49 protein-coding genes, 2 tRNA genes and 3 pseudogenes (1 of these 54 running past the window's edge) are annotated in these 57,671 nt (G+C 47.7%); 45 read left to right on the top strand and 9 right to left on the bottom strand.

Features of this window, described 5'->3' with window-relative positions:
- The 7 genes and pseudogenes from secA to DXA93_RS15575 form a co-directional block, all read left to right on the top strand.
- A pseudogene (gene secA / locus DXA93_RS18990) lies at positions 1 to 1,790 on the top strand (preprotein translocase subunit SecA); it begins 779 nt to the left of the window's first position.
- A gap of 141 nt (positions 1,791 to 1,931) precedes the next feature.
- Positions 1,932 to 3,039 (top strand): peptide chain release factor 2 gene (gene prfB, locus DXA93_RS15600; protein ID WP_117509617.1). Its coding sequence is split into 2 segments (ribosomal slippage): positions 1,932 to 1,982 and positions 1,984 to 3,039, totalling 1,107 coding nucleotides; the frame shifts between segments, so codons are not numbered across the junction.
- Between the two features lie 111 nt (positions 3,040 to 3,150).
- Complete coding sequence (locus DXA93_RS15595) at positions 3,151 to 4,404, top strand: SPFH domain-containing protein (protein ID WP_117813031.1); 1,254 nt, start codon at positions 3,151 to 3,153, stop codon at positions 4,402 to 4,404.
- A gap of 56 nt (positions 4,405 to 4,460) precedes the next feature.
- Positions 4,461 to 5,570, top strand: coding sequence for a TFIIB-type zinc ribbon-containing protein (locus DXA93_RS15590; protein ID WP_118700577.1), 1,110 nt, complete (start codon positions 4,461 to 4,463; stop codon positions 5,568 to 5,570).
- Complete coding sequence (locus tag DXA93_RS15585; protein WP_118700576.1) at positions 5,567 to 6,412, top strand: TPM domain-containing protein; 846 nt, start codon at positions 5,567 to 5,569, stop codon at positions 6,410 to 6,412. Before DXA93_RS15590 ends, DXA93_RS15585 begins: the two co-directional genes overlap by 4 nt.
- Before the next feature lie 106 nt (positions 6,413 to 6,518).
- Entirely contained in the window at positions 6,519 to 6,965 is a 447-nt protein-coding gene (locus DXA93_RS15580) for an ACT domain-containing protein (RefSeq protein WP_022461318.1), read from the top strand.
- 30 nt (positions 6,966 to 6,995) lie between these two features.
- On the top strand, positions 6,996 to 8,213 hold the full coding sequence (locus DXA93_RS15575; protein ID WP_117509598.1) for a homoserine dehydrogenase: 1,218 nt from the start codon (positions 6,996 to 6,998) through the stop codon (positions 8,211 to 8,213).
- Between the two features lie 85 nt (positions 8,214 to 8,298).
- Here DXA93_RS15575 and DXA93_RS15570 read toward each other — a convergent pair whose 3' ends face one another.
- Positions 8,299 to 9,117, bottom strand: a complete 819-nt coding sequence (locus DXA93_RS15570) for a DUF975 family protein (protein ID WP_055265104.1) — start codon at positions 9,115 to 9,117, stop codon at positions 8,299 to 8,301.
- 19 nt (positions 9,118 to 9,136) lie between these two features.
- Positions 9,137 to 9,616: a hypothetical protein gene (locus DXA93_RS15565; protein WP_055218430.1), complete on the bottom strand. Its 480-nt coding sequence runs from the start codon at positions 9,614 to 9,616 to the stop codon at positions 9,137 to 9,139.
- Between the two features lie 209 nt (positions 9,617 to 9,825).
- Here DXA93_RS15565 and DXA93_RS15560 point away from each other — a divergent pair, with 209 nt between their 5' ends.
- The 5 genes from DXA93_RS15560 (at position 9,826) to DXA93_RS20260 (ending at position 14,847) form a co-directional block, all read left to right on the top strand.
- A complete protein-coding gene (locus DXA93_RS15560; RefSeq protein ID WP_119208718.1) occupies positions 9,826 to 11,970 on the top strand; it encodes a Tex family protein in 2,145 nt (714 codons plus the stop codon).
- Positions 11,971 to 12,036: 66 nt separating this feature from the next.
- A complete protein-coding gene (locus DXA93_RS15555; protein ID WP_022461313.1) occupies positions 12,037 to 12,801 on the top strand; it encodes a YlmH family RNA-binding protein in 765 nt (254 codons plus the stop codon).
- Between the two features lie 163 nt (positions 12,802 to 12,964).
- On the top strand, positions 12,965 to 14,050 hold the full coding sequence (gene trpS, locus DXA93_RS15550; RefSeq protein ID WP_022461312.1) for a tryptophan--tRNA ligase: 1,086 nt from the start codon (positions 12,965 to 12,967) through the stop codon (positions 14,048 to 14,050).
- Positions 14,051 to 14,152: 102 nt separating this feature from the next.
- Complete coding sequence (locus DXA93_RS20265) at positions 14,153 to 14,560, top strand: anaerobic ribonucleoside-triphosphate reductase activating protein (protein WP_330427404.1); 408 nt, start codon at positions 14,153 to 14,155, stop codon at positions 14,558 to 14,560.
- Complete coding sequence (locus tag DXA93_RS20260; RefSeq protein ID WP_330427403.1) at positions 14,557 to 14,847, top strand: hypothetical protein; 291 nt, start codon at positions 14,557 to 14,559, stop codon at positions 14,845 to 14,847. Before DXA93_RS20265 ends, DXA93_RS20260 begins: the two co-directional genes overlap by 4 nt.
- 8 nt (positions 14,848 to 14,855) lie before the next feature.
- On the opposite strand, the gene DXA93_RS15540 is transcribed toward DXA93_RS20260, so the two are convergent.
- On the bottom strand, positions 14,856 to 16,094 hold the full coding sequence (locus DXA93_RS15540; protein ID WP_147399559.1) for a DUF6128 domain-containing protein: 1,239 nt from the start codon (positions 16,092 to 16,094) through the stop codon (positions 14,856 to 14,858).
- Positions 16,095 to 16,144: 50 nt separating this feature from the next.
- On the opposite strand from DXA93_RS15540, the gene tadA reads away from it, so the two are divergent.
- From tadA to DXA93_RS15480, 12 genes are all read left to right on the top strand, one after another.
- Positions 16,145 to 16,693, top strand: coding sequence for a tRNA adenosine(34) deaminase TadA (gene tadA, locus DXA93_RS15535; RefSeq protein ID WP_117509593.1), 549 nt, complete (start codon positions 16,145 to 16,147; stop codon positions 16,691 to 16,693).
- A gap of 179 nt (positions 16,694 to 16,872) precedes the next feature.
- Positions 16,873 to 16,958 (top strand) — tRNA-Ser (locus DXA93_RS15530).
- Between the two features lie 172 nt (positions 16,959 to 17,130).
- Positions 17,131 to 18,564, top strand: a complete 1,434-nt coding sequence (locus tag DXA93_RS15525) for an RsmF rRNA methyltransferase first C-terminal domain-containing protein (protein ID WP_119208714.1) — start codon at positions 17,131 to 17,133, stop codon at positions 18,562 to 18,564.
- A gap of 190 nt (positions 18,565 to 18,754) precedes the next feature.
- Positions 18,755 to 20,050, top strand: coding sequence for a PcsB-like coiled-coil domain-containing protein (locus tag DXA93_RS15520; protein ID WP_119208712.1), 1,296 nt, complete (start codon positions 18,755 to 18,757; stop codon positions 20,048 to 20,050).
- Between the two features lie 236 nt (positions 20,051 to 20,286).
- A tRNA-Pro gene (locus DXA93_RS15515) sits at positions 20,287 to 20,360 on the top strand.
- Between the two features lie 99 nt (positions 20,361 to 20,459).
- Entirely contained in the window at positions 20,460 to 21,245 is a 786-nt protein-coding gene (locus tag DXA93_RS15510; protein ID WP_242857168.1) for a Cof-type HAD-IIB family hydrolase, read from the top strand.
- A gap of 509 nt (positions 21,246 to 21,754) precedes the next feature.
- Complete coding sequence (locus DXA93_RS15505) at positions 21,755 to 24,961, top strand: response regulator (RefSeq protein WP_119208710.1); 3,207 nt, start codon at positions 21,755 to 21,757, stop codon at positions 24,959 to 24,961.
- A 58-nt stretch (positions 24,962 to 25,019) separates the two neighbouring features.
- Positions 25,020 to 26,864, top strand: a complete 1,845-nt coding sequence (locus tag DXA93_RS15500; protein WP_119208708.1) for an ABC transporter substrate-binding protein — start codon at positions 25,020 to 25,022, stop codon at positions 26,862 to 26,864.
- A gap of 146 nt (positions 26,865 to 27,010) precedes the next feature.
- On the top strand, positions 27,011 to 29,152 hold the full coding sequence (locus tag DXA93_RS15495) for an ATP-binding protein (protein WP_118741816.1): 2,142 nt from the start codon (positions 27,011 to 27,013) through the stop codon (positions 29,150 to 29,152).
- Between the two features lie 173 nt (positions 29,153 to 29,325).
- Entirely contained in the window at positions 29,326 to 29,790 is a 465-nt protein-coding gene (locus DXA93_RS15490; RefSeq protein WP_022463031.1) for a MarR family winged helix-turn-helix transcriptional regulator, read from the top strand.
- The gene (locus DXA93_RS15485; protein ID WP_119208707.1) at positions 29,774 to 31,123 is read left to right on the top strand and encodes an MATE family efflux transporter; all 1,350 of its coding nucleotides are present in this window, start codon (positions 29,774 to 29,776) and stop codon (positions 31,121 to 31,123) included. The genes DXA93_RS15490 and DXA93_RS15485 overlap by 17 nt, the downstream gene beginning before the upstream one ends.
- Positions 31,124 to 31,286: 163 nt before the next feature.
- Positions 31,287 to 31,724 (top strand): MarR family winged helix-turn-helix transcriptional regulator, encoded by a 438-nt coding sequence (locus DXA93_RS15480; RefSeq protein ID WP_022463033.1) that lies wholly within the window; start codon positions 31,287 to 31,289, stop codon positions 31,722 to 31,724.
- A gap of 90 nt (positions 31,725 to 31,814) precedes the next feature.
- Here the strand turns inward: DXA93_RS15480 and DXA93_RS15475 are convergent, their stop codons facing one another.
- Together DXA93_RS15475 and DXA93_RS15470 are read right to left on the bottom strand one after the other, a co-directional pair.
- Positions 31,815 to 32,456 carry an endonuclease III domain-containing protein gene (locus tag DXA93_RS15475; RefSeq protein WP_117509586.1) on the bottom strand — a complete coding sequence of 214 codons (642 nt, stop codon included), beginning with the start codon at positions 32,454 to 32,456 and terminating at the stop codon, positions 31,815 to 31,817.
- A 45-nt stretch (positions 32,457 to 32,501) separates the two neighbouring features.
- Positions 32,502 to 33,377, bottom strand: a complete 876-nt coding sequence (locus DXA93_RS15470; protein ID WP_022463035.1) for an AraC family transcriptional regulator — start codon at positions 33,375 to 33,377, stop codon at positions 32,502 to 32,504.
- Positions 33,378 to 33,544: 167 nt separating this feature from the next.
- Here DXA93_RS15470 and DXA93_RS15465 point away from each other — a divergent pair, with 167 nt between their 5' ends.
- The 3 genes from DXA93_RS15465 to DXA93_RS15455 all read left to right on the top strand — a co-directional run bounded on the left by DXA93_RS15465 (position 33,545) and on the right by DXA93_RS15455 (position 39,206).
- On the top strand, positions 33,545 to 34,495 hold the full coding sequence (locus DXA93_RS15465; RefSeq protein ID WP_055218511.1) for a phospho-N-acetylmuramoyl-pentapeptide-transferase: 951 nt from the start codon (positions 33,545 to 33,547) through the stop codon (positions 34,493 to 34,495).
- Between the two features lie 276 nt (positions 34,496 to 34,771).
- The gene (gene yicI / locus DXA93_RS15460; protein ID WP_119208705.1) at positions 34,772 to 37,090 is read left to right on the top strand and encodes an alpha-xylosidase; all 2,319 of its coding nucleotides are present in this window, start codon (positions 34,772 to 34,774) and stop codon (positions 37,088 to 37,090) included.
- A gap of 88 nt (positions 37,091 to 37,178) precedes the next feature.
- Positions 37,179 to 39,206, top strand: coding sequence for a glycoside hydrolase family 31 protein (locus tag DXA93_RS15455; RefSeq protein WP_119208703.1), 2,028 nt, complete (start codon positions 37,179 to 37,181; stop codon positions 39,204 to 39,206).
- A gap of 84 nt (positions 39,207 to 39,290) precedes the next feature.
- Here DXA93_RS15455 and DXA93_RS15450 read toward each other — a convergent pair whose 3' ends face one another.
- Both DXA93_RS15450 and DXA93_RS15445 read right to left on the bottom strand, forming a co-directional pair.
- Positions 39,291 to 40,112, bottom strand: coding sequence for a hypothetical protein (locus DXA93_RS15450; RefSeq protein WP_119208701.1), 822 nt, complete (start codon positions 40,110 to 40,112; stop codon positions 39,291 to 39,293).
- On the bottom strand, positions 40,093 to 40,728 hold the full coding sequence (locus tag DXA93_RS15445) for a helix-turn-helix domain-containing protein (RefSeq protein ID WP_119208699.1): 636 nt from the start codon (positions 40,726 to 40,728) through the stop codon (positions 40,093 to 40,095). Before DXA93_RS15445 ends, DXA93_RS15450 begins: the two co-directional genes overlap by 20 nt.
- Positions 40,729 to 40,877: 149 nt before the next feature.
- Between DXA93_RS15445 and DXA93_RS15440 the strand changes: the two genes are divergently transcribed.
- Entirely contained in the window at positions 40,878 to 41,153 is a 276-nt protein-coding gene (locus tag DXA93_RS15440) for a hypothetical protein (protein WP_055265064.1), read from the top strand.
- Here DXA93_RS15440 and DXA93_RS15435 read toward each other — a convergent pair.
- Both DXA93_RS15435 and DXA93_RS15430 read right to left on the bottom strand, forming a co-directional pair.
- A complete protein-coding gene (locus tag DXA93_RS15435; RefSeq protein WP_117804669.1) occupies positions 41,139 to 41,339 on the bottom strand; it encodes a Uma2 family endonuclease in 201 nt (66 codons plus the stop codon). The genes DXA93_RS15440 and DXA93_RS15435 overlap by 15 nt on opposite strands.
- A 38-nt stretch (positions 41,340 to 41,377) precedes the next feature.
- Positions 41,378 to 41,620, bottom strand: a complete 243-nt coding sequence (locus tag DXA93_RS15430; RefSeq protein WP_055265060.1) for a hypothetical protein — start codon at positions 41,618 to 41,620, stop codon at positions 41,378 to 41,380.
- Between the two features lie 136 nt (positions 41,621 to 41,756).
- Between DXA93_RS15430 and DXA93_RS15425 the strand changes: the two genes are divergently transcribed.
- The 17 genes and pseudogenes from DXA93_RS15425 to DXA93_RS15345 all read left to right on the top strand — a co-directional run bounded on the left by DXA93_RS15425 (position 41,757) and on the right by DXA93_RS15345 (position 57,628).
- On the top strand, positions 41,757 to 42,239 hold the full coding sequence (locus DXA93_RS15425; RefSeq protein ID WP_416388114.1) for a glycoside hydrolase family 3 N-terminal domain-containing protein: 483 nt from the start codon (positions 41,757 to 41,759) through the stop codon (positions 42,237 to 42,239).
- A gap of 206 nt (positions 42,240 to 42,445) precedes the next feature.
- The gene (locus DXA93_RS15420; protein ID WP_022461716.1) at positions 42,446 to 42,709 is read left to right on the top strand and encodes an IreB family regulatory phosphoprotein; all 264 of its coding nucleotides are present in this window, start codon (positions 42,446 to 42,448) and stop codon (positions 42,707 to 42,709) included.
- A gap of 11 nt (positions 42,710 to 42,720) precedes the next feature.
- Entirely contained in the window at positions 42,721 to 43,164 is a 444-nt protein-coding gene (gene ruvX / locus DXA93_RS15415; RefSeq protein ID WP_119208697.1) for a Holliday junction resolvase RuvX, read from the top strand.
- A gap of 15 nt (positions 43,165 to 43,179) precedes the next feature.
- Entirely contained in the window at positions 43,180 to 43,440 is a 261-nt protein-coding gene (locus tag DXA93_RS15410) for a DUF1292 domain-containing protein (protein WP_055265056.1), read from the top strand.
- Between the two features lie 178 nt (positions 43,441 to 43,618).
- Positions 43,619 to 45,281, top strand: a pseudogene (locus DXA93_RS20740) (ribonuclease J).
- Positions 45,227 to 45,622, top strand: coding sequence for a YlbF family regulator (locus DXA93_RS15400; protein WP_119208695.1), 396 nt, complete (start codon positions 45,227 to 45,229; stop codon positions 45,620 to 45,622). The pseudogene DXA93_RS20740 and the gene DXA93_RS15400 overlap by 55 nt, the downstream one beginning before the upstream one ends.
- Positions 45,623 to 45,648: 26 nt before the next feature.
- Positions 45,649 to 46,062: a solute-binding protein gene (locus tag DXA93_RS15395; RefSeq protein WP_119208693.1), complete on the top strand. Its 414-nt coding sequence runs from the start codon at positions 45,649 to 45,651 to the stop codon at positions 46,060 to 46,062.
- Between the two features lie 30 nt (positions 46,063 to 46,092).
- Complete coding sequence (locus DXA93_RS15390; RefSeq protein ID WP_119208691.1) at positions 46,093 to 46,758, top strand: O-methyltransferase; 666 nt, start codon at positions 46,093 to 46,095, stop codon at positions 46,756 to 46,758.
- A pseudogene (locus DXA93_RS15385) lies at positions 46,755 to 47,983 on the top strand (peptidase U32 family protein). Before DXA93_RS15390 ends, DXA93_RS15385 begins: the two are co-directional and overlap by 4 nt.
- A gap of 1,066 nt (positions 47,984 to 49,049) precedes the next feature.
- Positions 49,050 to 50,297 (top strand): nucleotide sugar dehydrogenase, encoded by a 1,248-nt coding sequence (locus DXA93_RS15380; protein WP_119208689.1) that lies wholly within the window; start codon positions 49,050 to 49,052, stop codon positions 50,295 to 50,297.
- A gap of 22 nt (positions 50,298 to 50,319) precedes the next feature.
- Complete coding sequence (locus DXA93_RS15375; RefSeq protein WP_119208687.1) at positions 50,320 to 51,993, top strand: phospho-sugar mutase; 1,674 nt, start codon at positions 50,320 to 50,322, stop codon at positions 51,991 to 51,993.
- Between the two features lie 19 nt (positions 51,994 to 52,012).
- Positions 52,013 to 53,323, top strand: a complete 1,311-nt coding sequence (locus DXA93_RS15370; protein WP_119208685.1) for a sugar phosphate nucleotidyltransferase — start codon at positions 52,013 to 52,015, stop codon at positions 53,321 to 53,323.
- A 21-nt stretch (positions 53,324 to 53,344) separates the two neighbouring features.
- Positions 53,345 to 54,310 (top strand): type I phosphomannose isomerase catalytic subunit, encoded by a 966-nt coding sequence (locus DXA93_RS15365; RefSeq protein WP_119208683.1) that lies wholly within the window; start codon positions 53,345 to 53,347, stop codon positions 54,308 to 54,310.
- 24 nt (positions 54,311 to 54,334) lie between these two features.
- Positions 54,335 to 55,084 (top strand): WecB/TagA/CpsF family glycosyltransferase, encoded by a 750-nt coding sequence (locus DXA93_RS15360; RefSeq protein ID WP_119208681.1) that lies wholly within the window; start codon positions 54,335 to 54,337, stop codon positions 55,082 to 55,084.
- The gene (locus DXA93_RS15355; protein WP_119208679.1) at positions 55,085 to 55,957 is read left to right on the top strand and encodes a glycosyltransferase; all 873 of its coding nucleotides are present in this window, start codon (positions 55,085 to 55,087) and stop codon (positions 55,955 to 55,957) included.
- A 233-nt stretch (positions 55,958 to 56,190) separates the two neighbouring features.
- Positions 56,191 to 57,315, top strand: coding sequence for a glycosyltransferase family 4 protein (locus tag DXA93_RS15350; protein ID WP_119208677.1), 1,125 nt, complete (start codon positions 56,191 to 56,193; stop codon positions 57,313 to 57,315).
- Positions 57,316 to 57,340: 25 nt separating this feature from the next.
- Entirely contained in the window at positions 57,341 to 57,628 is a 288-nt protein-coding gene (locus DXA93_RS15345; RefSeq protein ID WP_119208675.1) for a hypothetical protein, read from the top strand.
- Positions 57,629 to 57,671: the final 43 nt, after the last annotated feature.

The raw sequence follows: 57,671 nt of genomic DNA, 5'->3' as shown, positions 1-57,671 counted from the left end.
GCGAGGAGATCGAGGAGACCGGAGACTTCATCGTCAACGAGAAGGACAAATTCGTTACCCTGACCGATGACGGTGTGAAGAAAGTCGAGAACTTCTTCCATATCGAGAACCTCTCCGACCCGGAAAACCTGGAAATCCAGCACAACGTCATCCTGGCACTGCGTGCCAATTATCTGATGCACCGCGACAAGGATTACGTAGTCAAAGACGACGAGGTTCTGATCGTCGATGAGTTCACCGGCCGTATCATGCCGGGCCGCCGTTATTCCGATGGTCTGCATCAGGCAATCGAGGCAAAAGAGCACGTAAAAGTAAGAAGAGAGAGCAAGACTCTGGCAACCATCACGTTCCAGAACTTCTTTAACAAATACGAGAAAAAAGCCGGCATGACCGGTACTGCTCTCACCGAGGAGCAGGAGTTCCGTGACATCTACGGCATGGACGTTATCGAGATCCCGACCAACCGCCCGGTCATCCGTGTGGATATGGACGATGCCGTATACATGACGAAAAAAGAGAAATTCCACGCAGTCGTAGAGGAAGTCAAAGAGGCACATGCCGTGAACCAGCCGGTTCTGGTTGGTACCATCACCATCGAGACTTCCGAGCTGATCAGCAAAATGCTGCGCCGCGAGGGAATTCCGCATCAGGTCTTAAATGCGAAGTTCCATGAGCTCGAGGCAGAAATCGTAGCGCATGCCGGTGAGGCAGGAGCCGTTACCATCGCGACCAACATGGCCGGCCGTGGTACCGATATTAAGCTGGATGATGTGGCAAAAGCTGCCGGCGGCTTAAAGATCATCGGCACCGAGCGTCATGAGTCCCGCCGTATCGACAATCAGCTCCGCGGTCGTTCCGGCCGTCAGGGAGACCCGGGTGAGTCCCGTTTTTACATTTCCCTGGAAGACGATTTGATGAGACTCTTCGGTTCCGAAAAACTGATGGGCATTTTCAAATCCCTCGGCGTACCGGAAAATGAGCAGATCGAGCACAAGATGCTTTCTTCCGCCATCGAAAAAGCGCAGAAGAAGATCGAGGGCAACAACTACGGAATCCGTAAAAACCTGCTCGACTATGACCAGGTCAACAACGAGCAGCGTGAGATCATCTACAAAGAGAGACGCCGCGTTCTGGACGGCGAGAGCATGAGAGACACCATCTTCAAGATGATTGCCGATACCATCGACAATACTGTGGATCTCTGCATCGGCGAGAACACCGAGCAGTCCGAGTGGGATCTGACCGAGTTAAATGAGATGCTGCTCTCCATCATGCCGGTGAAGGCAGTGACAAAAGAGCGCGTAGAGAAGATTTCCAAAAACGAGCTGAAACAGCAGTTAAAAGAGGAAGCTGTTAAACTCTACGAGGAGAAAGAAGCAGAATTCCCGGAGGAGGAGCAGATTCGTGAGCTTGAGCGTGTCGTTCTTCTGAAGGTTATCGACCAGAAGTGGATGGATCATATCGATGATATGGATCAGCTCCGCGAGGGTATCGGCCTGCAGGCATACGGCCAGAGAGACCCGAAGGTTGAGTACAAGATGGCAGCTTACGACATGTTTAACGAAATGCTCGAGTCCATCCAGCAGGATACCGTCCGTCTCCTGTTCCATGTACGTGTTGAGCAGAAAGTAGAACGTGAGCAGGTAGCCAAAGTGACCGGAACCAACAAAGACGAGTCCGGCCCGAGAAAACCGGTACAGCGCGCAGAGCGTAAGATCTATCCAAACGATCCATGCCCGTGCGGAAGCGGCAAGAAGTATAAACAGTGCTGCGGAAGAAAACCGGTTTGATAAAAGCAGAACAGCAGTGAGACGGATGAGCACGATCCGTTTGACAAAGCACGCAGCTTCCCTACCAGAAGCTGCGTGTCATACAAAATATAAAACAGAAAGCAGGTGAAGCTTGTGGTAGTTGAATTAGACCAGTTCAAAATGGAACTTGGCACATACGATAAACCATTAGTGGAAGTGAGGGATTCACTTTGACCTCGCTAACAAAGAGCAGAGGATCGAAGAATTAGAGCGTAAAATGGAGGAACCCAATTTCTGGGACAACCCCGAAGAAGCGCAGGAGCAGATGAAACAGCTGAGCAGCATGAAAGAGGACAGAGATACGTATCAGAAACTGGTATCCGCCAAAGAAGATATGGAAACTCTGATCGAGATGGGACAGGAGGAGGATGACGATTCCGTTGTTCCGGAAATCGCGGAAATGATGGAAGAGTTCAAGGCATCCTTCGATGCCATCCGCATCAAAACCCTGCTGTCCGGCGAATTTGACAAGGACAATGCGATCATCAAACTGAACGCAGGTGCAGGCGGAACCGAGGCGTGCGACTGGTGCGGCATGCTGTACCGTATGTACACCAGATGGGCAGAACGCAAAGGCTTTACGATCGAGGAACTCGACTTTCTGGACGGTGATGAGGCCGGTGTGAAGTCCGTGACATTCCAGGTCAACGGCGAAAACGCTTACGGTTATCTGAAATCCGAAAAAGGCGTTCACCGTCTCGTCCGTATTTCTCCGTTCAACGCGGCAGGAAAACGCCAGACATCGTTCGTATCGTGCGATGTTATGCCGGATATCGACAAAGAGATCGATGTTGAGGTTCGTGATGAGGATATTCGTATCGATACGTACCGTTCCAGCGGTGCCGGCGGACAGCACATCAACAAGACGTCATCGGCGATCCGAATCACGCATATGCCGACCGGCATCGTGGTTACGTGCCAGAATGAGCGTTCCCAGTTCCAGAACAAGGACAAGGCAATGCAGATGCTGAAAGCAAAATTGTATATGCTGAAACTCCAGGAGCAGGCAGATAAGCTGAGCGACATCCGCGGCGAAGTAACCGAGATCGGCTGGGGCAACCAGATCCGTTCTTACGTTATGCAGCCATACACCATGGTCAAAGACCACCGTACCAACGCAGAGACCGGAAACGTCGATGCAGTCATGGACGGCGGAATTGATCTGTTTATCAACGCATATCTGAAGTGGATTGCCCTCGGAACCGGAGCGAAAGAGGAAGAAGCATAATTCGGCTGTGGGCAGAGCACAGTGACAAGTAAAATAAGGAGCATTTTCACCAACAGAGGACGGAAATGCTCCTTTCTGTTTTGAAGCCAAAGGCAAACAGGAGGTAAAAGTATGGGTATTATCAGAGCAGCAGTCAATGCAGTACACGGCAGTTTCGCCGATCAGTGGCTGGAGACCGTGGAACCGTATGAGATGGGGGAACATACGGTATTTACAGAGGGAATTCTGGTAAGAAAAGGCCAGAATAAAAAGGGAAGCCAGACGATTTCAAACGGTTCTGTGATCCATGTCTATGACAATCAGTTTATGATGCTGGTGGACGGCGGAAAGATCATTGATTACACCGCAGAGCCGGGCTACTTTACCGTAGACCAGTCATCGTCTCCGTCGATGTTCAGCGGATCGCTTGACGCAGCCGTAAAAGATACGTTTGAGCGCCTGAAATTCGGCGGCCAGACCCCGCATGAGCAGAGAGTTTTCTATATTAATCTGCAGGAAATCAAGGGAATCAAATTCGGAACGAGAAATCCGGTCAACTATTTCGACCAGTTCTACAATGCCGAGCTGTTCCTTCGGGCACACGGTTCCTATTCCATCCGCATCGTCGATCCGCTCCGCTTCTACGCAGAGGCTGTGCCGAGAAACGCATCCCGCGTAGAGATCGAGGATATCAACGAGCAGTATATGAACGAATTTTTAGAGGGCCTGCAGTCCTCGATCAATCAGATGGCAGCCGACGGCATCCGCATTTCGTTCGCAGCATCCAAGAGCGCCGAGCTGTCCCGCTACATGGCAGATGCGATGGATGAGAGCTGGCGGGCAATGCGCGGCATGGAGATCCAGTCCGTGGCAATCGCAAGCCTTTCCTACGATGAAGCTTCCCAGAAACTGATCCAGATGCGCAACGAAGGTGCGATGATGTCTGATCCATCAATCCGTGAGGGCTATGTACAGGGAGCGATGGCACGCAGTATGGAGAAAGCAGCAGCCAACCCAAACGGAGCCATGAACGGCTTTATGGGTGTTCAGATGGGCATGAATGCCTTCGGTTCCTCGTTTGCATCGGCGTCCGCTTCGAATCAGCAGCAGATGCAGCAGCAGGCGGCAGCCAAGGCACAGCAGGAAGCTGCAAAAGGCGTATGGAAATGCTCCTGCGGAACGGAGAATACCGGCAATTTCTGCTCAAACTGCGGCAGCGCAAAGCCGATGGTGTGGATCTGCGGCAAGTGTGGAACCGAGAACAGCGGTAAATTCTGCTCGAACTGCGGCAGCCCGAAACCGGAAGCGGCAGGAAAATGGGTCTGCGCATGCGGAACGGAGAATACCGGCAAGTTCTGCTCGAACTGCGGAAAACCAAGACAGTAAAAGAAAACAGATAACCATCCAATACAACAGCGGCTCCGGGGAAGGAGGGATAGAATATGGAGGTTATTACATACAAATGCCCGAACTGCGGAGGCGATCTGACCTTCGATCCGGCAAGCGGAAAGTATAAATGCGAGTACTGCCTGTCCTCGTTTACACAGGAAGAAGCCGAAAAGGCGAACCCGAAAGCAGCGGAAGCGCTGAACGGGGAGGACGATGCTGCCGGTGCACAGGAAGCATCCGATGCACAGAAGGAAAGCAGTACGGAGGAAACAAAAGGGGAAACAGAGCAGGGCGAAGCAGTTGTCTACACCTGCCCGAACTGCGGCGCCGAGATTGTGACCGATGCGACGACGGCAGCGACATACTGTTTCTACTGCCACAATCCGGTGGTGCTTTCCGGCCGGCTTTCGGGAGAATATATGCCGGATTTTGTGCTGCCGTTCAAAATCAGCAAGGAGCAGGCAATCGAGAAATTTTTGTCATTTACCCGGAAGAAACACTTTATTCCGAAGGACTTTTTCGAAAAGAGTCAGGTACAGAAGATGACAGGTGTCTATTTCCCGTACTGGATTTACGGCGGAGACTTTGAGACGGATTACATAGCGCGCGGCCGGAAGGTGAGAGTCTGGCAGACCGGTGATGTGGAGTACACAGAGACCAGCATCTACGATGTCCGCCGGGAGGGAGAGGTCCGTGTGGACGGTCTGTCGCGTAACGCTCTGAACAAGGCAGACCGCGATCTGATCGAATGCGTACAGCCATACCGTCTGGAGGAGATGCAGCCGTTTTCCATGGGGTACCTTTCCGGCTTTCAGGCGGAAAAGCGTGATATCGAACAGCAGCAGATCGCACCGGAACTGAAAAAAGAACTGGAGACGATGGCACGCGGCGCCATGCGGAACGAGGCGAACGAGTATCTCTCCCTCGAGCAGGAGAAAATGAAGCTTTCTCCAAAGCGGGAGGACTGGCGTTACGTACTGTTTCCGGTCTGGACACTGACGTATCCGGGAAAAGACGGGAAGGTTTACTACTATGCGATGAACGGCCAGACCGGAACGATCAACGGCGATTTTCCCTATGAGCGGAAGAGAGCCCTTCTGACGTCGGCTGTGAGTGCTCTTCTGGTTCTGATTGTGATGCTGATAGGAGGGTATTTCGCATGAGAAGAATGAAAAAAGCAGGACAATATCTGCTCGGGATTTTTGCGGCCCTTCTGCTGTGCGGGATTTTTTCTGTGAATACCGTAAAAGCCGAATCCCAGCATATCTACGACAATGCATCGCTTCTTTCTGATGCGGAGGAGCAGGACCTCGAGAGATCCTGCGCGGAGTTCGAGAACAATACGGAAATTCATATGGTCATCCTGACCGAGCGCAGCAGCGGTTCCGAGGACTGTCAGGCGATTGCAGATGATTTTTATGACAAAAAGTATCCGAAAGAGCCAAACGGTGTCTGCTTCCTCATCGACATGGGACAGCGCCAGATCGTGATTTCGACGTCCGGTATTATGCAGTATTATATGTCGGACACGGAAATTGACGATATTCTGCAGGCGGCGCAGGGGTACGCGAAAGACGGCGACTATGCGGGAACTTTTGCAAAAATGATTACGATGACGCAGGAATGCTTCGACCGCGGCGTTTCCGATGCGGACTATCTGATTACAGAAGATGGTTCCATTATTCATTACCGTAAGATCAACAGCACGGAGGCTCTTATTGCTGTTATCGCAGCTGCTGCGACAGGAATTCTTGTTTATTTTGGAATTTGGAAAAGCTATCGACGAAAGAAAAACCGTGGTGCAAAGAGTTATGCGGATCTGAAGCGCGTGAAAATCAGAGACCGCAGGGATGCACTGATCGATCGCCATGTATCGATGCACAAAATCCAGAAGGATGATGGCAACCACGGCGGAGGCGTTTCTGGCGGCGGAGGTGGCGGTGGAAGCACCGTTCACACTTCGTCAAGCGGAAACAGCCACGGCGGCGGAAGCATTGGCTTCTGAAAAGCGATTCGAAAAAATTCCTTGCGTATTGTGTCGGAATATGGTACGATCTTTCCTGTGAAAACAAATGTATTTCCTGGAAAGAGTATAAAGGTAGAGGATTGCCATGAGAGAAGAAAAAACAAAGTACTATGTAATCAAAGAAAAAGCGGTTCCCGAGGTCCTTTTGAAGGTCATCGAGGCCAAACGGCTGATGGATATGCAGGAGCTTACCGTGCAGCAGGCAACGGAAAAAGCGGGAATCAGCAGAAGCTCTTTCTACAAATACAAAGATGATATTCTTCCTTTTCATGACAATGCAAAAGGAAAAACGATTACATTTATTCTGCAGATGGACGATGAGCCGGGACTGCTTTCCGATGTGCTGAAGATTATCGCCGAGTTTCACGGAAACATTCTGACCATTCATCAGACGATTCCGTTAAACGGCGTGGCGTCACTGACAATCAGCGTGGATATCGCGGAAGACCGGGGAGATGCCTCGGAGATGATCAATGAGATTGAGTCCAGACAGGGAGTTCATTATTTTAAAATCTTAGGACAGGAGTCCTGAAAAAGAAAAAGCAAGAGAGGGACAAAAGAGATGATTCAGATTGCAGTATTAGGATATGGCACCGTTGGTTCCGGCGTGGTAGAAGTCATCAACACGAACCATGACAGCATCAACAAGAGAGCAGAGAACGAGATTAATATCAAATACGTTCTGGATTTAAGAGATTTCCCGGGAGATCCAGTGGAAAAAGTGCTGGTACATGATTACGAAGTGATCGCAAACGATCCGGAGGTTGATATTGTTGTCGAGGTCATGGGCGGCGTTGAGCCGGCTTACACCTTCACAAAACGTGCGCTGGAGGCTGGAAAGAGCGTCTGCACATCCAACAAAGAGCTGGTGGCAAGACACGGTACCGAGCTTCTTGCAATTGCAAAAGAGCACGGCGCAAACTATCTGTTTGAGGCAAGCTGCGGCGGCGGTATCCCGATCATCCGTCCGTTAAACTCCTCCCTGACTGCAGATGAGATCGATGAAGTAACTGGTATCTTAAATGGTACCACGAACTATATCTTAAGCAAAATGGCAAGCGACGGTTCCGATTTCGCGGATGTATTAAAAGAGGCACAGCGCCTCGGCTACGCAGAGCGCAACCCGGAAGCAGATGTAGAAGGCTACGATGCGTGCCGTAAAATTGCGATTCTTTCTTCTCTTGCTTATGGAAAAGAAGTCAATTACGAAGAGGTTTACACCGAGGGAATCACAAAGATCACCGCAGAGGATATCAAATATGCGACCTCGATGGGAACCGCAATCAAACTGCTCGCAACAAGCCGCAAGGTGGGTAATCAGTATTACGCCATGGTAAGCCCGGTGATGATTGACGCGAAAAACCCGCTGTACAGCGTAAACGGTGTCTTCAACGCCATCTTCATCCACGGAAATGTACTGGGTGATGCGATGTTCTACGGAAGCGGAGCAGGAAAGCTTCCGACCGCAAGTGCCGTTGTAGCCGATGTCGTAGACTGCGCAAAGAACAAAGGCAGAAACATCATGATGAGCTGGAGCGAGGAAAAACTGGACCTGCTGCAGATCGATGATGTAAAGAGCCGCTTCTTCGTCCGCGTGTCCGGCCACGCCGCAGAGCGCCAGAGTGAGATCGAGGAGCTGTTCGGAAAAGCAGAAATCGTAGCAGTTCCAAGTCTGTCCGAGGAGTTCGCATTCATCACAGGCGAAATCACAGAGCAGGAGTACAGAGAAAAAGCAGAGAAACTCGACGGAATCCAGAGCAGAATCCGCGCGAGAATTTAAGATCTCGAAATAGACATAACTAAAAAGACGTTTCACAGCCGTAAAGCAAGGGGTGTGATCTTTTTAGTTATCTTAAAATTTATTTTTAAAGATCTGTGCCGGATCCAAAGGAATCCGTATCATATCCCACCGGTTCCGATGCCGGATACAGGACATCTTTCCGTTCCTGATAGAACGCAGCCATCGTGATCTGCATATAGGGCATTACCCACAAAAAGCCGATGGCACAGGAACAGGATGCGAGAATCTCAAGCCCTAAGAAACTTAAGAGAAGCAGAATGTAGCGGAAAAAGTTCTTCTTCATCATCGCAAAGCTCTGACGGATCGCCTGGATCGGGCCGATGCCGGGAGCGTCGTTCATCACAAAGGTGGAAAGGGAAAACGGAACCAGCACCAGCGTGGAAACGAGAGAGCCGATCAGCTTGTAAACGTAAACGTTCATCAGAGAAGAAAGCTCGGCTTCGATGGAAAGTGCTGTTCCAAGCGTCAGTTCCGCACTCGGGGAGGAAAGATACTGGAAGCCCGGAATGCTGGAAATCAGGGCGATCACGGAGCTGATGCCGTTGATGATAAGGAACATCAGCACGTACTGGTCCGGGTGGTGATAGAAAGCGTAGAGCATATCACCGACGGAAATCGGTTCCCCGCGCAGCGTCGAGAGGCAGATCTTTAAGTAGCCCGCCTGAAAGAGGCTGAGGAGCAGGGAAAACAGGAACAGCGTCAGATTCAGGAAAATGATATCGTACAGCGTTGTGCCTGAAAAAATCAGTGTCGGGATGAGGGAGCAGGAGAAGGTGAGAAACAGGTTGATCGCGGTTGCGCCCACCAGCGTGCCGCATCGGCCTGCCATGGCCTCACGGGCCTGCTTTTTCAGTTCTGAAAATTTCTGTTTTTGTCCGTTCATGAAAAATCCTTTCTGGTACCTAAATGGTATTTCCGTCGGTGGTTGTTCCGTTATCCGGTGTCATCTGGTATTCCTGCATGTACTGATTGTAATACCGCTCGAGCAGGTTGGTGCTGCCGCCGCTGACCATGTTGAAAAGCAGGAAAGAAGCATACATGCAGATACCGACAATTATGCCGATGGTACAGCCCGCCAGACCGGCTTTTGCCGTGCCGCTCATGCGTCCTGCGCCGCGGCTTAAAAGGGCGAAGATCACGCCGAGCGAGCCGAAAAACAGGGAACCCATGTTGAGCATGAACAAAAAAGAGCAGATCGCCATGACCATCGAAGCGGCCGCAAGGGCCTGCGAACCCGTCCTGCGCGGCGGCTGTACGGGAGGCTGCTGCTGGTAATGCTGATACGGTCCGGGACGCTGGCCCTCAGGCACGCCGTACGGATGGGAGGACTGATAGGAATCTCCGGACTCATTGGTGTTTGGATCGTAATTTTCTGGTGTCATAAAATGTCCTTTCTTCTGCAAAAAAGCGCGGTTTCACACGCAGTCTGTCAAAAAAGCTATAGTAAAGATTTTATCATGTAAGGTTGACAAAAACAAGACCTATTGATAAGGTAATAGAGTGGCTGTTCCGCCAAGGGTCCCGCTTTTTATGCGGGAAAAACAGAGAAGGAACAGCGTGTTTTGGAAGAGACAACAGGAGGAATTTACCTATGGATATGAATCAGGTATTGGCAGCTGAGCTGAACGTCAAACCGTGGCAGGTAGAAGCTGCAGTGAAACTGATTGACGAGGGAAACACGATCCCTTTTATTTCACGATATCGAAAAGAAGCAACAGGTTCCTTAAACGATGAGATACTGCGAAATCTGTACGATCGTCTGATGTACCTGCGCAGTTTAAATGACCGCAAGGCCGTTGTCCTTGCGAGCATCGAGGAGCAGGGCAAGCTGACCGCAGAACTGAAAAAATCCATCGAAGAGGCCGCAACTCTCGTGGTTGTAGAGGATTTATACCGCCCGTACCGCCCGAAACGCCGGACGCGTGCGACGATCGCAAAAGAAAAAGGACTGGAGCCGCTGGCAAACATCATTCTTCTGCAGATGACAAAAGAGCCGCTCGAAAAAGAGGCAGAGGCTTTTGTTTCAGAAGAAAAGGAAGTCAAAACGGTAAAAGACGCCATTGCTGGTGCCTGCGACATCATCGCCGAGAGCATTTCCGATGAGGCCGATTACCGTATGGAGATCCGCCGCAGAACCGAGGCGAAGGGCCTGATCGTCTCGACAGCAAAGGATGAGAAAGCAGAGTCCGTTTACGAGAATTACTATGAGTTTTCCGAGCCGGTATCGAAAATTGCCGGACACCGTGTGCTGGCACTGAACCGCGGTGAGAAAGAAAAATTCCTGAACGTCAAAATTGAGGCGCCGACGGAAGAAATCCTGCGTTATCTCGAGAAAAAAATCATCACCAAAGAGAATCCGCAGACAAAGCCGGTTCTGCAGGCGACCATCGAGGATGCCTACAACCGTCTGATCGCTCCGGCCATCGAGCGTGAGGTCAGAAATCAGCTCACCGAAAAGGCAGAGGATGGTGCGATCAAGGTCTTTGGAAAGAACCTTGAGCAGCTTCTGATGCAGCCGCCGATCGCAGGCCAGGTTGTCCTTGGATGGGACCCGGCGTTCCGTACGGGATGCAAGCTGGCTGTTGTCGATGCGACTGGAAAAGTGCTCGATACCACCGTGGTTTATCCGACCGCGCCGACGAACGAGAAGAAGATTGCGGCAGCGAAAGCCACTGTAAAAGATCTGATCCACAAATACGGTGTCACCCTGATTTCTGTCGGAAACGGAACTGCAAGCCGTGAGTCCGAGCAGATCATCGTCGAGATCTTAAAAGAGATTCCGGAGAAGGTTGCGTATGTGATCACAAACGAGGCAGGAGCATCCGTTTACTCTGCAAGCAAGCTGGCAACCGAGGAATTTCCGAACTTTGATGTCGGACAGCGAAGCGCCGCTTCCATCGCACGCCGCGTGCAGGATCCGCTGGCAGAGCTTGTCAAAATTGATCCGAAATCGATCGGCGTCGGCCAGTATCAGCACGATATGAACCAGAAGAAGCTCGGCGAGGCGCTCGGCGGTGTCGTTGAGGATTGCGTGAATAAAGTCGGTGTCGATCTGAATACGGCATCCGCGTCGCTGCTGGAATACATTTCCGGTGTCAGCAAGGTGATAGCAAAAAACATCGTGGCATACCGCGAGGAGAACGGCCGTTTCGAGAGCAGAAAAGAGCTCCTGAAAGTGGCAAAACTCGGACCGAAGGCGTTTGAGCAGTGCGCGGGCTTTATGCGCATCACCGGCGGCAAAAATCCGCTGGACGGCACAAGCGTTCATCCGGAGAGCTACGAGGCAGTAGAGAAGCTGTTTGCAAAGTTAAATATGAAGACAGAGCAGATCAGCGAGGGACCGACGGCGTTCTTCATCAAAGATTACAAAAAGATGGCAGAGGAGATCGGTGTCGGCGAGATTACGCTGCGCGATATCATCAAAGAGCTGCAGAAGCCTGGCCGTGACCCGCGTGACGAGATGCCGCGCCCGATCCTGCGTACCGACGTGCTCGATATGAAGGATCTGAAGGTCGGCATGATCTTAAAGGGAACCGTGCGCAACGTCATTGACTTCGGTGCATTCGTCGATATCGGCGTGCATCAGGACGGACTCGTCCACATTTCCCAGATGACGAAACGCTTCATCAAGCATCCGCTGGAGGCTGTGAGCGTCGGCGATATCGTGGAAGTGAAGGTCATCAGCCTTGATCTGGCGAAGAAGCGGATCGGGCTGTCGATGCTGCTGGATAAATAAAGTGTGATACGTGGGCTGCCCGAAAGAAAACAGGGGCAGCCCGCGGTGTATCAAAGGGGGATTACCATGAATGAGGAAGAAGTGCTGGTAGGACGGATTCAGGATCTGGCAGAGCAGTGTTATCACAGGGATGTTCCGTCACACACGGAGTTTCTGACGCTGGCGGAGCAGGATCTGTTCTACCGTACGGTAAATAAAATCCCGGGCGTGCGTTACGTGCTGTCCGGCGGATACGAGGCGGCAGAGCGGAAAGCGGCGCTGTTTCTGCCATCCTATGCAGAGGACGGTGATGCGTCGATGCTTCCGATCGCAGTCGTGCGCATCAGCCCGCTGAATGAAAAATTTGCGGATGCGCTGTCACACCGTGATTTCTTAGGATCACTGATGAATCTCGGCGTGGAGCGGTATAAGCTGGGAGACATTCTGATCGATGGAAACCAGGCGTATCTGATCTGTATGGCGGATATGGCGGACTACATCTGTGCGGAGCTGAAAAAAGTGCGCCATACGAGCGTGTACTGTGAAGTCGAGGCGGGACTGCCGGAGGAGCTGACGGAGCCGAAAACCGAGCGGAAAGAAGGCTCCGTCGCTTCCGTGCGGCTCGATGCGGTGCTGTCGCTGGCGTTCAGCAGTTCGCGGAGCAAAATGGTGCCGCTGATCGAGGGCGGCCAGGTGTTTATTAATGGAAAACTGGTGACGTCGCCGAGCGCGTCATTAAAAGAGGACGATCTCGTGACCGTGCGCCATATGGGAAAATTCCGCTATGTTGGCGTGCAGAATCAGACGAAAAAGGGAAGGCTGTACGTGGCTGTTGAACGATTTGTCTCATAATAGATATTTTGAGGAATTTTACCGGAAAAGACCATTGACAGTGTTTGTAAAAAGACGGTATTATAGAGGGTATGTAGAAGGTCCGCAGTTATGAGAATTTTCATGAAATTTTTCATACAGAAGCGGACTGCGAAGATTACGTATCAGGAAGGCAGGAAGAAAAATGGGAAAAATTATACTGACCGGTGACAGACCGACCGGCAAGCTGCATGTAGGACATTACGTTGGTTCACTGCGCCGCCGCGTGGAGCTGCAGAACTCCGGTGAATTCGATAAAATTTACATCATGATTGCAGATGCACAGGCGCTGACCGACAATGCGGACAACCCGGAGAAGGTGCGCCAGAACATTCTGGAGGTAGCACTGGATTACCTTTCCTGCGGACTTGATCCGGAAAAGAGCACCATCTTTATCCAGTCTCAGATTCCGGAACTGTGCGAGCTTTCTTTTTATTATATGAATCTCGTTACGGTTTCCAGACTGCAGAGAAACCCAACCGTAAAATCGGAGATCCAGATGAGAAACTTTGAGGCGAGCATCCCGGTTGGATTCTTCACCTACCCGATCAGCCAGGCAGCCGACATCACTGCATTCAAGGCAACGACCGTTCCGGTTGGAGAGGATCAGATGCCGATGATCGAGCAGACACAGGAGATCGTCCACAAATTCAATACGGTTTATGGCGAGGCACTTGTGCAGCCGAAGATTATGCTGCCGGAGAATGATTCCTGCAGACGTCTGCCGGGTATCGACGGAAAAGCGAAGATGAGTAAATCGCTCGGAAACTGCATTTACCTGTCCGAGGAGCCGGATGAGATCAAGAAAAAAGTCATGAGCATGTACACCGACCCGGATCACATCAAGATCACCGACCCGGGCAAGATCGAGGGAAATACCGTATTTACTTATCTCGATGCATTCTGCCAGCCGGAGCACTTCGAGCGCTATCTGCCGGATTACGCAAATCTCGACGAGCTGAAAGCACATTACCAGAGAGGCGGCCTTGGCGATGTCAAAGTGAAGAAGTTCCTGAACAATGTACTGCAGGAGACCTTAGAGCCGATCCGCAACCGCAGAAAAGAGCTGGAAAAAGACATTCCGGCGATCTATGAGATGCTGAAAAAAGGCAGCGAAGAGGCAGAAAAAGTTGCCGCTCAGACACTGGCGGATGTCAAAGCAGCCATGAAAATCAACTATTTTGATGATCTGGACCTGATCCGTTCCCAGGCAGAGCGTTACGGCAAATAATTACCAATAGAAGATAAATGGAAAAAGCGGACATTATGGTTCCGCTTTTTCTGTTGCAGGGCGGACGAAAGTTCGGAGTCCTGCGGTCAGAGAGGATAGCATATGGTCATACATGGATTTCAAAAGCTGACGCTGCTGGATTACCCGGGCAAGGTGGCGTGCACATTGTTTTCGGGCGGATGTAATTTCCGCTGCCCATTCTGCCAGAACGGAAATCTCGTGCAGCATCCCGAATGGGAGCCGGTGATTCCGGAGGAGGAGATTTTTGCAGTGCTCGAAAAGCGGTGCGGCGTGCTGGACGGCGTCTGCGTGACGGGCGGTGAGCCGACGCTGGATCCGGATCTGGAGCGGTTCGTGACGAAAATTAAGGAACTGGGATATCTTGTGAAGCTCGATACGAATGGATACCGGCCGGAGATTTTGAAAAAGCTGGTGGAAGAGAAGAAAATCGATTACGTCGCCATGGACATCAAAAACGCGCGTCCCGGTACGGCGAGACGGCGGGCGTGAAAAAGATCGATGTGATGCGGATCAATGAGTCGGTCGAGTTTTTAAAGAGCGGCGTGGTGGACTATGAGTTCCGGACAACGCTCTGCAAAGAGCTGCATGGAAGGGAAGAGATCGAAGCGATCGGAAAGTGGCTTTCCGGGGCAAAACGGTACTTCCTGCAGAATTACCGGGAATCGGATTATGTGATTGATCCGAGGTTCTCGGGGTATGCGAGGGAGCAGCTCGAGCGGTTCTGCGAGATCCTGCGCGGAAAGATTGAGACGGTGGAGATCCGCGGCGTGGATTAAAAAACGCTTTAAAGCGTGCGGTACCAGTAGCCGAAGCGGGCATCGGGCGCGAGCTCGGATGGGCGCATCGCCTGCTTAAAGTGGAAAAAGCCGAAGAGGCTTGCCATGAACTGCTCATTCGGCGTGTAGACGCCGGGGACGCCGAAATACCAGAGTTCCTGCTGGTCGCGGTTCCGGGCGAGGAGCAGATGGCGATAGGACGAGGAGCCATGGAGGACGAAGCGGTTCGCATCCACCGAAAGACCGGCGGCGCGGAGCTGTGGAAGATCGTCGAGTGATAGGCGCAGGCAGTCGGTCAGATCATCATCTGGGAACGGATGGAACTCCGGGAACTGGTCCTGAAGCTGGAGATAGAGAGCAGCCCGGGACGGCGGCACGGCTGCTGCGGCGGGAAAATCGGCGGAAGTCATATGTAGCGGCTGGGCGGTAGAATCCGGGATGGGCTGCGGCGGTTCCGGGTTGGCAGAGGGATAGCTTTCTGCGGTTTTCACAGATTCCGCGGATGCGGGATAGAGTGTGTTGGCGGATGATTGCGTGATCCTGTCTGCAGGAACGGTGTTTACCGTGTCAGTTGATGTGGATTCTGTGGAGACGGTGGATTCCGGGTTGGAATTTTGTGGATAAGGTCCGGAATTGCTGCTGAATTCTGTGGAAAGTTCATCGAACTGTGCTTTTGAAGCGTCTGATGATGGCAGGGACTGCGCAGGTACGGCGGGATCCAGAGGTTCGGGTGTTTCGGCAGTTTTCTCTTCGGTCGGTCTGGTACCATTGTCTGCGGATGTTTTGGGCTCCTGCGGGAGCGTGGGCGAGAAAAACTCCGGCTGAATCGGAAGATCGTCCCACTGGGTGGCGATGACGCCGGTCTGGCGGCAGAGCAGGATCAGACCGCCAAGCTCGTCGAGCGTGACATCCGTCTGCCCAATGGCATCGGAGTGCGTGGAGAGTTTTCCACTCGTAGAAGAGCGCCCCGCAAGGAGATTTCCGAGCGGAATGCCGTACATCCGCCCTGACCGGCGGATAAAACCGTAGACCGTGACCGAGGTCTCCGGCGGAAGAGACGGCGGTTTGATCTGGAAGTCCATGCGGCAGAAGCCGTTCTGCGACTCCACGCGGACAAAGCCGCAGCATCCGCCCTTGCGGTTGTTCGGGTATTCGTATAGATAGGCAATGAAACGCCGGTAATCAGACATAAAAACCTCCTGCATAGAAGTAAAAAGAGTAGAAAAAGATACTGCGCTACAGTTCACGATATGCTGGAAGGACAGAAAATATACGCAGAGAAGAAAGGAAGTGCACAATGGAAGAAGAAACAAAGCTGGAAACGCCGGAGGAAAAAGCGCACCGGAAAGAACGGGAACGCTTCATGCGCCAGGCGATTACGCAGGCGAAGAAAGCGGAAAAGCTGATGGAAGTTCCGATCGGCTGTGTGATTGTGTACGAGGGAAAGGTGATTGCGCGGGGCTATAACCGCAGAAATACGGATAAAAACACGCTGTCCCACGCGGAACTGAATGCGATCCGGAAAGCAAGCAAAAAGCTCGGCGACTGGCGGCTGGAGGGCTGTACGTTGTATGTCACCCTGGAACCGTGCCAGATGTGCGCCGGTGCGATCGTACAGGCGAGAGTCAGCGAAGTCGTCATCGGCAGCATGAACCCGAAGGCGGGCTGCGCGGGATCGATCTTAAATATGCTGGAAATGCACGAGTTTAACCATCAGGTGAAGGTCGAGCGCGGCGTGCTGAAAGAAGAGTGCTCGGAGATGCTGAGTGCGTTTTTCCGGAGACTGCGGGTGGTGAAAAAGAAGAAAAAAGAAGAGAGGAAGAGGGCGGAAGAAGGGAAAGAATAAAAGAAGAGGCAGCATCGGGATGGGATGCTGCCTGAGGAAGATTATTTGTTTGAGTAAGTTGCACTTTCGAATATTTCCGTAAAAAATACAATCCCCGCATTTCCAGCAGAAACCATCGAAAAAATCATTGACGAATCCCGAAAAAAGCACTATAATATATGATGTATTTGACAAAATACGGAGAAGTACCCAAGAGGCTGAAGGGTCTGGCTTCGAACACCAGTAGGTCGGAAACGGCGCAAGGGTTCAAATCCCTTCTTCTCCGCTATGCAAAAAAGAGACAGCAAAAAGATTGAAAAATCGAAAAAGCTGTCTCTTTTTCTGTGAGAAATTATGAAACAGATGCAAAACAAAAGAAACAAAGACAGAAAAAGCATCGCCAGTTCACGAAAAGGGACCGATGCACAACAAAGCAAAATAAAAAGGAGAGACAATACATGGCGCAGTTACCACAGGAATTTCTGACCCGCATGCAGGACATGCTGGGCGATGAATTTGATGCATTTTTAACTTCCTACGACGCACCCCGCACAGCCGGGTTGCGTGTGAATACAAAAAAATGCCGGACCGAAGATTTCCCGCCGCTTGTTCCGGGAACGTGGAAGAAAATTCCGTGGATTCCAAACGGCTATTTCGTGCCGGACGGCATGCGCATGGGCCAGTCTCCACTGTATGCGGCAGGCGTCTTCTATCTGCAGGAGCCAAGCGCCATGACCCCGGCGTCCCGCCTCCCGATCGAACCGGGTGAGCGTGTGCTCGATCTCTGCGCCGCACCGGGCGGCAAGGCAACCGAGCTGAATGCGCGCCTGAAAGGAACCGGCCTTCTCGTCGCCAATGACATCAGCAACGCCCGCGCCAAAGCACTGCTGCGTAATCTGGAGCTGTTCGGAAGTGAAAACGTGCTTGTCACCAATGAGACACCGGCAGGCCTTGCAGACGTCTTCCCGGGCTTCTTCGATAAAATCCTCGTGGATGCACCGTGCTCCGGCGAGGGCATGTTCCGGAAAGATGAGGCAGTCATCGGCACCTGGACCCCGGAGCGGCCGGATTTCTTTGCGGAGCTGCAGCGCGAGATCACCTCGAATGCTGTCAAAATGCTGCGTCCGGGCGGCCTCATGATGTATTCGACGTGTACCTTCGCCCCGCAGGAGGACGAGGGAACCGTTTCTTTTCTTCTGGAAAACTTCCCGGAAATGGAACTGATCGAGATGGAAGGCTACGAAGGTTTTTCAAAAGGCAATCCAGTCTGGGGAAACGGCGATCCGGAGATCGAAAAGACCGTGCGCATCTGGCCGCATAAAATGAACGGCGAGGGCCATTACCTTGCCCTGTTCCGCAAAAAAGGCGAAGCCATTCCTTATGAGGCAGAAGAAAAACCGATCGAAAAGAAAAACAAAAAACAGAAAAACCGGAAAAAAGACCGCGGAACGGAAGCACCGGGTCCGTCGAAAGCAGAAAAACAGATCCTTTCCGATTTCCTGTCCCGGATGACAGCACCGATCCCGGTGGAGGAACTGGAAGTCCGCGCCGGAAAAGTATACCATTCCCCGTCCCTGCCGGATGGCGTGCGGAATCTTCATTTCCTGCGGAACGGTCTGTATCTCGGTGAACTGAAAAAAGACCGTTTCGAGCCGTCACAGCCGTTTGCCGTGACACTCTCCGCGGACAAGTTCAAAGATTACATGAATTTAAAGGCAGATGACGAGCGTACCGAAAAATATCTCCACGGTGAGACAATTTCCGTAGAGCCGGGAGAGACCGCATCGCCGTCGGGCTGGAAGCTGGTCTGCGTCGATGGATTCGGCCTTGGATGGGGCAAACTGGTCAATGGAACCTTGAAAAATAAGTACCCTGTTGGATGGAGAAAGTAGAAAAATCATGCCAGTTTTTGCAGGAAAAACGTCGAAATATTACAAAGTTATTAACAGAAATTAAAAAAGACTTTCATTTCAGACATACTTGTGTTATAATGGCAAAGTACGGCGGGAAAAAAGGCCCATTTTCCGCAGTAACTTGGAGTGACAATCAGCAACAGAACGTAATAAGTATGAGGTGTACGACATGAAAAAAAAGAAATTATTCAGCCTGGTTTTGGCCACAGTGCTTACGGCAGCAACCGTTCTGCCATGCTATGGTGCCAGTACAAAGGAGAAAATTTCAAATGCTCAGGCAGAACAGGCTGCCGCACAGTCTCAGCTTGACAGCATACAGAGCAGGATTGACGAACTCAATTCCAAAAAGGGACAATCAGAAGAATATCTTTCCGAACTGAACCAGCAGCTGGACGATCTGCAGAACCGTCTGCAGGAGCTTCAGGATCAGTATGATGCGAAGCAGAACGAACTGGTACAGATTCAGGCAGATCTGGAAGATGCAAAAGCAAAAGAAGAAGAGCAGTACGAGGCGATGAAGCTCCGTATCCAGTATATGTATGAAAATTCTTCCGGAAACGGATACATGGCAATGCTCTTTTCTTCCAAAAGCATTTCAGAGCTGATCAGCCGGGCAGAATACATACAGAAAATTTCCGATTTCGACCGCGATCTTATGCAGGAGTATGAAGACACGGTAGACCAGGTAAAAGAAAAAGAAACACAGGTGCAGGAAGAGCAGGCAGCGATCGTAGAACTGCAGCAGCAGAGCAGCGATCAGCAGGAAGCAATCCAGGAGCTGTACGCAGCAGCTTATCAGGAACTCCGTACCTACTCCGCAGAGCTGGACGATGCAAAATCCAGCGAGAGTGCACTGGTAGATGAAATCAACAGCAAAGCAGATGCAATCAACGACCTGATCCGTCAGGCGAAAGAAGAGGAGATTGCAGCGCAGAAGAAAGCAGAAGAGGAAGCAGCCGCAGCCGCCGCCGCACAGCAGGCTGCCGCAGAAGCTGAGGCAGAGGCCGCCAGAAAACAGGCAGCCGAGGCCGCAAGAGTCGCAGCCGCAGAAGCAGCAAATGCCGCAGCGAAAGCAGATACCGATACAAGCAGCAGCTCCGGAAACAGTTCTTCGGACAGCAGCGCATCCTCCACGACAACGGGGAGTCCATCCGCGTCAGATACTTCCAGCAGCTCCTCCAGCGGAACATACCTTGGAAGATTTAAACTGACAGGCTATTGCTCCTGTTCCATCTGTACCGGACAGTGGTCCGGCGGATCCACCGCGAGCGGAACCACACCGACCGCAGGAAGAACGATCGCCATGGGCGGTGTACCATTCGGAACGAAACTGATGATCAACGGCCAGGTTTACACGGTAGAAGACCGCGGAACCGCTTACGGCCACGTAGACATCTTCTGCAGCAGCCATTCCGAGGCGCTGAGCTTCGGCGTGCAGTATGCAGATGTATATCAGCTGAGCTGAGAAACAAAGATAAGAGATATGCCGGAACAGAACTTCCGGCATATCTCTTTTTTTGACTTTCTCAGAAACTGTCATTCTAAAAGAACACCAAAAAGGCCGCAAACCCGTGTGAAATGTACCTTTTGAAGCAATAATAAAAAAAATTAAAAAAATTTCAAAAAAGGTGTTGACATTCCTATAGACATCATATATAATAGCTATTGTTGACGGACGAGAGTTCAGAAAACAAATAAAATCGAAGCGTGGCTCAGTTTGGTAGAGCGCTGCGTTCGGGACGCAGAGGTCGTGGGTTCGAATCCCGTCGCTTCGACTGGAATGAAAATGCCGAAAGCCTTGACAATCAAGAGCTTCGGCATTTTTTCGTATGTCAGAAAGAGAACAGGAAACAGTACACGAGGAGGAAATTTTTGTGAAAGCATTATTTTTTGATATTGATGGAACGTTACTGAGTGAGATTACAAAAGAAATTCCGCAGAGCGCGCTCGATGCATTGAAAAAGACAGCGGAAAAAGGAAATCTTACGTTTATTAATACCGGCCGCACCTGGTCGGAGCTGCCCGAGGAGCTGAAAAAGCTTCCGTTTTCCGGATTTCTGTGCGGCTGCGGGACCTATCTGCGCCGGGACGGCGAAATCCTGATGCATCAGACGATTCCGAAAAAGCGCTGTGAGGAAATCCCGGTTATTTTAAAGGAGTGCAGGATCGGCATGATTCTGGAGGGAACGGATAATGTTTATTTTTCGTCGGAGGTATCCCGTTTTCGGGAGGTCGAGCAGACCCGTGCCTATTTCGCTGCTGTCGGAATCGGACTCGCGGAGACAGCGGAGACAAAAGGAATCATTTACGATAAATTTTGTATCGTAACCGATGCACAGTCTGATATAGAACGTATGTACCGTGAATTTGAGCAGGAGTTTGATATCATGGATCGCCGCGGCGGTGTATACGAAATCGTTCCGCACGGCTGCAGCAAAGGAACAGCTGTGGACTATGCGCTGAAACAGTTTCAGCTGGAGAAAGAAGATGCATACGTATTTGGCGACAGCAGCAACGACCTTACCATGTTCCGGTGCGGCGCACACACCATTGCGCTTGGAAAACATGATGAGATTCTGGATCCGTACACAGAGTACGTAACCGATACCGTCGAGCGGGACGGCGTGGCAAAGGCGATGGAGCATTACGGATTGATCTGACAGAAAAAAAGAAAGCGAAGGGGCGCATTTGAAAAGAAATTTTCAGGTGCGCCCCTTTGGTTGCAATTTTCTGAAAAAGGAAACAAGAAAAGCAGCGTCTGAAAAGGTATGTGCATTGCAAAGTAAAAAATTTCATGGTAATATAAAAATGAGTTTTTATGTATATTTGTAATGATACCAGGAGGTGGGCGTTCAGAAGTTCCATGGAAACAGAAAAAAATCAGATAAATAAAAAAAGCCTCAGATACCGTTTTACAGCAGGAACGATCGGAGTAAGTGTCTGGCAGCAGGAATGAATGCTCACTTGGCAAAGCTATAAAAATTGAAAACATAAAGAGAATTTTGTGTGAATATTGTGTGTAGTGGCTGCAACTTCTCAAATCCGTATACCTGTTTTTCACGTTTTGTAGGATATTATAACGTAAATGTAAAACTGGCAGGGACAGGTTCTCTGTATACAGATAAAAGCAGGATAATGAAGTATAAAACAGAGAGAGGATTTTTATAAAATGGAAAAGTATGAAGACAAAATATATTCTTTAGGTGAGGCTGTAACGGGACAGACACAGGCTATGTCACAGGCCGTACAGAAAACACTGGAAAATAATGGCGGGGTAGGTATAATGACAGGATCTTATGACCAAAACCTGTCTATTTTGTCTGTGAATAATCTGCTGTTGCATAGTACAGGATATACATTCGATACTTTCATGGAACAGACAAAAGGCTCATTGAGAAACTTCTTTTATGACGAGGAAGATAGACTGGAGCGAGACCGTTTTTTGCAGCTTCACGGAACAGGGGAAGCACAGATCCTTACAGCAGACGGTACAGTGAAAAATGTACGGCTTTGTAAAGAGGATGCGACAGATGAGGCGGGCAGACAGATCTGGGTTATGTCCGTACAGGTCAACTGGGATCATGTAAATTTGACACTGCTCAATGAGGCTATCTGTTCCGGCTTCTGGTATTTTGACTGTGACGAAAACAGTGAGATTGTGAATGCAAACTGGAGTCATGAATTCCGAAAAATGCTTGGCTATCATGACACTCTGGACTTTCCGAATAAACTGGAATCCTGGTCAGATCTTCTGCATCCACAGGATAAAGAAAGAGTAATGGTGCAGCTTCAGGCGGCAATTAAGGATAAGACGAACCAGATAAAATACCAGGTAGAGTATCGTATGAGAATGAAGGATAATCAATACCAGTGGTTTCGGGCATCGGCAGAAGTAATACGCCGTCTGGATGGTTCTGCCAGCAGGATTGCCGGGATTTTTATTAATATTGATGCGGAAAAAAAAGAGGCCATGCAGGCACAAAAATCTGCTGCTTTCCACCGGGCTTTTACGAAAGCAGACCTGTGTGAGTATTATGTAAATCTGGAAGCGAATACTTTTGATACCTTTAAGGTTGAACCGTCCCTGATGACAGTCTTTGAACAGAGTCATACATGGGATGAACTGATCCGTCATTTTGTGGATTCCTATGTTGTGGAGACAGATAAGAAGGCGGTATCCTCTTTTTACGACCGTGGTTATATTGCAGAAAGGCTGAAGGGTCTGGAAACCGAATTGGCTTTAGAGTGCCGTATCACTCTGAATGGAGAAGAACGATGGGTCCGCAATGTGGTCATACGCGGCGAAATAGAGGATTCAGAATATGCCATGATCTTTCTGCGTGATATCACAGAGACAAAGGTAGAGAGCGCACGGCATCTGCAGATGGCAGCGGATAATGCTTCCATGGAGCAGATAATTCAGAGTATTGTGCGTCTGGTTGACCGCTTTGTTGTCTGTGATCTGGAAAATGACAGATATGAATTCTATAACCTGAATGGACAGATGCTATATAAACCTTTGGGATTCTATCATGATTTTCAGATGCAGGTTCTTGAAAAATATAAGACACTGGAACCATTGGAAACTATGGACATCCTGATCGCACCGGAAAATATCCAGAAGAATCTGAAAAGTGAAAATGATATTTATAAGTTTGAGTATTGCAGCCTGGATGAAAAGACTTATAAAATCGCTTCTTATATTCCTTTGGAATGGAAGAATGGAAAGCTGGAAAAGGTATTGCTGGCATCCATGGATGTGACACAGGAGAAGAAAGCAGAGATTGAATCCCGTCAGGCACTGAAAGAGGCTTACCGGTCTGCAGAAAATGCAAACCGTGCGAAAACAGAATTCCTTTCCAATATGTCACACGATATCCGGACACCGATGAATGCCATTGTCGGCCTGACAGCAATTGCAGGAGCAAATATTGAGAGCCAGGACAGAGTCATTGAATGTCTCAGTAAAATTACAAAATCAAGCCGTCATCTGCTGGGGCTGATTAATGAAGTGCTGGATATGGCACGTATTGAAAGTGGAAAAATGACGCTGGCACAGGAGGATTTCAATCTGCCAGATCTGGTGGATAATCTTATAACACTCACAAAACCGGTGATTGATGAACATAAACACAATTTAGATATACACATTAATCACATTGAACATGAGAGTGTCTGTGGTGACAGCCTGAGAATCCAGCAGGTATTTGTGAATCTGATGAGTAATGCGGTCAAGTATACACCGGATGGCGGGAATATTACTTTTTCTATAGAGGAAAAGCCAAACGGATTTTCGGAACTTGGATGCTATGAATTTACGATTGAGGATAATGGGATCGGTATGTCACCGGAATTCCAGAAAATCATGTTTGATCCTTTCAGCCGCGCAGATGACCATCGGACAACCAGAGTCCAGGGAACAGGTCTGGGAATGGCAATCAGCAGAAATATTGTGAACCTGATGAATGGTAATATTAAAGTGGAAAGCACCTTACATAAGGGAACTAAAATTACAGTAACAATTTATCTGGAACTTCAGGAAAAAGAAAAAGAACAGGACAGAAATCTGATGAATCTACCTGTTCTGGTTGTGGATGATGATAAGACATGTTGTGAAAGTACAGTTGCCACATTGAAGGAGATTGGAATTACAGGCGAATGGGTTCTCTCCGGCAGAGAAGCCGTTGAGCGCTGTTATGCACATCATGAGCTAAAAAATGATTACTTTGCTGTTATTTTAGATTGGAAAATGCCGGATATGGACGGAATTGAAACAGCCAGACAGATCCGGAAACGGATAGGGAAAGAGACTACCATTATTGTACTGACATCTTATGAATTCAGTGAGATCGAAGAAGAAGCAAAGGCTGCAGGCGTAGATGCTTTTATTGCAAAACCGCTGTTCCGTTCCCGTTTGACGGCTACATTGCGGCAGTTTACTTCTGGCAGAAAAGAAAAAACAGCAAGAAATTATCTGGATGAGCTGTCTGAAGCAGATTACACAGGAAAAAGAATTCTGCTGGTCGAGGATAATGAGTTAAACAGAGAAATTGCTGTTGAAATTCTGCAGATGACCGGGGCGGAAGTGGAAACGGCAGAAAATGGAAAAATTGCAGTTGAAAAAGTAGAAGCTTCTCCGAAAGGCTTGTATGACCTTATTTTTATGGATATCCAAATGCCCGTCATGAATGGTTATGAGGCAACCGCAGCAATCAGGAGCCTTCCGGGTGAACAGGGAAAACTACCGATTGTTGCCATGACAGCAAATGCTTTTGCAGAAGATGTACAGCTGGCAAAAAATACAGGCATGAATGGACATATCGCGAAACCGCTGGATATGAATAAGCTGAATGATGTTCTGGAAAACTGGCTGTAATTGTTTCCCAATTATTGAATTAATGATTTTATCAGGAAAGAATGAGGAAAATACGAGGATGAAAAAGGCAAAACAATGTCTGACAGCATTACTACCAGGTGTGCTTTTAGCAATTACTGTTTTGTCTGGCTGTGGACAATCTCAAAAAGCAGTATCTAAAAATGACGATCACCTTACCGTGTATCTGTGGGAAAATCGTTTAATGAAAAATATTGTACCCTATATCCATGAGCAGTTTCCAGATCAGGATATTGAGTTTATTACCGGTAACAATGATACCGATTTATACAGCTATTTTGAGGAACATGGTGAACTGCCGGATATCATAACCGTACGTCGATTTTCTGGAAAAGATGCACAGGATCTGGAGCCATATCTAATGGATTTTGCTTCTTATGACGTGGTTTCCAGGTATTACTCCTATGCATTGCAATATTATAAAAATTCAAAAAATGAGATTCAGTGGCTTCCTATCTGCGGTATACCGCAGACGATTATTGCCAACAAGACATTGTTTGAACAGTATGGAATCAAGATACCGAAAAACTATAAGGAATATGCACAGGCATGCCAACAATTTTATGATAATGGTATAAAACCGTATTCCCTGGATCTTGCAGAAGACTGGTCTGCTCATGAGGTGATTCAGACAGGTGCAATTGGGGAATTCATGAGTCTGGATGGAATCGAATGGAGAAGCTCAGCTGAAAGTGCATCAGGGGATATCGCGTTTGATGATGCGTTATGGAAACGTATTTTTTCAGAAACCAATACATTTTTGAAGGACTCACATTTTACAAGTGATGATATCAGCGTCGATATTAATACTGCAACGCAGATGTTCCTTGAGGGAAAAGCAGCAATGTTTCATGGTTATCCGGCACTTATGCAGGAATTTCAGGAACAGATGGATGCAGAATTAACTCGTATACCGTTTTTTTCACAGATTTCGGATGAAGCTTTTATAAATATGACCCCTTCTCTGAATATTGCATTTAACAAAGAACTGGAAAAAGATCAGGAAAAACTGGACCTGGCATTCGATGTCCTGGAGTGTATGATTTCAAAAGAAGGACAAACATTGATCGCAGATGGAAAGGGTGTAATTTCATTAAATGTAGATGTTCCAAACATGATGGAAGATGTACCTGGACTGGAAGATGAAATTAATAATAATTCTGTTTATATCCGATATTCTGCTCAAAAATCATTTGATGCCAGTCTTGAGGCTGTTCACGGATTATTGTCAGGGGAAATGGATGAAACACAGGCTTATGATGCTTTTCGCAGCACAATGAACAGTAAGGATTCAAAAGGAAAAAACACAATAAATTTTGAAAATGAATATTCCATTTCGCTAAATGATAAAAACGGTCGTGATGCGGCATCTTCTATTTTAACTACGATTAGAGAAGAAAAGGATGCTCAGCTGGCTTTGGCACCATATTATTATTTTACTTCCTCCATTTACAAAGGGGAGTGTACCTGCAGCCGGGTTGGTCTGATGACAGCAAAGAGTTCAGATACACCATTATACCTGGCAAAAATCAATGGCAAAGAGATTTATGAACTTGCGGAGAAATATCTTGCTGATTCTGATGAAAAATTCCATATAACCAATAAATATGAATTACCAATTGCATCCGGTATGAAAATAATCGTCAGGCAGGAGGAAAACGGATTCTCATTAAAGGACATAGAAGTAAATAAGAAAAAAATCGACAAAGAAAAGGAGTACTCTATTCTTCTTACAGAAACCACAATGTCTGTTTTGAAAAAAATAAATCCGGGATGTGAGATCGAGCAGATTAAGGACACAACATTATCAAGTGCATGGACCGCAGCAATGGAAAACGGACAGCAGCCGTCAGTACCGGAAGATTATATAGAGGTTGAAAAATAAAAGTGGGAACAGAACAGGCGAAAACAAAAAGAAAAAAGATGATAGTACCATTGTTCTTTTTAATTCTTATCTTTTTAAACTTAATTTTTGTAAAGCTCCTTTTGAACAGGATGAACAGCTATATCGCAGAAAACGGGAAAAGCAGTATGGGAGCAGTTGTTGAACAGATACAGCAGACCTATGATCTGCAGGTGAATGGATACTACAGTCGGCTGCATATGCTTGAGGATTTTCTTACTCAAGAGGGAGTGAGATCTATTGAACTGGATAGAAACAAGAAGTTCTTTGAGGCATGGCAGAAAGAATCTGAAAGTACACTTATATTTCTCCAGGAAAATGGAAAGGCAATAACCACTGATGGAACAAAACTTCGGGTTGACATGCCAAGTAAACTTTTGTTGGATTTGAGGAACGGATATAATATTGGAAAATTGGTTTCTCTTGATTACAACCAGAAGAAAAAAGATGGTTATCTGGTTGCAATTCCATGTCAGGAATATACGATTAATGGGGAAACTTATACGGCAATTGGAACCTTGTATGATCATTCAAAATTAGATTCCATGTTAAGTGTGAAAAGCTATAACGGGAATGCGTATCTGTTTATGCTGGATAACGACGGAAATATTACTTATACAAATCAGAAAGAAGATAAATTTTTCAGGAACTATTTCTTGTTAAAGCATTTAAAAGGAGATCAGGCTATCACTGAGGAAGAGGCTGATTCTCTTCAAAAAAAGCTGGATGGCAGAGAACAGGGGGTAGAACTTGTGGAAAGTGACAAACCTTACTATCTGGGATACTGTCCGATAGAAAATAATAACACCATGCTGATTTGTATTGTAGAAAAAAGTGTTGTAGATAATGTACTAAGAGACTATCAGAAAACAATAGTGTTTGAAACAATACTCATGGCAGGTTTTATACTTTTGCTTTTTGCCGGATTATTCTACAGTATTTCCAGACGCAGTCTTGCTGAGCAAAAAGCTGAATACGAAAAAAGAAATAATGAGATTCAGACGCAGGCAATGAAGGATATGGAGGAGTCCAATAAAAAACTGAAAAAAGCAAAGGACATTACAACGGAAGCCTTGCAGACCGCTGAAAATGCAAATAAGGCGAAAACGGATTTCCTGTCCAATATGTCACATGATATTCGTACACCAATGAATGCAATTATCGGCATGACATCATTGATCAGACATGATGCCGGTAATAAAGCGAAAGTAATAGAGTATGCAGATAAAATAGACATTTCATCACAGCATCTGTTAGGAATCATTAATAATGTTCTGGATATGAGCAAAATTGAGGCAGGAAAAACAGTTTTTAAGTATACCGATTTTTCCATCTTGGATTTTATTACAGAACTCAATACCATATTCCATTCACAGATAGACGAAAAAAATCAGACTCTTACAATCATAAAAGAAAACATCCGGCACGAGTGGGTGAACGGAGATCAGGTTCATCTGATGCAGATTTTCAGCAACTTGGTTTCTAATGCAGTGAAGTACACGCAGGAAGGTGGAAAAATTCAGTTTCTGGTAGAAGAATGTGAGACAAAGTCATCTGTCTACGCAAAGTACCGTTTCTTGGTCAGCGATAATGGCATGGGAATGTCGGCAGATTTCAAAGATACAATTTTTGATGCTTTTACTCGTGCTGAAAGTTCTATGACGAATAAGATACAGGGAACTGGTCTTGGAATGGCTATTACCAAAAATCTGGTTGAAGCAATGGGAGGCACCATTGATGTGGAGAGTGAACTGGGCCAGGGAAGCTGTTTTGAGGTTCTTATAGATCTGAGAATAGCAGAAGATAGATTTGTTTCTTCAGCAGAACAGGCAGAAAAGGATGAACCGGCTGGCAATGTCCTGAAAGGAATGAGGTTTCTGTGTGCAGAGGACAATGAGCTGAATGCAGAAATCCTGATGGAATTGTTAAAGATTGAGGGTGCAGAGTGTACAATCTGTGAAAATGGTAAAAGGGTCTTAGAGGCATTTGAGCAGTCTGCTCCGGGGGATTATGACATGATCCTGATGGATGTACAGATGCCGGTTATGAATGGTTATGAGGCAACAAAAGCAATCCGAAGAAGCTCCCATGAACTGGCAAAGACAATTCCAATCATTGCTATGACCGCCAATGCGTTTTCTGAGGATATTCAGCATTCTCTGGCAGCCGGTATGAATGCCCATGTTTCAAAACCGGTTGAGATGAAGGTACTGGAAAAGACGATCAGAAGCATAAAATCCGGCGGGGGGCACCGAAATGCAGCTCATTGAACAGTGACAAATGGATATGGAAAAGAGCTGATGAAAGAATCTGGCATTGCCAGAACTTTCAATCAGCTCTTTTTTAGCATCAGTTCCCTCTTGACATTTTTTCATTTCCTGCTATACTTATCAAAGATAATTACTAAAGATAACTAAATTTTAAGAAGAAAGGACCATTTTCCATGACACAGGAAAAATTAAAGCAGTTCCTGGATGCGTGTTTTGATGCAAAGCGTCTGATCGAGAAACTCCCGGACCTGCCGGACGGTATGAAGCCGCGGCAGGTGCATGTGCTGGATGCGGTGAATGAGATTCAGAAAAAGCAGGGCTTCTGCCGCGTCAGCGACATCAGCAGCTATATGAACACAACGCTGCCGAGCATCACCAAGCTGGTGCAGGAACTGGAGGAGAGAAATCTTCTCGTGAAACAGGCGGATGAAAAAGATAAGCGCGTGATCAACCTGACACTGACCGAAGAGGGAAAAGAGTTTGTGGAACTCCGCGTGACGCACTTTCACGGGGAATGGGCATCCCGCCTGCCAGATCTGGACGACGCGGTGGTGGACGAATTTGTGCATGCAATCACACGGATGCAGGAAACGATGCCGGGAATAAAAGGAGTGAAAAACAATGGCAAAAGAAAATAAGAAAGAAGTATCGTTTGTAGAGGGACCGATTTTCCAGTCCCTGATCCGTTTTGCGCTGCCGGTGCTCGGCGCGCTGATTCTGCAGGCGGCTTACGGTGCGGTCGACCTTCTCGTGGTCGGCTGGTTCGGCGATGCGTCGAGTATTTCCGCTGTCGGAACCGGAAGCAACTTCATGCAGATGGTAACACTTATCATCACCAGCCTTGCGATGGGTTCGACCGTTATGATCGGCCAGCACATCGGCGAGGGCAAGCCGGATAAGGCCGGCAAAACCGTGGGAACCTCGATTGTTCTGTTCGCCATCATCGGTGTCGTCATGACGGTGATTCTGGAGCTGTTCGCAGGCCCGATCGCCAATATTTTACAGGTCCCGGCGGAGTCTTTTGACAAAACCGTCCTCTACCTGCGGATCTGTTCCGGCGGTATTCTGATCATCATCGCGTACAACGTCATCAGCAGCGTGCTTCGCGGAATCGGTAATGCAAATCTGCCGCTTTTATTCGTCGGCATCGCCTGCGCAGCCAATATTGCCGGAGATCTGTTCTTCGTCGGTGTGCTGAAACTGGACGTTGCGGGAGCAGCGCTTGCGACGGTTCTGGCGCAGCTGATTTCTGTCATCGCCTCCATGGGTGTGTTGAAAAAAGGCAATCTGCCGATTGAATTCAAAAAAGAAGACTGCCGCATCGACCATGACGAGCTGAAGAAAGTCCTGAACGTCGGTGTGCCGATCGCGCTGCAGGAGACGACCGTACAGATTTCCTTCCTTGTGATCAACTCGATCATCAACGGCATGGGCCTTATGCCGTCCGCCGGATACGGTGTGGCGCAGAAGCTGACCTCATTCATCATGCTGATCCCGTCCTCTGTGATGCAGTCTGTGTCAGCATTCGTGGCACAGAACACCGGAGCCGGAAAGAAAGACCGCGCGTGGAAGGGCTTCCTCACCGCAATCGCAACGGGCTGCTCTCTTGGAGTTGTGATTTTCTGCATCGGTTTCTTCGGTGGAAGTGTCATCTCCAGAATCTTCACGAGCGATCCGGCCGTTATCGAGCAGAGCGCCGCTTACCTGCGCGGTTTCGCACCGGAATGTATTCTGACCTGTGTGCTGTTCAGCAGCATCGGATACTTCAACGGCCGCGGCATCAGCATCCCGGTTATGCTCCAGGGAATCACCTCCGCCTGCCTGATCCGTATTCCGCTGGCGCTGTTCTTCTCACACCTGCCGAATACGAACCTGACCTTCGTCGGCATATCCACCCCGATCACAACCGTATACGGCATCTGCTTTTTCATGATCTGCTTTGCACGGTTAAAGAAAAAAGGGCAGATGTAATTGAATCAAACATAACAGAACTGCCTGGGAAACGGCACGGAGCGATCCGCCGTTTCCCAGGCAGTTTTTGGTATTGTTTGTCCGGAACTTTTTTGATACAATACAGACAGAAAGAGCGGAACCCTGTTCAGAAGGGACAGAACAGACGGAAAGGGGAAGAGGAGTGGATAACAGAGAAATCATCAATGAGACACTGGTCCATCTGTTTCACGAGATACAAAAACTGGAAGAAGAGGCGATCATCACCGAGGATTTCAAGGATCTGACGAACAACGATATGCACATCATAGAGGCCGTCGGCCTGGAGGGCGGCAATATGTCATCGATCGCGGCAAAGCTCGACATCACGGTCGGATCGCTGACAACGTCGATGAACAGTCTGGTGAAAAAAGGCTACACCGAGCGGGAGCGCAGCGAGAAGGACCGCCGGATCGTCTACATCCACCTGACCGGAAAGGGACGGCAGGCATTCCATCATCACGCAAAATTCCACGAGCAGATGACGGATGCCGTGATGGCGGAACTCGGAGAAGAGGAAGTGCAGGTGCTCGGGAAAACGCTGAAAGCGCTGACGGACTTCTTTCGGTCATATAAAAAATAGAAACAAAAAGGCTTTTGCAGCCGGGACAGAATCAGAAAAATCTGTCCGGTATGCAAAAGCCTTTTTCGCATGGAAACGCATGGAAAAATGCTATTTTTCTACGCCGTTCTTCTCACAGATATCCGCGAGCACACACCGTTCACAGTGCGGTGTCGTCCTCGCAGTACAGACCTCGCGTCCGTGCTCCACAAACCGGTGGCAGAGCGAGCTTCCTTCTTCCGGCGGCACAATTTTCCAGAGTGCCATCTCCACCTTCTTCGGATCCTTGCAGTCATGCACGAGCCCGATGCGGTTGCACAGCCGGATGCAGTGCGTATCCGTCACAATCGCAGGCTTTTTGAATACATCGCCCATAATCAGGTTCGCACTTTTCCGTCCCACGCCCGGGAGCTTCAAAAGTGCGTTAAAGTCATCCGGCACCTGGCTGTGGTACTCGTCGCGCAGCATGCGCATGCAGGCGTTGATGTCGCGTGCCTTGCTCTTTCCAAGACCGCACGGCCGCACAATTTCCTCGATTTCCTCCGGTGTCGCGTTTGCCAGCGCATCGATATCAGGATACTTTGCGTAGAGATCCTCCACCACAACATTGACCCGCGCATCGGTGCACTGTGCGGCCAGGCGGACACTGACGAGCAGCTTCCACGCCTGGTCATAGTCAAGCGTACAGTCGGCGTCAGGATATTCTTGTTTCAAACGTTCAATGACGGCAAGCGCCAGTTTTTCTTTTGTCATCGTGTTAAACTCCCATTCTCAAAGATATAAAAACAGCGAAAGCTATCAGGATCCTTTCTCGCGTGCTGCCTTCCGAAGCTGCAGCGGCGTCGTGTGAAACCGCTCGCGGAAGAGGCGGTGAAACAGCTTATCGTTTGTAAAGCCATGCTTTTCCGCGAGCGTGCCGACCGGCAGATCCGTGGCGATCAGGTCGCGGTAGATGCGGGAAAGACGGTAGGAATTCAGATATTCCAGATACGTCGTTTCCATGTTCTGGCGGAAGAACCGGCAGAAATATTCCGGCTGCAGCGAGACAACATCGGCAGCCTCCTTCAGCGTAATCGGCCGCTGGTAATTTTCCTGCGTGTACGTCAGAATCGTATCGAGCCGTGTCTGCGTCCGGGAGCTCATCGGGTGGTGCGCAAGCGGGCTCTTCTCAGAAAATTTCGTGTAGAGCAGATCGAGAAACGTAAAAAGCTCCCGCTGGAACGTCAGCAGATAGCCGTCGGGCATTTCCTCATGAAGCTGCATCATCGAAAGCAGAAGACGCCGGAACTGGCTGATATTTTTCTGCACTTCCGGATTCGTACTGTCGTAGTCAATCGAGAACCAGAGCTGTGACGGATCAGGCAGATAGTTCGCAAGGAACGCATCCGGAATCTGCATCAGAATCGAGCGGTTTCCCGTGGACGGACAGCGCGCCGTGTGGATACGACCGGAATTGATCAGCAGAAATTGACCCGGAAGGACGGTCTTTGTGCGGTCCGAGAGCGTGACAATGGAGGAACCCTCCAGAATATAAATAATTTCCAGCGCGTCGTGCCAGTGCGGCGGCGAAAAACTGCCGAAATCGTCGGTTACACGAAATTCGATGCTGCGGTTCGGCTGCAGCGTGATGTGTTCCTGGCGTGTCTGGCGCGGCAGATGATCTTTGCGTGGCATAAAAAACTCCTTTTTTGTTCAACTTAGTGTATCACTATCTTATCACGAAACCCCCGAATTGGGTATAGCAATTTTTGTATGAAGTTGTTATAATAAATGAACACAAAGCCACGTCACATACGGCTTCGTGCAAACTCAATCTAAAGAAAAGTGAAGGAAGAAAACGTATGTATCAAGTATGGAGTAATTTTTTAAATCCCGGCCAGATCGCCATGCTGGGAATCGTGGTCACCTTTCTGCTGACCTTTCTGGCGTTAAAGCATCCATTTTCCTTTCTGCCGAGCGATCACGGCAGAGAATTTGCCGTAAACGGCGGCCTCTCCCGCGGAAAACTGCGCGGCGTCGGCCTCGTGATCGTCATCTGTTTCCTGATCGGAAGCGTATTGTTCCTGCCTCTTGGCGCCGAGTATGTGATCTACGCGATCCTGCTCGTCTGCATCATGCTGAGCGGCTACCTCGATGATGCATCCGAAACCCCGTGGAGCGATTACAAAAAAGGCGCGATTGACCTCGTCATCTCCATTGTGACCGTCATCACCTTTGTGAATTACAATTCCACCACGATCTACTTCGGAAGCATGTCCCTTACCATTCCGAAAGTGGTCTACATAATCCTCGGCATCATCCTGATCTGGATTTCGATCAACGTTACAAACTGTTCCGACGGTGTCGACGGACTCTGCGCGAGCCTTTCCTGCGTGGTCATCTTCGCGTTCAGTATGATTTTCCACGATGTCCTCGGAAGCTTCACCGTAGCCAATTACCTGTTCGTGGCAGCGCTTCTCGCGTACCTGTATTTCAATACCTCGCCGAGCAGCATGCTGATGGGCGACGCCGGTTCGAGAGCACTTGGCTTCTACATCGCCATCCTTGCCATGCAGTCCCGCCATCCGTTCTTATATCTGCTGATGGCAGGCGTGATGATCGTCGACGGAGGAATCGGCCTTGTCAAAGTATTTTTACTCCGTTTCCTGAAAATCGCGATCCTCAAAAATACAAGAACACCGCTGCATGACCATGTCCGCCTGAAATACAAATGGTCCGACAGTCAGGTTGTGATCCGCTTTGTGATCCTGCAGATCCTGCTGGCTGTCATTGCGTATCTGATTGTAGCATAAGAAAAAACACAAGAGAAACGGGAGTGTGTCTTTTGCAGACGTCTGCGGGGCACACTCCCGTTTTGCATCTCAGCCTCCGAATACACCAAAAAGATAGAAAAAGATAATATCGCCGTATTTTTTCACAGAATCCGCCCTGTTTTCGAAAGCAAGAGTGTGGTAGTATAAAATTACCAAAAAATGTCAGCCTGAAACAATAATTCTGTAAAGATTGATGAAAAGAAAGTGCTTTCAGCTATCTGTTTCAGGTTCATCCAATCAGGAGGTAATGAAAAGATGAAATTCACAGAAGGTTACTGGCTTCCGAGTGAAAAAGCAAATGCATCCCATGCAATGCAGGCTTATGAAGTAGAGCAGATCCCAGGCGGTATGCGTATCCTGGCTACCACCCGCCCGATCGAGCACAGAGGTATGACCCTGAACCTGCCGACCATCACCGTTGAGTTCGTGGCACACACACCGGATACCATCTCCATGGAAGCATGGCACTATGAAGCATACGACAACAAAGTTCCGTCCTTCGACAAAACAGAGAGCGTATACGAGGACGTAACCGTTACCATCAACGACGATGAGGCAGTTCTCGACACCGGAAGCGTACTGGTACGCGTACAGAGAAAAGGAATCTTCGCTTACACCTTTGAGGCAGACGGAAAAGTCCTGACCGGAAGCGGATTCCGCAACCTTTCCTATATCAGATGGGATCGCAAGCAGAGCACCATGCTGCCGGCACCGAACTACATGACCGAAAAATATCAGCCATACATGGTAAGTGAGCTGTCCCTTGGCGTAGGTGAGTGCGTATACGGCCTTGGCGAGAGATTCACCCCATTCGTGAAAAACGGACAGGTTGTCGATACCTGGAATGAAGACGGCGGTACTGCATCCGAGATCGGATACAAATGCGTGCCATTCTATATGACAAACAACGGCTACGGTATTCTCGTTGACAGCACCGACAACGTTTCCTTCGAAGTAGCAAGTGAAAAAGTTGAGTATGTCGGCTTCTCCGTACCGGGCGAGAGAATCAAATATTATCTGTTCCACGGCCCGTCACCGAAGAAGATCATGAACGAGTACACCGCACTGACCGGACGTCCGGCACTTCCTCCGGCATGGTCCTTTGGTCTGTGGCTGTCCACATCCTTCACCACCAACTACGACGAAGAGACCACCACATCCTTTATCGAGGGAATGGAGAAGAGAAATATTCCGCTGAGCGTATTCCATTTCGACTGCTTCTGGATGCATGAATTCCACTGGTGCGATTTCGAGTGGGATAAGAAATGCTTCCCGGACATCCGTGCAACCTTAAAGAAATATCATGACAAAGGCCTGCACATCTGCGCATGGATCAACCCGTACATCGCACAGGGAACCGCGTTCTTCAAAGAGGGTGCAGCAAACGGCTATCTCCTTCAGAGAGCAGACGGCAAGGGCGTATGGCAGACCGATAACTGGCAGGCTGGTATGGGTCTGGTAGACTTCACCAACCCGGATGCCGTAAAATGGTACACCGATAAACTGAAAACCGTTCTGGACTGCGGCGTAGACTGCTTCAAGACCGACTTCGGCGAGAGAATCCCGGTTGACGTTGTTTACCACGACGGAAGCGATCCGCAGGCAATGCACAACTACTATACATACCTGTACAACCAGGCAGTATTCAACCTGTTAAAAGAAGTAAAAGGCGAGAACGAGGCAGTTCTGTTTGCAAGAAGTGCAACAGCAGGAAGCCAGAAGTTCCCGGTACACTGGGGCGGCGACTGCTCCGCAAACTATCCGTCTATGGCAGAAACCCTGCGCGGCGGCCTTTCCTTCGCTATGAGCGGATTCTCCTTCTGGAGCCATGATATCTCCGGCTTCGAGAGCACCGCAACACCGGATCTGTACAAGAGATGGTGCGCATTCGGCCTCATGTCCACCCACAGCCGTCTGCACGGATCAGGAAGCTACCGTGTGCCGTGGCTGTTCGATGACGAAGCATGCGACGTTGTAAAATTCTTCACCAACCTGAAATGCTCTCTGATGCCGTACATCTTCCAGAAATCTGTAGAGGCACACGAGGAAGGAACCCCGGTAATGCGCCCAATGGTATTCGAGTTCATGAACGATCCGGCCGTTCCGTATCTGGATCAGCAGTACATGCTGGGTGATGCCCTTCTGGTTGCACCGGTATTCCGCGAGGATAAAGTTGCACAGTACTACCTGCCGGAAGGCACCTGGACCGAGCTTCTGACCGGCGAGACAAAAGAGGGCGGCAGATGGTATCAGGGAACCTACGACTACTTCTCCATGCCGCTGTATGTAAGAGAGAACAGCATCGTAGTAAGAGGAAACTGCGACACCAAACCGGATTACGACTACGCTGACCACGCAACTGTTTGCGTATATCAGTTAAAAGACGCAGCCGAGACAAAAGTTCCGGATATCCACGGAAACAATGTATTCACCGTAAAAGCAGTCAAAGACGGCGACACAGTGAAAGTATCCGTAGAAGGCGCACATACCGAACTGAAAGTAGAAGTCTTCGTCGGAAATGAGAAGAAAGAAGCTGTTCTGGCAGCAGATGCAAGCGAAGTTGTTGTTGCATAAGCATCGGAATGTAAGAATATAGGGAGGGAGAGGCACGGAAAAGCAAATTTTTCTGTGACCTCTCTTTTCAAAAAAGGAGAATAAAACAATGCGTTTTCAGACAAAAAATGGTGTATTAATTGCACAGGCAAACGGAGAAACACTGCGGATTGAGCCGTGGGGAAAAGATTCCTTACGTGTCCGCGCAACCATGCTTCCGGAATTTTCCGGAAAAGACTGGGCGCTGACCGAAGTGCCGGAAAAAACAGAGGCAAAAGCAGAGCAGTTTGAGGTCGATCATCTGGAAATCGACGGATCGATGGGAAAAAGAACCAGCGCATCGATCACCAATGGAAAAATCCGTGCTGTGGTCAACTTTGCAGGAGTTATCACCTTCTACAAAGAAGAACAGGAAATTTTAAGAGAATATCACCGTTGCTACGACGGAACGATCAGCAAAGAGAGCCGCTGCTTAAAAACGGTCAACCGTGAGTGGAAAGGTGTGATCGGCGGAAGCGAATACAGCCTGAACCTGAAATTTGAGAGCAACGACGGAGAGAAGATTTTCGGAATGGGCCAGTATCAGCAGAAATACATGGATCTGAAGGGATGCACCCTGGAGCTGGCGCAACGGAACTCCCAGATCAGCGTACCATTCGCCGTATCCAGCTTAGGATATGGTATGCTGTGGAACAATCCGGCTGTCGGACAGGTAACCTTCGGAAAGAACTACACCGAATGGACTGCACGCTCGACCAAAGATATGGACTACTGGCTGACCGCAGCCGATACACCGAAAGAGATCCTGGAAAATTACACCGCAGTGACCGGCCGCGCGCCGAAATTCCCGGAGGACCGTATGGGCCTGTGGCAGTGCAAGCTGCGCTACCGTACGCAGGAGGAAGTGCTTGAAGTGGCACGCCGCTACCAGAAGGAAGGCATCAAAATCGATCAGATTGTCATCGATTTCTTCCACTGGACCGTACAGGGCGACTGGAAATTCGATGAAAAATACTGGCCGGATCCAAAAGCCATGGTGGACGAACTGCATTCCATGGGAATCAAAGTTATCGTTTCCGTATGGCCAAGCGTAGACCGGAAGAGCGAGAATTTCTGGCCGATGCTGGACCGCGGCCTGCTGATTAAAACAGAGCGCGGCGCCCTGCAGACGTATGATTTCCAGGGGGACTGCGTGGAAATCGATGTGTTCAACCCGGAAACCAGAAAATACGTCTGGGAAGTCTGCAAGAAAAACTATTATGATTTTGGAATCGATGCCTTCTGGCTGGACAACTCAGAACCGGATTTCGGCGTTTACGATTTCGATCATTACCGCTATATCGACGGACCTGCTCTTTCCTGCAGCAATATCTATCCGCAGCTGTACAGCCGTGTCTTCTATGACGGCATGAAAGCAGAAGGAGAAGAAAATATTGTAAACCTGCTTCGCTGCGCCTGGGCCGGAAGCCAGAAATACGGAAATGTTGTATGGTCCGGCGATGTGCCGAGTACCTTTGAAGCCTTCTATGATCAGCTCCAGGCCGGCCTTAATATGGGTCTTGCCGGCATTCCGTGGTGGACAACCGATATCGGCGGCTTTATGACAGATGATGTCAACGACCCGGATTTCCAGCAGCTTCTGATCCGCTGGTATGAGTTTGCCGTTTACTCTGCTGTTTTCCGTATGCACGGCGACCGCGGACCGCACAACATTCCACCGCTCGATGACCGTGATTTTGGCGGCGGCTACCTGTATACCGGCCAGTCCAATGAACTGTGGAGCTATGGAGAAGAAAATTACCGGATCATGAAGAAATATTACGACATCCGCATCAGCATGCACGATTACATCAAACAGCTGTATGACGAGGCATCCGAAAACGGTTCTCCGCTGATCCGTACCATGTTCTATGAGTTCCCGGATGACAAAAAATGCTGGGAGCTGCAGGAACAGTATATGTTCGGAAGCGAATACCTGGTAGCGCCGATTTTCCATCTGAACGAGTTTGAGCGTGAAGTATATCTTCCGGAAGGACGCTGGGAAGACACCAGAGACGGAAAAGTGTACGAAGGCGGACAGACTATCCGTGCCGCTGCACCGATCGATTCGATTCCGGTATTTAAGAAAATGGCATAAGATCGTGTAAAAAGGTCAAAAAAGAAAACAGTACAGAAGACACACACAGCGTGGGGACTTTTCTGTACTGTTTTCTTTTCGACTCTAACTGCGCATCAGATATCCATATTTGCGCATCTGTCGGCGTATGATTTGCTCAACACGCTGGCGGATTTCCAGAGGGTAGTAATCGGCCAGAGAAGCCAGTTCCGTGCAGACATCTTTTGGAGTAAAGGAAAAGTGAAGCTGGATACCGTATAATTCCTCCGCAGCATCCAGCTGTGTATCAAAATCAGAGCTGAAAGGTTTGGCTTCGATGCGTTCCATACAAACATCCATCGGCAGATCCAGAGGGTAGTCATTGCTAATGTCTGCAAACAGGCATAAACCCTGATCGAACAGAGGACTTGGAGAATATTGCTCTGTTTCTGTATCATATAGAACAGCGATGTTGTTGGTGTGCCGGTCTTCGTTTAGAAAGAAGGCATCAATTTCCAGCATAGCGGTCAGATATGCACCGAAATTCTGAATTCCCGTCATGTGTTCCATCTGATCTGCCAGAAAACGAATGCGTTCCGCCGGTTCTGAAAAAGCAGCAAGCGTGATTGCCAGACTGTCTCCGGTATTCTGGCGGTACAGTTTTTCCAATGGGATCAGCATCTGATTTGCTTTTAGAAAATCAGGACTGGAACAGCCACTGCGGAGAGTACCGCGGTATGCAATCCGAACTGGCTGATACAGGACAAACGGGTGGGAAAGAGAGCTTTTTTGCAGTAAATGAGACACCAGTGTCTCCGAGAGTCCCTCATATCCCATATAGTCGGATTTGTACCAGATATTACCGATTTTCCACTTGAGCTGGTCCCCTTTTGAGGTGTGATCTGTTTTTTTGACAGGCAGCTGATTATCAAGACGGATCTGTTCCATGGCGTGCCTCCTTATTTTTCAGAATCAGGATCCATTGCTCGTCACCGGCCATTCGCCCATCTGTTTTTTCAATGATAAGCAGCGGATCATAAAAGGGAAGTCCCATTTCTTTTAAAATATCTTTGGCATGATCGCGTGTTTTGGGAAAACAGCGGCTTTCCAGAAACCAGGTAAAATCATCCCAGGTCGGATGCTCCACAACGCCAAAGGCACGAAGCGGAATTTTTTTTGTGTAATTCTGGATTGCAATTTTCTCATGACGGAAGTCGATATCAATCGTTGTGCAAAGCTGATCGCGGTAAAGAAAACACATCCGCGTTTTGACATCGGGATCCGTGCTGAAACAGTGGGCACGGGCGATTTGATTGTATACCGTCTGCCTGCTGACCTGAAAGGTGCGCGCGATCTCGGCAATACTTTTTCCCTGCTGCTGCAAGGCAGCCATCTGAATGATTTGTGGCAGCGAAAAAGCAGGTTTTCTTCCAGCTGCATGGCGCAGGGCTTCTTTTTTGGCTAACTGCTGGTATTGTTCCGCGTCTTTGGAAAGCCTGCGCAGCTCCTTTGGATCTGTTGTTCCAAAGATCTCGTAAATCTGTTGCTCAAATGTGTTTTTCATGCAATCACCTCGTTTCTGCCATTACTGTATCACAGAGATCTGAAAGCGTCAAGAAATCATTTATTGACAAAAAACGAACTGATTGAGAAAAGTTACGGCTCGCAGATGTCTGAGAACAGCAATCATGGCGATGAAAGAACTTCCCTGCAGTGCAGGCAAAAGCTTGGCAGAAAAAAGCAAAGGCAGACCCCATTCTGCGTGAAAAACTGCTTCAGACAAGGGAAAATCCGAATCCAATCCACGCATTCTGCGAAATCTGCCATGCCTATGGCGTTTCCATCTATGAAATGGATCTTGCCATGGCAGGTGAAGAATTTTACGCAGAAATCAAACGCAGCACCAATGGCGGCGGAGAAAATTCCCCGGCGCTTGAAGGGGAAGATGACTTCTATGAGCTGTTTCTGGCAGCGTTAGAAAATATATGATTTTTTGCGAAGAATGTAAGTATTGATGAGTGTGGAAAGCTGCATGGACAGTGCCTGATGAACCTGCGAAGGGCTTGCCATGTCGTAGACGACACCGTCAAAAACTTCGAAGCGTTTCTCTTCTGGAAGCATTTCATACTGTTCCAGCGTGACTTTTTCGAGCTGTGGTTGAAGAACTGGCGTCATAAAATACACATCTTTTCCCAAAAATGAAATGAAATCGCTTAAAATTCTTTCTTTAAATGTTCTGCGAGAATCGTATCGTAATCGCCTTCGATTTCCTCATCGCGCCCTGCATACCGCAGATTGGTCTCCACGCCGACCGGCTCCACATCGTCTGCAAATTCCCAGATATGATACCGCAGACCGCGGTGCTCAAAGTCGATGCTTCCGCAGTTATCCTCTTCCGTATAGGAAAACGTGATTTTTTTCTCGTTTAAGACAGATTGAATTTGTGTCATATGCATAAAGCGTGATACCTCCGATTTTGTAGTTATCTGGAATAAAAAACAGCTACATTTGTTTACATTAGTATAGAACAGGGCGGGAGAAAATTCAATCGAAATTCTGGTCAGAATCATCGCAGCAGCTCTCACACGCGGTGTGCAGAGACAGCACGGCGTCGGAACGACCATCAAACATTACGCCTGCAACAATCAGGAAGAAAACCGCCGCGGCGTATCGAGCATCGTCTCCGAGCGCGCCCTGCGTGAGATCTATCTGAAGGGCTTCGAAATTGCAATCAAAGAATCCCAGCCAAAGGCAATTATGACATCCTACAACAAGGTAAACGGTGTCCACACCGCCAACAGCTATGATCTGTGCACAACCGCTGCAAGAAAGGAATGGGGCTTTGCCGGCATCATCATGACCGACTGGACCACAACAAACGCCGACGGAGGCTCCTCCGCCGCAAAATGCATCGCCGCCGGAAATGATCTTGTGATGCCGGGAACCGACACCGACCGCCGCGAAATCCTGGATGCGCTGAGTGCCGAAAATGACCAGTATCTCGAGGAAAAAGACCTGACCGCCTGTGCCCAGAGAATCCTGGAAATGATTTTTACTTCCAATTCATATGAATAATGCGGCGTTTTCAGGGATAAAATAACATCAGAAATAGCTGCCGCCCCTTCGCAAAGCAAAATTTTCCATGCGGGCTTTGAATGTTACAGTTCGCTGAGATGCAGTGAACTGTAACATTCAAATAGTTGGGCAATTTCACGATTGAAATTTCCCATAACATGTATTAGAATATAAATGATATCAATAAATACGAGGACGTGAAAAGAATGTCAGGATTAAGTAACACACAATATTTTAAAGTAAAAACAGAGCCGGAGATTCAGGTAAAAGAGGTACTCGAAACCGTTTACAACGCCATGGTAGAAAAAGGGTATAATCCAGTCAACCAGATCGTAGGCTATATCATGTCAGGCGACCCGACGTACATCACAAGCTTTAAGGGAGCCAGAAGCCTGATCATGAAAGTAGAGCGTGACGAGCTGGTAGAGGAACTGTTAAAAGAGTACATCAAAAATGAATCCTGGAAGTGAGCGTAATTACTATGAGAATAATGGGATTAGATTACGGCTCAAAAACAGTAGGGGTGGCAGTCAGCGACGCCCTGGGTCTTACTGCGCAGGGAATCGAAATTGTCCGCAGAAAATCGGAGAATAAGCTGCGTCAGACGCTGGCCCGGATTGAAGAGATAGCAAAAGAGTACGGCGTGGAAAAAATCGTACTCGGCTTCCCGAAACATATGAACAACGACATCGGAGAGCGGGCCGAAAAATCTCTCGAGTTCAAAGAAATGCTGGAGAGACGGACAGGCCTGCCCGTTGTTATGTGGGACGAGCGGCTGACAACGGTCGAAGCAGACCGCACCATGATGGAAACCGGAATCCGCAGGGAAAACCGCAAGGAGTACGTAGATATGATTGCAGCTGTTTTTATCCTGCAGGGATATCTGGACTATCTTTTCCATCAGAAGGAATCACAGGAAAACTGAACAAAGGAATATTGTATGGAAAAAATAACATTTGTAACAGATGATGGCGGCAAAGAAGAATTTTACGTGGAGGAGCAGACCAGAATCAACGGAGTCAACTATATTCTGGTATCCGATTCAAAGGACGACGAGGCAAATGCCTATATTCTGAAGGATATCTCCACCGACACCGACGCAGAGGCAGAGTATGTTGTGGTAGAAGACGACACCGAATTCGATGCCGTTTCCGGCGTATTTGCTTCCATGTTGGATGACGAGGCAGACATCACCTATTGAACCAGCCGTTTTGAAGCCATACCGGGACGCAGACGAAGCGGGACCGGGACAGCGCTTTAAAGGGCAAATCCTGCAGGTGCGGGACATGCTCCATCAGCCTGAAGTGACGCTCAGGGGATGCGTGCGTGAAGCCGTACCGGTAACGGAATCGTTTGGAAAACATGCGCGGAGGTGCTATTTGAAAAAGAATAATGGAAGTAAATTAAAAATTATACCGCTTGGCGGTCTGGAACAGATCGGTATGAACATCACCGTTTTCGAGTATGAGGACAGTATCATCGTCGTAGACTGCGGACTTGCATTCCCGGAAGACGACATGCTCGGTATCGACCTGGTCATCCCGGATGTAACATATCTGAAAGAAAACATCGACAAAGTCAAAGGCTTCGTCATCACCCACGGCCACGAGGACCATATCGGAGCCCTGCCTTACATCTTAAAAGAAGTGAATGTACCGGTCTACGCCACCAAACTGACGATTGGCCTGATCGAAAACAAATTAAAGGAGCACAACCTGCTCCGTACCACAAAACGGAAAATCATCAAACACGGACAGTCCATCAACCTGGGCGCATTCCGCATTGAGTTTATCAAAACAAACCACAGTATTGCAGATGCAGCAGCACTGGCAATCTACTCCCCGGCTGGCATCATCGTCCACACCGGAGACTTCAAAGTCGATTACACACCAGTCTTTGGTGATGTCATCGACCTGCAGAGATTCGCAGAGATCGGAAAGAAAGGCGTTCTGGCACTGATGTGCGACAGTACCAATGCAGAGCGGCCTGGCTTTACCATGTCCGAGCGGACCGTAGGAAAGACGATCGACGGCCTGTTTGCCGAGCATCAGAATTCCCGAATCATCATCGCAACCTTCGCATCGAACGTCGACCGTGTGCAGCAGATCATCAACTCTGCTTATAAATATGGCCGTAAAGTTGTCATCGAGGCCGCAGTATGGTCAACATCATCTCCATCGCGCAGGAGCTGGGCTACATCAATATCCCGGAAAATACCCTGATCGATGTGGAACAGATGAAAAACTACACCGGCGAGCAGCTTGTCCTGATCACCACCGGAAGCCAGGGCGAGTCCATGGCAGCACTGTCCCGTATGGCGGCACATCTGCACAAAAAGATCTCGATCCTGCCGGGCGACACCGTGATCTTCAGTTCCCACCCGATCCCGGGAAATGAAAAAGCCGTTTCGAACGTCATCAACGAACTGTCTGCACAGGGTGCCAACGTCGTATTCCAGGACGTTCACGTATCCGGACATGCCTGCCAGGAGGAAATCAAGCTGATCTACTCCCTGGTAAAACCGAAATACGCGATCCCGGTACACGGCGAATACCGTCACTTAAAAGCACACGCAGAAGTAGCACAGAGCCTCGGCATCCCGAAAGAGAACATCTTCCTCATGTATTCCGGTGATGTCATGGAACTCGATGAGGACGGCGCAGCAGTAACTGGCAAAGTCCACACCGGAGCCATCATGGTCGACGGACTCGGCGTTGGTGATGTAGGAAATATCGTCCTGCGTGACCGCCAGCATCTGTCCGAGGACGGAATCATGGTCGTTGTACTGACTCTCGAAAAGAGAACGAACCAGCTTCTGGCCGGCCCGGACATCGTATCCCGCGGTTTCGTCTATGTACGCGAATCCGAGGATTTGATGGGCGAGGCAAGAGAAGTTGTAGAAGAGGCGCTGGATGGCTGCCTTTCCAAAAATATCTCCGACTGGGCAAGATCAAATCCACGATCAAAGATGCCCTCGGCGATTATGTATGGAAGAAAACAAAGAGAAGACCGATGATCCTTCCGATCATCATGGAGGCATAAATACCATGGACAAAGTAACAGAATGTCTGGATGCGCTCATCGAAGAAATGAGGGAGAGCAGGGCATATCAGAATTACTTGTGGATGGAAGAGGAACTTGAAAAAGACCCGGACTTAAAAAGCCGGGTCGACGACTATCGAATCCGCAACTACCGACTGCAGCAGTCCGAAAACGTAGACCTTTACGATGCGGTAGATTCCCTGGAGCGGGATTCCTGCGCACTCCGCAAAAGCGAGAAGGCAAACGCTTATCTTGAGGCGGAGCTTGAGGTCTGTAAGATGGTACAGAAGGTGCAGGACCGTATTTCAGAAGAAATCCGCATCGGCGTACCGGAAATCTAAAACCGAAAATCAAAAGGAGAGCGCCCATGTCCGAAAAGAAAAGGGATGCCGGATACCACGCAGCGCTGACAGGTGCGAAAGGAACCGTGCGCCTGCTCATTTACGTCTGCGTAATTCTTGTGATCATTCTAGCAGCGAAAACTTCATATCAGTTTGGACATGACGTGTTTGCTGAGGAGCCAGTCGCATCCAGAGGAAAAGGAAAGAAAGTCACCGTACAGGTGCGTTCCGGCATGGAGGCGAAAGAACTTGGCGAACTCCTGAAAGACAACGGACTGATCGACGAAAGCCTTCTGGTTTTCGAAGTCCAGTACCGCCTGTCCGGCTACTACGGCGGCATCAAGGACGGTTCCTACGTGCTGAACACCGCACAGACCGTCGATGAAATGCTGGAAATTCTGGCGGGCGTCAACACCGAAGGACAGCCGTCCGCGGAATAACGCACGTTTGCAAAACAAGAGGAATCTTACATGATAATAGACGAACGAATGGTAACCTACATCAATTCCCTGGACACCGGCCACACCCCGTTTCTGGAAAATCTGGAGCGGACGGCCAAACAGACAAAAGTGCCGATCATTCGCCGTGAAATGCAGAGCTTTTTAAAAGTATTCTTAAAGATGAAACAGCCAAAGAGAATCCTGGAGGTAGGAACTGCCGTAGGATTCTCTGCTGTTTTCATGGCACAGTACGGCGAACCGGACGCAGAGATTACCACAATAGAAAATTACGAAAAACGCATCCCGATCGCACGGGAGAACTTCGAAAAATCCGGCTTTGCCGACCACATTACCCTGATTCCGGGAGACGCTGCAGAAGTCTTAAAAACCCTGGACGGCCCGTACGATTTTATCTTTATGGATGCCGCAAAGGGACAGTACATCCATTTCCTGCCGGAGGTCTTACGCCTTCTCGACGAAAAAGGCGTGCTGATTACTGACAATGTGCTGCAGGATGGCGACGTCATCGAATCCCGCTTCGCCGTGGAACGCCGGAACCGCACGATCCACAAACGGATGCGGGAATACTTATTTGAACTGACACACAATGAAGGGCTGCTGACATCGGTCGTGCCGCTGGGAGATGGAATCGCGATTACGATGAAAAGCCATGAGAAGAGAGAGGAAACAACATGAGAAAACCGGAATTACTGGTTCCAGCCAGCAGTCTGGAAGTATTAAAAGTAGCAGTGATCTTCGGCGCAGATGCCGTATATATCGGCGGAGAAGTCTTCGGACTCCGCGCGAAGGCGAAGAACTTTTCGATGGAAGATATGAAAGAAGGCGTGGAGTTTGCGCATGAGCATGGCGTAAAGGTCTATGTCACCGCGAATATTCTGGCACATAACCAGGATCTTGAGGGCGTGTGCGCTTACTTTGCCGAATTAAAAGAGATCGGGCCGGATGCACTCATTATTTCGGATCCGGGAGTGTATCGGATTGCGATGGAAGTGTGCCCGGAGATTGAGCGGCATATCAGTACACAGGCGAATAATACGAACTATGGGACGTATCAGTTCTGGTATGAGCAGGGAGCGAAACGTGTCGTGACGGCAAGAGAACTGTCTCTGGCGGAGATCAAAGAGATTCGGGAGCATATTCCGGAGGAGATGGAGATCGAGACGTTTATTCATGGGGCGATGTGTATTTCGTACTCGGGTAGATGTCTGCTGTCCAATTATTTCACGGGAAGAGATGCGAACCAGGGGGCTTGTACACATCCGTGCCGGTGGAAGTATGCGGTCGTGGAAGAGTCCAGACCGGGGGAGTATCTGCCGGTGTATGAGAATGAGAGAGGGACGTATATCTTTAACTCGAAAGACCTTTGTATGATTGAGCATATCCCGGATTTGCTGGATGCGGGGATTGACAGTTATAAGATTGAAGGAAGAATGAAGACGGCGCTGTATGTGGCGACGGTGGCAAGGACGTATCGGAAGGCGATTGATGATTATCTGGAGAGCCTAAGAAGTATGAGGAGAATATGGAATGGTATCGGGATCAGATCTCGAACTGTACGTACAGGCAGTTTACGACGGGATTTTTCTATGGGAAGCCGGATCATGAGAGCCAGATTTATGATAGTAATACGTATGTGAAGGAGTATACGTATCTGGGGATTGTTGGGGAGAAGAATGAAAAAAGCAGATATGCGATTGAGCAGAGGAATAAGTTTTCGGTTGGGGAAGAGATTGAAGTGATGAAACCGGATGGGGAGAATGTCTGCGTTACGGTGAAGGGGATCTGGGATGATGAAGGGAACCAGATGGAGAGTGCGCCGCATCCGAAGCAGAAATTGTGGATTGATCTTGGCGTGGAATTGGATAGGTTTGATATTTTGAGAAGGAAAGAAATGGAATAGGATAGGAAAATAAAAGGGGATTAGGAACGTGTCATTTTCGAAAGGCTGCTAATCCTTTTTTTGTGCGAATAGAGATTATGTAAAATAATGGTAATGATAAAAGAAACAAATAGGAAAAAGTTCGACATTCTGTGAAAAAAGTTGCTTCATAATGTTTACAAACTGGAGCAAATAAGCTAGAATGTACATGATATTATTGGACTAAGGCTAAATGCTGTTTTAATAGGCCATAAGTCACAAAAATATGTTAAGTATCATTACAAACGGAATGTATATAACTGGCAATGTCTACTCAACAAACCGTATTGACGTAGCATTGCCAAAAAGAACCTGTTTTGCACACTAATTGAGTTGCTGAAATTGGCTATATTTCACAGCTGTATGAACTAAAAATGCCAAAAATATATACAGAATGCTGAACTTTTGACCCATATGGCACATAATTGGCACAACTTTTTCAGAAGAATCATAGAAATGGCGGAAAACAGGAGAAAACAACAAAAATCCATGAGCTTATCATTAACGTCTGAAACTGCTGTTGAGTACACTATCTGACCCGCTAATGACACCTACATCATAACGGTTTGTTGAGTCATGAAAAATAGAGAAAAACAGATGATTTCTACTTCAAAAAACAGCTGTTGAGTAGAGCATGAATGGTGATGATAATTACATGTTTTGAGTGGTTAAAGTGAATGTTTTGTTCACAACGAACAATGAATGGTGAGAATTGGACTGAATGATATATATAGTTTTAACAAAACTCATGTGCCGACAGGGTTCGATTCAACAATCCAACACTTAGAAAAAACATCATTGCAGGGTATACGGGGTTCGACCGTACAAATCAACACTTCGGCTATAGAGAAATAGAAACGAGTGTACTCAACGGATGTTTTATGGAGTAGAAACATGATTGCTGGGGTAATCGGATACGACAGTATAAGAAAACACTTAGCCGAGTGTGGTTATCACACAGTGGAAATTAGAGAGAAATGCCATCCATATGGATGTGTACATAGAAAATTAGAGGATATGCCCGATGAGGGCCGGAGGAGTAAATAACATGAAGAATTACAAAATCGCCGTTGCGGGTACTGGTTATGTGGGATTATCCATTGCCACCTTGCTTTCCCAGCACCACCAGGTAACCGCAGTTGATATTGTTCCGGAGAAAGTTGAGATGATCAATAATCGCAAGTCTCCGATTCAGGATGATTATATTGAAAAATACCTTGCAGAGAAAGAATTGAACCTGACCGCAACTCTGGATGCAAAGGCTGCATACTCTGATGCGGACTTTGTTGTAATAGCGGCCCCTACGAACTACGATAGCCACACCCAGCACTTTGACACATCTGCAGTCGAAGCTGTGATCAAGCTGGTCATGGAATATAACCCGAACGCCATCATGGTCATCAAGTCCACGATCCCTGTGGGCTACACCGCATCCGTGCGTGAGAAGTTCAACAGCAGGAACATCATCTTCAGCCCGGAATTTTTAAGAGAAAGCAAAGCACTGTACGACAATCTTTATCCTTCTCGTATCATCGTTGGCACTGATTTGGAAGACGAAAGATTAGTAGAAGCAGCACACGAGTTTGCTGGTCTGCTGCAGGAAGGTGCTATCAAGGAGAACATAGACACTCTGTTTATGGGCTTCACCGAGGCAGAGGCAGTCAAATTGTTTGCCAATACATATCTGGCCCTGCGCGTGGCTTACTTTAACGAACTGGACACCTATGCAGAGAGCAAGGGCTTGAACACCCAGCAGATTATCGACGGTGTATGCCTTGACCCTCGTATTGGTAGACACTACAACAATCCGTCCTTTGGCTACGGCGGATACTGCCTGCCGAAGGATACCAAGCAGCTGCTGGCTAACTATGCAGATGTGCCGGAGAACCTGATCGAGGCTATTGTCGAGAGTAACAGAACTCGTAAAGACTTCATCGCCGACCGCGTTCTAAAGCTGGCTGGTTATTATGGTTATGACGAGGATAACGAGTACGATAAGGAACAGGAAAAATCTGTGACCATCGGTGTGTACCGCCTGACCATGAAGAGCAACAGCGATAACTTCCGTCAGAGTTCTATTCAGGGTGTCATGAAGCGTATCAAGGCCAAGGGTGCAACGGTTGTGATTTATGAGCCGACTCTGAAAGATGGCGAGACATTCTTCGGATCAGTAGTGGTTAATGATCTGGCTAAGTTCAAGGAAATGAGCCATGCCATCATCGCAAATCGGTATAGTAAAGATCTTGATGATGTGAAAGAAAAAGTTTATACGAGAGATATTTTCCAGAGAGATTAAGAGATAGATGAGGCAATAAAAGATGGATATCAAAAAAGAATACGAGCGTTGGTTGGAAAACGCAACAGCAGATGCAGACGTTGCCGCTGAACTGAAAACGCTAGATGATACAAAAATTGAGGATGCTTTTTACCGTGACCTCGCCTTTGGCACGGGTGGTCTGCGTGGTGTCATCGGTGCAGGCACCAACCGCATGAACATCTATACTGTGGCAAAAGCTTCTCAGGGTTTGGCTGACTATTTGAAGAAGAACTTTGCAGAGCCGTCTGTAGCAATCGGCTATGACAGCCGTATCAAGAGCGATGTGTTCGCCAAGGTTGCCGCAGGCGTGTTTGCTGCCAATGGCGTTAAGGTCAATATCTGGACTGTCCTGATGCCGGTGCCGACTGTGTCTTTTGCGACCCGGTATCTGCACACCTCTGCTGGCGTGATGGTCACTGCTTCTCACAATCCCAGCAAATACAATGGCTACAAGGTTTATGGTGCAGATGGCTGCCAGATCACGACCGAAGCTGCCGCCGAAATTTTGGCTGAGATTGAAAAACTGGACATCTTTGCAGATGTAAAGCACAGCAATTTTGAAGCGGGTCTTGCAAACGGTAGTATCAAATACATCCCGGATGAGGTCTGTACTGCCTTTGTGAATGAGGTCAAGAATCAATCTGTTCTGTTTGGTGAAGAGGTCAATAAAAATGTTGCCATCGTTTACAGTCCTCTGAACGGTACAGGTCTGAAGCCTGTGACCCGTACCCTGAAAGAGATGGGCTACACCAATATTACGGTGGTCAAGGAGCAGGAGCAGCCGGATGGCAATTTCCCGACCTGCCCGTACCCGAACCCGGAGATCAAGGAAGCAATGGCACTGGGTATGGAATATGCCAAGAAGTGCAACGCTGACCTGTTGCTGGCAACTGACCCGGATTGTGACCGTGTAGGTATTGCCGTTAAAAACAAAGCAGGCGAGTATGAACTGCTGTCTGGTAACCAGACTGGTATGCTGCTGCTGGACTACATTTGTAGCCAGCGTATGAAGCATGGCAAGATGCCTGCTGACCCTGTGATGGTTAAAACTATCGTCACGATGGATATGGGTGAGCAGATTGCTACTAACTATGGCCTGCGCACCATCAATGTGCTGACTGGTTTTAAGTTCATCGGTGAGCAGATCGGCAAGCTGGAGCAACAGGGCAAGGCTGACAGTTATGTGTTTGGTTTTGAGGAAAGCTATGGCTATCTGACCGGTTCCTATGTTCGTGACAAGGACGGCGTGGACGGTGCCTACATGATCTGCGAAATGTTCAGCTACTATGCGACCAAGGGCATCAGCCTGCTGGATAAGCTGGACGAGCTGTACAAGACCTACGGCTACTGCCTGAATACCCTGCACAGCTACGAGTTTGATGGCAGTGCAGGTTTTGCCAAGATGCAGAGCATCATGCAGGCATTCCGCGGCGGCATTAAAGAGTTTGGCAGCAAGAAGGTCGTTAAGCTGCTGGACTATGCGCCGGGTCTGGATGGTCTGCCCAAGTCTGATGTGTTGAAGTTCCTGCTAGAAGATAACTGTTCCATTGTGGTGCGTCCTTCCGGTACGGAACCGAAACTCAAGACCTATATCTCTGTCAGCGCAGAGAATAAAGAAGCGGCCGAAAAGGTGGAAGCAGAGATTCGTAAGAGTGCTGAAGAATTCTTGAAGTAAAGATAGAGGAGAAAAAATTATGAATATTATTTTACTTTCCGGTGGTTCTGGTAAGCGTCTTTGGCCCCTTTCCAATGATGTACGTAGTAAGCAGTTCATCAAGCTGTTCAAGAATAATGATGAGTACGAGTCTATGGTGCAGCGTGTGTATCGCCAGATTACCACGGTGGATGCTGATGCAAAGATTACTATTGCAACGAGCAAATCGCAGGCAAGCGCCATAAAGAATCAGTTAGGTGAAAAGGCTTCTATTTGTGTAGAGCCTTGCCGCCGCGATACGTTCCCGGCCATCGCACTGGCTGCAGCCTATCTCCACGATGAACTGGGCGTTGATGAGAATGAAGCTGTTGTTGTCTGCCCGGTTGACCCTTATGTAGATAATACCTATTACGAAGCTGTTAAGACTCTGCAGGAACTGGCAGAGCAGGGTGACGCAAATCTGACTCTGATGGGCATTGAACCGACCTATCCTAGTGAGAAGTACGGTTACATTATTCCTGAAAGCGGCGAAAACGTCAGCAAGGTTAAGGAATTCAAGGAAAAGCCGGATGTGGAAACGGCCAAGAAGTATCTGGCTCAGAGTGCACTGTGGAATGCCGGCATCTTTGCATTTAAGCTAGGGTATCTACTGGACAAAGCACATAGCATGATCGACTTTGAAGATTATCGCGATCTGTTTAATAAGTACGATACTCTGACTAAGATCAGCTTTGACTATGCTGTAGTTGAGAAAGAGTCCAGCATTCAGGTTCTGCGTTACAGCGGTGACTGGAAGGATGTCGGCACTTGGAACATGATGGCAGAGGTCATGGCAGATAAGACCAAGGGCAAGGCCATTCTGGACGAAACTTGTGAGAATACTAATGTGGTGAATGAGCTGAATATCCCGATTCTCTGCATGGGTTGCAAGGATATGATTGTTGCCGCCAGTGGTGATGGTATCTTAATCGCTGATAAAGAACGCAGCGGTTATATGAAGCCTTATGTGGAAAAAATCGAAACCGAGGCAATGTATGCTGAGAAGTCTTGGGGTACTTATACAGTTATCGATGTTCAGCCTGGTTCTATGACAGTCAAGGTTTCCATGAGAGCTGGCGAGCATATGACTTACCATATGCATAACTACCGCGAGGAAGTATGGACTGTAGTTTCTGGTAAAGGTAAGGCAATCGTTGACGGCATGGAGCAGGTACTCCGCACTGGTGATGTAATTACTATTGCGGCAGGTTGCAAGCATACAGTGGAGGCTATTACGGCACTGGATATGATTGAAGTACAGCTTGGAGAAGAAATCAGCGTTGCAGATAAGATTAAATTTCCGATGGAATAAAAAACAGTGGGAGACAGAGTAATGGAAATCATGAAATTGATTCCGACGGGTAAAGATTATTTGTGGGGTGGTACTCGACTTCGGGAAGAATATGGTAAAGAGATTGATTTAACACCATTGGCAGAAACTTGGGAGTGTTCAGTTCATCCAGATGGCCCAAGCTATGTGGCAAATGGTACATATAAAGGAAAAACACTGGCTGAAGTGTTGAAAGCACATTCTGAATACCTTGGAACAAAAGTAGAAAACGGTGAACTTCCAGTATTGGTTAAGTTTATCGATGCCAAGAAAGATCTCTCAGTTCAAGTTCATCCAAGCGATGAATATGCAAGAGAGCATGAAGGTGACAATGGCAAGACCGAGATGTGGTATGTCATTGATGCTGATGAGGGTGCAAGTCTTATATATGGCTTTCAGCATGAGGTGACGGAGAAAATTCTCCGAAAGGCAGTTGAAACAGGAACACTGGATAAGCACTTGCAAAAAGTTCCAGTCCACAAGGGCGATACCTACTTTGTTCCGGCGGGGACTGTGCACGGTATTGGCAAGGGTATTTTGGTAGCAGAAATTCAGGAAAGCTCCAATGTAACCTACCGTGTCTACGATTATGAGCGTGTGGACAAGAACGGTAAAAAACGGGAACTGCATTTCGATAAAGCTGTGCAGGTTATGAACATGAAGGTCGCACCGGATGTGAGTCAGAAACCGAGAATGGTGAAGTATTATTCTGGTTGCTCTCGTGAATTGCTCTGCCGTTGCAAGTACTTTGAAACGGAGCGGATTCAGGTCACAAAGGGCTTTGCTTTTTCCGTGATGGACACTTCTTTTCAGGTGTTGATGTGCCTTGATGGATATGGAGAAGTACAGACGATGGATGCGGAGCAGAAGCCGATGCGATTCAGCAAGGGAGAAACACTGTTTTTGCCTGCAGGATTGGGCAGATGCTTGGTCGTTGGTGATGCAGAATTGATTAAAGTTCGGTGCTAATAGGCTTGTAGTGAGGATGAATAAATGTCAAGAATGAAGTTTATGAATACAGAGATTGATAACTTGACAATGCAGGAAACGCTGCAGGCTATTGATCGGCTGATTCAAGAGGATAGAAGTGCATATGTGGTAACCCCGAACGTGGATCACATTGTACAGCTTGAAACAAGTAAAGAATTACAGGCGGTTTATGAGAATGCGTCATTGATTCTGACGGATGGCAAACCACTGTTGTGGATCGCCAAATGGTATGGAACACCGATTAAAGAGAAAATTTCAGGATCGGATTTGTTCCCACTCTTGTGTGATATGGCTGCGAAAAAAGGATATAAGATGTTTTTTTTAGGTGCGGCTGAAGGTGTAGCTGCAAAAGCGGCGGAAAACCTAGCAAATAAATTTAAAGGATTACAGGTTGTTGGTACATATTCTCCACCATTCGGGTTTGAAAAAAATCAGGATGAGATGGATAAAATTAAATCCATGATAAAAGAGGCTGCCCCGCACATTTTGATTGTTGGTCTAGGCTGCCCGAAACAGGAAAAGTTCATGTACCACCACTGTAAAGAACTCGGAGTACCAATTTCCTTTGGATTGGGTGCCAGCTTTGACTTTGAAGCAGGTAATATCAAAAGAGCACCTCGTTGGATGTCCAATCATGGCTTAGAGTGGCTTTTTAGAATAACACAAGATCCAAAGCGCATGGCAAAACGCTACCTGATAGATGATCGAAAGATTCTTGGTTTAGCAATTAAGTATAGAAAAATAGGTGGATAAATGGACTTAGTAACAATAATCACACCCGTTTATAATGGCGAAAAATACTTGCAACGCTATTTTGCGCAGATAAATGCGATTGGGTATAAAAATTTACAGATAATCGTTGTTAACGATGGAAGTAAAGATGAAACATCAGAAATTGTACAAAAATATGCAGAGGAAGATAGCAGAATAGAATTCATCGATAAAAAAGTGAATGAGGGTGTCAGCAGCGCAAGAAATGATGCATTAAAAAGGGCCAAAGGAACGTTTTGTTTCTTTTTCGATTGTGATGATACTTTTGATGCACAAATTGTTGAAAAATGCGTAGCGAAAGTAAAATCTGATACAGACACTGTTTGCTATAATTATGCATCAATACGCAGAAATGGAAGCGTAGCTGAACATAAGTTTTCCTATTTGAAACGTCAATATAATAAAAAGGAAATTCTGGAACAGGTACTGCCAAATTCCTTTGGAACATCGATAGCAGATTTAAAGGGATACCTTTCAGGCAAGCGAGGAATGCGCCAGGGAAAGGAACTAAATGGGCCATGGCGTATGATGTATTCACTTAAGATAATCCGAGAGGAAAATATCTTTTTCCGAAAAGATTTGCGTGTTGGTGAAGACACGATTTTCACTAACAAATATCTGGCAGTAGCGGATGTGATTTATACGATAGATGAGCCGCTGTATTATCTCCACAACAACGACGGGTCAGCGATAGAAGCATATAATCTTGATGTCAATCGAATGATTTCAGGGAAGTTGCAGCTTATCCGAGCGAAAGATGAATTAAGTAATGAACTGCAACAGATGGGCATGGATACATATGAGCTGTGGGGGGGGAGTACATACTTTCTTCCGTTCAAATTGGCTATGCTCTAGCGAAGGATAAAAAATTATCAATTGCTGAAAAATGTAAGGCTTTGAAAAGTTACCATTTGAATTCTATAGTTAGGAACCAATGGAACCGTCTGAAAACAAAAGATATTATTGAAACAAAAAGCATTAAGGCAATTCCGGTTTTCTTATTAAAAATAAACTGGATAGCTATTACAGAATTGATGCTCATCCTGTTTTGTAAAATGGGATTTAAAATCAGCTGAGAAAGGGCAGAGATGAAAGTATTAATAGATTTGACTTCTCTTGCAGATAACTTTTCTGGAATTGAGCGATTTGCACTTAGTATTACGAAAGAATTGATTTCGGATCAGAGCAGAAGTGATATTGAATATATACTCGTTTTCAAAAATGAGATACATAAAGATTTTTCTGCGGAGCAGAACAATGTTAGAAAAATTATTGTAAGAGGAAAGAATAAACTGATTTTTAATCAGTTGCAGTTACCATTAAAACTAACAACTATAAAAGCAGATTACTACTTTTTTCCGGCGTTCCCAGCACCATTTTTCTTTTTTAACAGAAATGCAATAAGTGCAATTCATGATGTTGGGTGTTGGGATTGTCCAAGTAAAAATAAAAGGTACATGACTCTCTATTTTAAGCTCATGTACAGAAAAGCTGCGCTTGGGCATAAGAAAGTCGTTACGGTGTCGCAGTTCTCTAAGGATAGAATTTCAAAGATTTTGAAAAAAAATCCTGAAGAGATTGCCGTTATTTATGATGGTTTATCGGATTGCTTTGCGAACTTTTACTATGATAGAGGACAAGATATGAAGGCTAAGGAAGGCTATGGACTTCCAGAAAAATATATTCTCTGCCTTTCAACGTTAGAGCCGAGAAAGAATATGAGGCTCTTGGTAGATGCATTTAGTGAACTGATCAAAGAAAAGAAAATTGATACCAACCTGGTTTTAGCTGGAAGAAAAGGTTGGTTAATGGATGATTTACTTTCCAATCTGGATAAGGAAATTGTTGACCGAATTCATTTCACCGGTTTTGTGGATGATGATTTATTGCCGTATGTGTATAGGAATGCACAGATCTTCGTATTTCCGTCAGTATATGAGGGATTCGGAGTGCCTCCAATTGAAGCAATGTCTATGGGGATTCCTGTAATTTCTTCAGATGCAGCTTCATTACCAGAGGTTTTGGGTGATGCGGCTTATTATTTTAAAAATCGCAATCTGAAAGATTTGAAAAAACAGATTGTAGCTGTCATGAATCTTCCTAAAGGTCAAATTAATCTAGTAAAGGAAAATGGAATTATTCAAGCGAGTAAGTATAGTTGGAAAATAGAAGCTATAAAATTGAAAAAGCTTTTATTGAGAGAATATGATTAATAACATATATAGGTGAGTCAAGTAGATGAAAATATTATTGGTAAATACATTTTATTATCCTGAAGTTAAGGGTGGAGCAGAATATAGTGTAAAAAAATTAGCGGAAGCTTTACAAGCTGATGGAAACGAAATTACAGTATTAGCATCAGGCAACACCGATAATGATGAAATTATTGATGGTATAAAAGTTCATAGAAGAAAATTCCATTCTATTTATCATTCGTATGGAAATGTAAATAAGAATGTTATTACTATGATTTTTCATAGGGCTTTGGATTTTTGGAATCCTATGAATCGAAATATAAATTATTGACATTTTTAAAGAAAGAAAAAACCAGATATAATTCATACAAACA

Origin of the sequence: Blautia sp. OF09-25XD, assembly GCF_003482095.1 — a bacterium.
Taxonomy (GTDB): domain Bacteria; phylum Bacillota; class Clostridia; order Lachnospirales; family Lachnospiraceae; genus Fusicatenibacter; species Fusicatenibacter saccharivorans.
The sequence above is the reverse complement of the archived record's forward strand: the minus strand, read 5'-3'. Positions and strand labels throughout refer to the sequence as shown.

What these genes read in the sequence shown, in the direction of transcription:
- DXA93_RS15595 (WP_117813031.1), top strand. Translation starts at nt 3,151, where the DNA reads ATGGGTATTATCAGAGCAGCAGTCAATGCAGTACACGGCAGTTTCGCC.
- DXA93_RS15590 (WP_118700577.1), top strand. Translation starts at nt 4,461, where the DNA reads ATGGAGGTTATTACATACAAATGCCCGAACTGCGGAGGCGATCTGACC.
- DXA93_RS15585 (WP_118700576.1), top strand. Translation starts at nt 5,567, where the DNA reads ATGAGAAGAATGAAAAAAGCAGGACAATATCTGCTCGGGATTTTTGCG.
- DXA93_RS15580 (WP_022461318.1), top strand. Translation starts at nt 6,519, where the DNA reads ATGAGAGAAGAAAAAACAAAGTACTATGTAATCAAAGAAAAAGCGGTT.
- DXA93_RS15575 (WP_117509598.1), top strand. Translation starts at nt 6,996, where the DNA reads ATGATTCAGATTGCAGTATTAGGATATGGCACCGTTGGTTCCGGCGTG.
- DXA93_RS15570 (WP_055265104.1), bottom strand. Translation starts at nt 9,117, where the DNA reads ATGAACGGACAAAAACAGAAATTTTCAGAACTGAAAAAGCAGGCCCGT.
- DXA93_RS15565 (WP_055218430.1), bottom strand. Translation starts at nt 9,616, where the DNA reads ATGACACCAGAAAATTACGATCCAAACACCAATGAGTCCGGAGATTCC.
- DXA93_RS15560 (WP_119208718.1), top strand. Translation starts at nt 9,826, where the DNA reads ATGGATATGAATCAGGTATTGGCAGCTGAGCTGAACGTCAAACCGTGG.
- DXA93_RS15555 (WP_022461313.1), top strand. Translation starts at nt 12,037, where the DNA reads ATGAATGAGGAAGAAGTGCTGGTAGGACGGATTCAGGATCTGGCAGAG.
- trpS (WP_022461312.1), top strand. Translation starts at nt 12,965, where the DNA reads ATGGGAAAAATTATACTGACCGGTGACAGACCGACCGGCAAGCTGCAT.
- DXA93_RS20265 (WP_330427404.1), top strand. Translation starts at nt 14,153, where the DNA reads ATGGTCATACATGGATTTCAAAAGCTGACGCTGCTGGATTACCCGGGC.
- tadA (WP_117509593.1), top strand. Translation starts at nt 16,145, where the DNA reads ATGGAAGAAGAAACAAAGCTGGAAACGCCGGAGGAAAAAGCGCACCGG.
- DXA93_RS15525 (WP_119208714.1), top strand. Translation starts at nt 17,131, where the DNA reads ATGGCGCAGTTACCACAGGAATTTCTGACCCGCATGCAGGACATGCTG.
- DXA93_RS15520 (WP_119208712.1), top strand. Translation starts at nt 18,755, where the DNA reads ATGAAAAAAAAGAAATTATTCAGCCTGGTTTTGGCCACAGTGCTTACG.
- DXA93_RS15505 (WP_119208710.1), top strand. Translation starts at nt 21,755, where the DNA reads ATGGAAAAGTATGAAGACAAAATATATTCTTTAGGTGAGGCTGTAACG.
- DXA93_RS15500 (WP_119208708.1), top strand. Translation starts at nt 25,020, where the DNA reads ATGAAAAAGGCAAAACAATGTCTGACAGCATTACTACCAGGTGTGCTT.
- DXA93_RS15495 (WP_118741816.1), top strand. Translation starts at nt 27,011, where the DNA reads ATGGGAGCAGTTGTTGAACAGATACAGCAGACCTATGATCTGCAGGTG.
- DXA93_RS15490 (WP_022463031.1), top strand. Translation starts at nt 29,326, where the DNA reads ATGACACAGGAAAAATTAAAGCAGTTCCTGGATGCGTGTTTTGATGCA.
- DXA93_RS15485 (WP_119208707.1), top strand. Translation starts at nt 29,774, where the DNA reads ATGGCAAAAGAAAATAAGAAAGAAGTATCGTTTGTAGAGGGACCGATT.
- DXA93_RS15475 (WP_117509586.1), bottom strand. Translation starts at nt 32,456, where the DNA reads ATGACAAAAGAAAAACTGGCGCTTGCCGTCATTGAACGTTTGAAACAA.
- DXA93_RS15470 (WP_022463035.1), bottom strand. Translation starts at nt 33,377, where the DNA reads ATGCCACGCAAAGATCATCTGCCGCGCCAGACACGCCAGGAACACATC.
- DXA93_RS15465 (WP_055218511.1), top strand. Translation starts at nt 33,545, where the DNA reads ATGTATCAAGTATGGAGTAATTTTTTAAATCCCGGCCAGATCGCCATG.
- yicI (WP_119208705.1), top strand. Translation starts at nt 34,772, where the DNA reads ATGAAATTCACAGAAGGTTACTGGCTTCCGAGTGAAAAAGCAAATGCA.
- DXA93_RS15455 (WP_119208703.1), top strand. Translation starts at nt 37,179, where the DNA reads ATGCGTTTTCAGACAAAAAATGGTGTATTAATTGCACAGGCAAACGGA.
- DXA93_RS15450 (WP_119208701.1), bottom strand. Translation starts at nt 40,112, where the DNA reads ATGGAACAGATCCGTCTTGATAATCAGCTGCCTGTCAAAAAAACAGAT.
- DXA93_RS15445 (WP_119208699.1), bottom strand. Translation starts at nt 40,728, where the DNA reads ATGAAAAACACATTTGAGCAACAGATTTACGAGATCTTTGGAACAACA.
- DXA93_RS15435 (WP_117804669.1), bottom strand. Translation starts at nt 41,339, where the DNA reads ATGACGCCAGTTCTTCAACCACAGCTCGAAAAAGTCACGCTGGAACAG.
- DXA93_RS15430 (WP_055265060.1), bottom strand. Translation starts at nt 41,620, where the DNA reads ATGCATATGACACAAATTCAATCTGTCTTAAACGAGAAAAAAATCACG.
- DXA93_RS15420 (WP_022461716.1), top strand. Translation starts at nt 42,446, where the DNA reads ATGTCAGGATTAAGTAACACACAATATTTTAAAGTAAAAACAGAGCCG.
- ruvX (WP_119208697.1), top strand. Translation starts at nt 42,721, where the DNA reads ATGAGAATAATGGGATTAGATTACGGCTCAAAAACAGTAGGGGTGGCA.
- DXA93_RS15410 (WP_055265056.1), top strand. Translation starts at nt 43,180, where the DNA reads ATGGAAAAAATAACATTTGTAACAGATGATGGCGGCAAAGAAGAATTT.
- DXA93_RS15400 (WP_119208695.1), top strand. Translation starts at nt 45,227, where the DNA reads ATGGAAGAAAACAAAGAGAAGACCGATGATCCTTCCGATCATCATGGA.
- DXA93_RS15395 (WP_119208693.1), top strand. Translation starts at nt 45,649, where the DNA reads ATGTCCGAAAAGAAAAGGGATGCCGGATACCACGCAGCGCTGACAGGT.
- DXA93_RS15390 (WP_119208691.1), top strand. Translation starts at nt 46,093, where the DNA reads ATGATAATAGACGAACGAATGGTAACCTACATCAATTCCCTGGACACC.
- DXA93_RS15380 (WP_119208689.1), top strand. Translation starts at nt 49,050, where the DNA reads ATGAAGAATTACAAAATCGCCGTTGCGGGTACTGGTTATGTGGGATTA.
- DXA93_RS15375 (WP_119208687.1), top strand. Translation starts at nt 50,320, where the DNA reads ATGGATATCAAAAAAGAATACGAGCGTTGGTTGGAAAACGCAACAGCA.
- DXA93_RS15370 (WP_119208685.1), top strand. Translation starts at nt 52,013, where the DNA reads ATGAATATTATTTTACTTTCCGGTGGTTCTGGTAAGCGTCTTTGGCCC.
- DXA93_RS15365 (WP_119208683.1), top strand. Translation starts at nt 53,345, where the DNA reads ATGGAAATCATGAAATTGATTCCGACGGGTAAAGATTATTTGTGGGGT.
- DXA93_RS15360 (WP_119208681.1), top strand. Translation starts at nt 54,335, where the DNA reads ATGTCAAGAATGAAGTTTATGAATACAGAGATTGATAACTTGACAATG.
- DXA93_RS15355 (WP_119208679.1), top strand. Translation starts at nt 55,085, where the DNA reads ATGGACTTAGTAACAATAATCACACCCGTTTATAATGGCGAAAAATAC.
- DXA93_RS15350 (WP_119208677.1), top strand. Translation starts at nt 56,191, where the DNA reads ATGAAAGTATTAATAGATTTGACTTCTCTTGCAGATAACTTTTCTGGA.
- DXA93_RS15345 (WP_119208675.1), top strand. Translation starts at nt 57,341, where the DNA reads ATGAAAATATTATTGGTAAATACATTTTATTATCCTGAAGTTAAGGGT.